Origin of the sequence: Streptomyces cynarae (assembly GCF_025642135.1) — a bacterium.
GTDB lineage: Bacteria > Actinomycetota > Actinomycetes > Streptomycetales > Streptomycetaceae > Streptomyces > Streptomyces cynarae.
The window spans coordinates 4115733-4172523 of the sequence record NZ_CP106793.1 but is presented as its reverse complement, the minus strand read 5'-3'; the positions used below and the strand labels follow the sequence as shown (position 1 = coordinate 4172523).

52 protein-coding genes, 1 tRNA gene, 3 pseudogenes and 1 riboswitch (2 of these 57 only partly in view) are annotated in these 56791 nt (G+C 71.3%); of the genes and pseudogenes, 32 read left to right on the top strand and 24 right to left on the bottom strand.

Features of this window, described 5'->3' with window-relative positions:
- Both rlmB and N8I84_RS19085 read left to right on the top strand, forming a co-directional pair.
- Positions 1 to 898 carry the 3' portion of a 23S rRNA (guanosine(2251)-2'-O)-methyltransferase RlmB gene (rlmB, locus tag N8I84_RS19090; protein ID WP_263230667.1) on the top strand. Its footprint begins 41 nt before the window's first position, so 898 of the gene's 939 nt are visible here — the last part of the coding sequence; its start codon lies beyond the left edge, outside the window; its stop codon occupies positions 896 to 898.
- A gap of 146 nt (positions 899 to 1044) precedes the next feature.
- Positions 1045 to 2733, top strand: coding sequence for a DoxX family protein (locus N8I84_RS19085; protein WP_263234811.1), 1689 nt, complete (start codon positions 1045 to 1047; stop codon positions 2731 to 2733).
- A 130-nt stretch (positions 2734 to 2863) separates the two neighbouring features.
- Here N8I84_RS19085 and N8I84_RS19080 read toward each other — a convergent pair whose 3' ends face one another.
- From N8I84_RS19080 to N8I84_RS19070, 3 genes are all read right to left on the bottom strand, one after another.
- The gene (locus N8I84_RS19080; protein ID WP_263230666.1) at positions 2864 to 3595 is read right to left on the bottom strand and encodes a nucleotidyltransferase family protein; all 732 of its coding nucleotides are present in this window, start codon (positions 3593 to 3595) and stop codon (positions 2864 to 2866) included.
- Between the two features lie 43 nt (positions 3596 to 3638).
- On the bottom strand, positions 3639 to 4082 hold the full coding sequence (locus N8I84_RS19075) for a hypothetical protein (RefSeq protein ID WP_263230665.1): 444 nt from the start codon (positions 4080 to 4082) through the stop codon (positions 3639 to 3641).
- 206 nt (positions 4083 to 4288) lie between these two features.
- Positions 4289 to 5377: an ABC transporter ATP-binding protein gene (locus N8I84_RS19070; protein WP_263230664.1), complete on the bottom strand. Its 1089-nt coding sequence runs from the start codon at positions 5375 to 5377 to the stop codon at positions 4289 to 4291.
- 246 nt (positions 5378 to 5623) lie between these two features.
- On the opposite strand from N8I84_RS19070, the gene N8I84_RS19065 reads away from it, so the two are divergent.
- Positions 5624 to 5697 (top strand) — tRNA-Thr (locus tag N8I84_RS19065).
- A gap of 81 nt (positions 5698 to 5778) precedes the next feature.
- Here N8I84_RS19065 and N8I84_RS19060 read toward each other — a convergent pair.
- Both N8I84_RS19060 and N8I84_RS19055 read right to left on the bottom strand, forming a co-directional pair.
- Positions 5779 to 5928: pseudogene (locus tag N8I84_RS19060) on the bottom strand (site-specific integrase); the annotation flags it as partial.
- 37 nt (positions 5929 to 5965) lie between these two features.
- Entirely contained in the window at positions 5966 to 6376 is a 411-nt protein-coding gene (locus N8I84_RS19055) for a DUF5959 family protein (RefSeq protein WP_263230663.1), read from the bottom strand.
- Positions 6377 to 7175: 799 nt separating this feature from the next.
- Between N8I84_RS19055 and N8I84_RS19050 the strand changes: the two genes are divergently transcribed.
- Together N8I84_RS19050 and N8I84_RS19045 are read left to right on the top strand one after the other, a co-directional pair.
- The gene (locus N8I84_RS19050) at positions 7176 to 8462 is read left to right on the top strand and encodes a phage baseplate protein (protein ID WP_263230662.1); all 1287 of its coding nucleotides are present in this window, start codon (positions 7176 to 7178) and stop codon (positions 8460 to 8462) included.
- 53 nt (positions 8463 to 8515) lie between these two features.
- Complete coding sequence (locus N8I84_RS19045; RefSeq protein ID WP_263230661.1) at positions 8516 to 8965, top strand: hypothetical protein; 450 nt, start codon at positions 8516 to 8518, stop codon at positions 8963 to 8965.
- A gap of 74 nt (positions 8966 to 9039) precedes the next feature.
- Here the strand turns inward: N8I84_RS19045 and N8I84_RS19040 are convergent, their stop codons facing one another.
- Positions 9040 to 10695, bottom strand: a complete 1656-nt coding sequence (locus N8I84_RS19040) for an FAD-dependent oxidoreductase (protein WP_263234810.1) — start codon at positions 10693 to 10695, stop codon at positions 9040 to 9042.
- A 224-nt stretch (positions 10696 to 10919) separates the two neighbouring features.
- Between N8I84_RS19040 and N8I84_RS19035 the strand changes: the two genes are divergently transcribed.
- The 7 genes from N8I84_RS19035 (at position 10920) to N8I84_RS19005 (ending at position 16268) form a co-directional block, all read left to right on the top strand.
- A complete protein-coding gene (locus N8I84_RS19035) occupies positions 10920 to 12074 on the top strand; it encodes a SchA/CurD-like domain-containing protein (protein WP_263230660.1) in 1155 nt (384 codons plus the stop codon).
- Positions 12075 to 12138: 64 nt separating this feature from the next.
- Positions 12139 to 12600 (top strand): cupin domain-containing protein, encoded by a 462-nt coding sequence (locus N8I84_RS19030; protein WP_200420981.1) that lies wholly within the window; start codon positions 12139 to 12141, stop codon positions 12598 to 12600.
- Positions 12597 to 13865: a beta-ketoacyl-[acyl-carrier-protein] synthase family protein gene (locus N8I84_RS19025; RefSeq protein ID WP_263230659.1), complete on the top strand. Its 1269-nt coding sequence runs from the start codon at positions 12597 to 12599 to the stop codon at positions 13863 to 13865. Before N8I84_RS19030 ends, N8I84_RS19025 begins: the two co-directional genes overlap by 4 nt.
- Positions 13862 to 15106 (top strand): ketosynthase chain-length factor, encoded by a 1245-nt coding sequence (locus N8I84_RS19020; protein ID WP_103839814.1) that lies wholly within the window; start codon positions 13862 to 13864, stop codon positions 15104 to 15106. Before N8I84_RS19025 ends, N8I84_RS19020 begins: the two co-directional genes overlap by 4 nt.
- Before the next feature lie 70 nt (positions 15107 to 15176).
- Positions 15177 to 15434 carry an acyl carrier protein gene (locus N8I84_RS19015; RefSeq protein ID WP_263230658.1) on the top strand — a complete coding sequence of 86 codons (258 nt, stop codon included), beginning with the start codon at positions 15177 to 15179 and terminating at the stop codon, positions 15432 to 15434.
- Between the two features lies 1 nt (position 15435).
- Entirely contained in the window at positions 15436 to 15915 is a 480-nt protein-coding gene (locus tag N8I84_RS19010; protein ID WP_263230657.1) for an SRPBCC family protein, read from the top strand.
- 20 nt (positions 15916 to 15935) lie between these two features.
- A complete protein-coding gene (locus N8I84_RS19005; RefSeq protein WP_263230656.1) occupies positions 15936 to 16268 on the top strand; it encodes a TcmI family type II polyketide cyclase in 333 nt (110 codons plus the stop codon).
- A gap of 195 nt (positions 16269 to 16463) precedes the next feature.
- Here the strand turns inward: N8I84_RS19005 and N8I84_RS19000 are convergent, their stop codons facing one another.
- The 3 genes from N8I84_RS19000 to N8I84_RS18990 form a co-directional block, all read right to left on the bottom strand.
- Entirely contained in the window at positions 16464 to 17492 is a 1029-nt protein-coding gene (locus N8I84_RS19000) for a methyltransferase (protein WP_263230655.1), read from the bottom strand.
- An 88-nt stretch (positions 17493 to 17580) separates the two neighbouring features.
- Positions 17581 to 18645, bottom strand: coding sequence for a right-handed parallel beta-helix repeat-containing protein (locus N8I84_RS18995; protein WP_263230654.1), 1065 nt, complete (start codon positions 18643 to 18645; stop codon positions 17581 to 17583).
- An 89-nt stretch (positions 18646 to 18734) separates the two neighbouring features.
- On the bottom strand, positions 18735 to 19592 hold the full coding sequence (locus tag N8I84_RS18990) for an aminoglycoside phosphotransferase family protein (protein WP_390899038.1): 858 nt from the start codon (positions 19590 to 19592) through the stop codon (positions 18735 to 18737).
- Positions 19593 to 19653: 61 nt separating this feature from the next.
- Here N8I84_RS18990 and N8I84_RS18985 point away from each other — a divergent pair, with 61 nt between their 5' ends.
- From N8I84_RS18985 to N8I84_RS18970, 4 genes are all read left to right on the top strand, one after another.
- Complete coding sequence (locus N8I84_RS18985) at positions 19654 to 20301, top strand: rhomboid-like protein (RefSeq protein WP_263234809.1); 648 nt, start codon at positions 19654 to 19656, stop codon at positions 20299 to 20301.
- 11 nt (positions 20302 to 20312) lie between these two features.
- Positions 20313 to 21719 (top strand): NAD(P)/FAD-dependent oxidoreductase, encoded by a 1407-nt coding sequence (locus N8I84_RS18980; RefSeq protein WP_263230652.1) that lies wholly within the window; start codon positions 20313 to 20315, stop codon positions 21717 to 21719.
- A gap of 126 nt (positions 21720 to 21845) precedes the next feature.
- Complete coding sequence (locus tag N8I84_RS18975; protein ID WP_263230651.1) at positions 21846 to 24497, top strand: beta propeller repeat protein; 2652 nt, start codon at positions 21846 to 21848, stop codon at positions 24495 to 24497.
- A 68-nt stretch (positions 24498 to 24565) separates the two neighbouring features.
- Positions 24566 to 25054 carry a GNAT family N-acetyltransferase gene (locus N8I84_RS18970; protein ID WP_263230650.1) on the top strand — a complete coding sequence of 163 codons (489 nt, stop codon included), beginning with the start codon at positions 24566 to 24568 and terminating at the stop codon, positions 25052 to 25054.
- 14 nt (positions 25055 to 25068) lie between these two features.
- Here the strand turns inward: N8I84_RS18970 and N8I84_RS18965 are convergent, their stop codons facing one another.
- From N8I84_RS18965 to N8I84_RS18955, 3 genes are all read right to left on the bottom strand, one after another.
- Positions 25069 to 25824 (bottom strand): PP2C family protein-serine/threonine phosphatase, encoded by a 756-nt coding sequence (locus tag N8I84_RS18965; protein WP_263230649.1) that lies wholly within the window; start codon positions 25822 to 25824, stop codon positions 25069 to 25071.
- A 34-nt stretch (positions 25825 to 25858) separates the two neighbouring features.
- The gene (locus N8I84_RS18960; protein WP_263230648.1) at positions 25859 to 26050 is read right to left on the bottom strand and encodes a hypothetical protein; all 192 of its coding nucleotides are present in this window, start codon (positions 26048 to 26050) and stop codon (positions 25859 to 25861) included.
- Between the two features lie 516 nt (positions 26051 to 26566).
- On the bottom strand, positions 26567 to 27241 hold the full coding sequence (locus tag N8I84_RS18955; RefSeq protein ID WP_263230647.1) for a pentapeptide repeat-containing protein: 675 nt from the start codon (positions 27239 to 27241) through the stop codon (positions 26567 to 26569).
- Between the two features lie 143 nt (positions 27242 to 27384).
- Between N8I84_RS18955 and N8I84_RS18950 the strand changes: the two genes are divergently transcribed.
- Positions 27385 to 28359: a zinc-binding dehydrogenase gene (locus N8I84_RS18950; protein WP_263230646.1), complete on the top strand. Its 975-nt coding sequence runs from the start codon at positions 27385 to 27387 to the stop codon at positions 28357 to 28359.
- Positions 28360 to 28392: 33 nt separating this feature from the next.
- On the opposite strand, the gene N8I84_RS18945 is transcribed toward N8I84_RS18950, so the two are convergent.
- The 3 genes from N8I84_RS18945 to N8I84_RS18935 form a co-directional block, all read right to left on the bottom strand.
- The gene (locus tag N8I84_RS18945) at positions 28393 to 28890 is read right to left on the bottom strand and encodes a hypothetical protein (protein WP_263230645.1); all 498 of its coding nucleotides are present in this window, start codon (positions 28888 to 28890) and stop codon (positions 28393 to 28395) included.
- 13 nt (positions 28891 to 28903) lie between these two features.
- Complete coding sequence (locus N8I84_RS18940) at positions 28904 to 29416, bottom strand: GNAT family N-acetyltransferase (RefSeq protein WP_263230644.1); 513 nt, start codon at positions 29414 to 29416, stop codon at positions 28904 to 28906.
- 108 nt (positions 29417 to 29524) lie between these two features.
- Positions 29525 to 30100: a TerD family protein gene (locus tag N8I84_RS18935; RefSeq protein ID WP_103839798.1), complete on the bottom strand. Its 576-nt coding sequence runs from the start codon at positions 30098 to 30100 to the stop codon at positions 29525 to 29527.
- A 150-nt stretch (positions 30101 to 30250) separates the two neighbouring features.
- Here N8I84_RS18935 and arfB point away from each other — a divergent pair, with 150 nt between their 5' ends.
- On the top strand, positions 30251 to 30721 hold the full coding sequence (arfB, locus tag N8I84_RS18930) for an alternative ribosome rescue aminoacyl-tRNA hydrolase ArfB (RefSeq protein WP_390898919.1): 471 nt from the start codon (positions 30251 to 30253) through the stop codon (positions 30719 to 30721).
- A gap of 53 nt (positions 30722 to 30774) precedes the next feature.
- Here arfB and N8I84_RS18925 read toward each other — a convergent pair whose 3' ends face one another.
- Positions 30775 to 31245, bottom strand: a complete 471-nt coding sequence (locus N8I84_RS18925) for a GNAT family N-acetyltransferase (RefSeq protein ID WP_263230642.1) — start codon at positions 31243 to 31245, stop codon at positions 30775 to 30777.
- A gap of 48 nt (positions 31246 to 31293) precedes the next feature.
- Entirely contained in the window at positions 31294 to 31869 is a 576-nt protein-coding gene (locus N8I84_RS18920) for a flavin reductase family protein (protein WP_263230641.1), read from the bottom strand.
- A 386-nt stretch (positions 31870 to 32255) separates the two neighbouring features.
- Here N8I84_RS18920 and cdgB point away from each other — a divergent pair, with 386 nt between their 5' ends.
- Entirely contained in the window at positions 32256 to 33935 is a 1680-nt protein-coding gene (gene cdgB / locus N8I84_RS18915) for a diguanylate cyclase CdgB (protein WP_263230640.1), read from the top strand.
- 117 nt (positions 33936 to 34052) lie between these two features.
- Positions 34053 to 34991, top strand: coding sequence for a CBM35 domain-containing protein (locus N8I84_RS18910; RefSeq protein WP_263230639.1), 939 nt, complete (start codon positions 34053 to 34055; stop codon positions 34989 to 34991).
- Between the two features lie 30 nt (positions 34992 to 35021).
- On the opposite strand, the gene N8I84_RS18905 is transcribed toward N8I84_RS18910, so the two are convergent.
- From N8I84_RS18905 to N8I84_RS18895, 3 genes and pseudogenes are all read right to left on the bottom strand, one after another.
- Positions 35022 to 35951: a 1-phosphofructokinase family hexose kinase gene (locus N8I84_RS18905; protein ID WP_263230638.1), complete on the bottom strand. Its 930-nt coding sequence runs from the start codon at positions 35949 to 35951 to the stop codon at positions 35022 to 35024.
- 156 nt (positions 35952 to 36107) lie between these two features.
- Positions 36108 to 37250 (bottom strand): N-acetylglucosamine-6-phosphate deacetylase, encoded by a 1143-nt coding sequence (gene nagA / locus N8I84_RS18900; RefSeq protein ID WP_263230637.1) that lies wholly within the window; start codon positions 37248 to 37250, stop codon positions 36108 to 36110.
- Positions 37250 to 38193: pseudogene (locus tag N8I84_RS18895) on the bottom strand (ROK family protein). The gene nagA and the pseudogene N8I84_RS18895 overlap by 1 nt, the downstream one beginning before the upstream one ends.
- Before the next feature lie 104 nt (positions 38194 to 38297).
- Between N8I84_RS18895 and N8I84_RS18890 the strand changes: the two are divergent.
- The 3 genes and pseudogenes from N8I84_RS18890 (at position 38298) to otsB (ending at position 40792) form a co-directional block, all read left to right on the top strand.
- Positions 38298 to 39590: an extracellular solute-binding protein gene (locus tag N8I84_RS18890; protein WP_449334043.1), complete on the top strand. Its 1293-nt coding sequence runs from the start codon at positions 38298 to 38300 to the stop codon at positions 39588 to 39590.
- A gap of 49 nt (positions 39591 to 39639) precedes the next feature.
- Positions 39640 to 39867: a DUF3263 domain-containing protein gene (locus N8I84_RS18885; protein ID WP_263230636.1), complete on the top strand. Its 228-nt coding sequence runs from the start codon at positions 39640 to 39642 to the stop codon at positions 39865 to 39867.
- A gap of 80 nt (positions 39868 to 39947) precedes the next feature.
- Positions 39948 to 40792: pseudogene (otsB, locus tag N8I84_RS18880) on the top strand (trehalose-phosphatase).
- Between the two features lie 134 nt (positions 40793 to 40926).
- Here otsB and N8I84_RS18875 read toward each other — a convergent pair.
- Positions 40927 to 42360 (bottom strand): alpha,alpha-trehalose-phosphate synthase (UDP-forming), encoded by a 1434-nt coding sequence (locus N8I84_RS18875; RefSeq protein WP_263230635.1) that lies wholly within the window; start codon positions 42358 to 42360, stop codon positions 40927 to 40929.
- A gap of 97 nt (positions 42361 to 42457) precedes the next feature.
- Complete coding sequence (locus N8I84_RS18870) at positions 42458 to 43429, bottom strand: glucosyl-3-phosphoglycerate synthase (protein WP_263234807.1); 972 nt, start codon at positions 43427 to 43429, stop codon at positions 42458 to 42460.
- A gap of 193 nt (positions 43430 to 43622) precedes the next feature.
- A riboswitch (SAM riboswitch) is annotated at positions 43623 to 43766 on the top strand.
- An 18-nt stretch (positions 43767 to 43784) separates the two neighbouring features.
- Here N8I84_RS18870 and thrC point away from each other — a divergent pair.
- The 9 genes from thrC to N8I84_RS18825 all read left to right on the top strand — a co-directional run bounded on the left by thrC (position 43785) and on the right by N8I84_RS18825 (position 54682).
- Entirely contained in the window at positions 43785 to 45065 is a 1281-nt protein-coding gene (gene thrC, locus N8I84_RS18865; protein ID WP_263230634.1) for a threonine synthase, read from the top strand.
- A gap of 52 nt (positions 45066 to 45117) precedes the next feature.
- On the top strand, positions 45118 to 45393 hold the full coding sequence (locus N8I84_RS18860; RefSeq protein WP_200420951.1) for a MoaD/ThiS family protein: 276 nt from the start codon (positions 45118 to 45120) through the stop codon (positions 45391 to 45393).
- Positions 45394 to 45842: 449 nt separating this feature from the next.
- Positions 45843 to 46046 (top strand): cold-shock protein, encoded by a 204-nt coding sequence (locus N8I84_RS18855; RefSeq protein ID WP_004986573.1) that lies wholly within the window; start codon positions 45843 to 45845, stop codon positions 46044 to 46046.
- A gap of 352 nt (positions 46047 to 46398) precedes the next feature.
- Positions 46399 to 48024 (top strand): chaperonin GroEL, encoded by a 1626-nt coding sequence (groL, locus tag N8I84_RS18850; RefSeq protein WP_263230633.1) that lies wholly within the window; start codon positions 46399 to 46401, stop codon positions 48022 to 48024.
- A 210-nt stretch (positions 48025 to 48234) separates the two neighbouring features.
- Entirely contained in the window at positions 48235 to 49359 is a 1125-nt protein-coding gene (locus N8I84_RS18845; protein WP_263230632.1) for an NADH:flavin oxidoreductase, read from the top strand.
- Positions 49360 to 49579: 220 nt separating this feature from the next.
- The gene (locus N8I84_RS18840) at positions 49580 to 51037 is read left to right on the top strand and encodes an MFS transporter (RefSeq protein WP_263230631.1); all 1458 of its coding nucleotides are present in this window, start codon (positions 49580 to 49582) and stop codon (positions 51035 to 51037) included.
- A gap of 239 nt (positions 51038 to 51276) precedes the next feature.
- Positions 51277 to 52725 (top strand): carboxylesterase/lipase family protein, encoded by a 1449-nt coding sequence (locus N8I84_RS18835; RefSeq protein WP_390898918.1) that lies wholly within the window; start codon positions 51277 to 51279, stop codon positions 52723 to 52725.
- A 104-nt stretch (positions 52726 to 52829) separates the two neighbouring features.
- A complete protein-coding gene (locus N8I84_RS18830) occupies positions 52830 to 53957 on the top strand; it encodes an FUSC family protein (protein WP_263230629.1) in 1128 nt (375 codons plus the stop codon).
- An 83-nt stretch (positions 53958 to 54040) separates the two neighbouring features.
- A complete protein-coding gene (locus N8I84_RS18825; protein WP_263230628.1) occupies positions 54041 to 54682 on the top strand; it encodes a DedA family protein in 642 nt (213 codons plus the stop codon).
- A 175-nt stretch (positions 54683 to 54857) separates the two neighbouring features.
- Here the strand turns inward: N8I84_RS18825 and N8I84_RS18820 are convergent, their stop codons facing one another.
- Positions 54858 to 56228, bottom strand: coding sequence for a PTS transporter subunit EIIC (locus tag N8I84_RS18820; RefSeq protein WP_263230627.1), 1371 nt, complete (start codon positions 56226 to 56228; stop codon positions 54858 to 54860).
- 78 nt (positions 56229 to 56306) lie between these two features.
- Positions 56307 to 56791 carry the 3' portion of an N-acetylmuramic acid 6-phosphate etherase gene (gene murQ / locus N8I84_RS18815; protein ID WP_263230626.1) on the bottom strand. It continues 451 nt past the right edge of the window, so only the last 485 of its 936 coding nucleotides appear in the window; its start codon lies off the right edge, out of view; it ends in the stop codon at positions 56307 to 56309.

The following is a 56791-nucleotide window of genomic DNA, read 5'->3' as shown; positions in this document are numbered from 1 at the left end:
GCAGGTCGGCAGCGGCGGCAAGCGACGCCGGGGCCTGGAGGGCAAGGGCCCGACTCCGCCCGCCGAGATGCGCAAGGGACACGCCAAGCAGCGCGCCGTACAGGCGAAGGCGCGCCGCGCTCAGGGGCGCCCCCAGCGTCGCACGGGTGGGAAGTCCTCCTCCGAGCTGGTCGTCGGGCGCAACCCGGTGGTCGAGGCGCTGCGCGAGGGCGTGCCCGCCTCCACGCTCTACGTCCAGCAGTTCATCGACAACGACGAGCGCGTGCGCGAGGCGCTGCAGCTCGCCTCCGAGCGCGGCGGCATCAACCTCATGGAGGCGCCCCGCCCCGAGCTGGACCGGATGACGAACGGGCTCAACCACCAGGGCCTCGTCCTCCAGGTCCCGCCGTACGAGTACGCGCACCCGGAGGACCTCGCCGACGCCGCCTACGACGAGGGCGAGGACCCGCTGATCGTCGCCCTCGACGGGGTCACCGACCCGCGGAACCTCGGCGCCGTGGTCCGTTCCGTCTCCGCCTTCGGCGGGCACGGGGTGGTCGTGCCCGAGCGGCGCGCGGCCGGTATGACCGCCGGTGCGTGGAAGACCTCCGCCGGTACGGCCGCCCGTACGCCCGTCGCCCGCGCCACCAACCTGACGCGCGCCCTGGAGGCGTACAAGAAGGCCGGGATCACGGTCGTCGGGCTCGCCGCCGACGGGGATGTCGAACTCGGTGAGCTGGACGCGCTGGAGGGGCCGGTCGTCGTGGTCGTCGGCAGCGAGGGCAAGGGGCTGTCGCGGCTGGTCGGCGAGACCTGCGACCTCCGGGTGCGGATCCCCATGCCGGGTGGCGCCGAGTCGCTCAACGCCGGTGTGGCGGCGGGGATCGTGCTGTACGAGGCCGCCCGCCGACGCGCGTGACACCGACGGGCCGGAGGATGCGGACAGACGTTCGCATCCTCACTCGTACGGGGGAATTCGGTCGTACAGGGCAAGCTTGACGGGGTCCGGACAGATCCGCGGAGTCAAAGCAGTGTCCTAACCACACGTCACTCGGTTAGATGAGTGTGGAGACCAGAACACGCCGCACACCCACGGGGGACCGGTCGTCCGGGTTCGACGACGCTCCCGCGCTGAGCATGGTGAAGGTGCCGAGCGACCCGGCGCAGGTCATCGTCAATCATGCGAGTTTCCGCGTGCAGTTGGGTGCGTCGGCGCGCCGCGCCCAGTACCCGCGGGTCGCCCGGCAGGTCGGCGGCGCGCAGGACGTCGCGCGCATGCCCGTCGCTGGTACGGCGGGGCAGGCCGGCCGCCGTCGGCCCGTCGTCTGGAGCGGTAAGTCGGCGCCCGACGACACCGGTGCGCACCGGCTGCTCCAGGCCGTACGGACGTCGAGCGTGGTGCACGGCGAGGAGGCGGGCGGCGACCCGGGCGCGACCCAGGTCATCCCGCGCGTCGGACTGGACGGCCTGGCGGGCACCGGCGGCTACGACGACCACCTGACCGCACAGACGCTTCAGACGCCGGTCGTCGGTGCCCAGCGCGGTCCGCTGGCCGGGGAGACCCGGCTGCTGCCGCCGATGCGGAGTGTGGAAAGCGCCTACGACGACGTCGCGTACGACGGGCACAGGCACGCCTACGGCGAACCGCCGTACCGGGACGGCGAGTTCGCGGACACGGCGCGCACCGAGGAACTCGCGAACGGGCCGCGGAGCAGGCGGCACGGCGGCGACCACGTACGGCACGCCTACTACCCCGGGCGTCGGATGAACCTCGGCGTGGTGCTGCTGCCGTTGCGCATCTTCCTCGGCTCCGTCTCCGCCTACGCCGGCATGGGCAAGCTCTGCGACCCCCTCTACTTCGACGGCGGGAAACGGGGGTCCATGGTCACCTGGCTGAACACTCTGCACCCCTGGCAAGTCGCCGAGCCGCTACGGGAGTTCGCGCTCCACCACCCCGTCGGCACCGGCCTGGTCATCGCCTTCCTCCAGGTGATCGTGGGCGTGCTGACCGTCCTCGGGCTGTGGCAGCGGGTCGCGGCCGCGGCCGGGGCGCTGCTGTCGGCGGCACTGATCGTGACGGTGAGCTGGCGGACCACCCCCGGATACGACGCGCCCGACATCATCTACCTCGCCGCCTGGTCGCCGCTGGTCATCGCGGGGGCGCCGGTGTACTCCGTGGACGGCCGTCTGGCGGGGAGCGCGTGGCGCCGGCTCGGGCCGCGGGCGGACATCTGGGAGCTGCGGCAGTACGTGCTGCGCCGGGGCGCCGTGGTGACGGGGCTGGTGACCGGGGTGACGCTGCTGGTCGGCTCGCTGCTCGGCGGGGCGGTGCGGGACGCGGACCGCGTGGTCGTGCCCGGGCCCGGAGAGGCGCCGCGCAACGAACTGCCGGGTTCACCGCTGCCCGGGACGCCGGGGGCGCGGCAGCACAAGGCGAGCCCCTCGGCCTCGCAACCGCCGACGACCCAGGGCACGACCTCGTCGCCGTCGAGCACGGCCAGGACGCCGGCCACGGCGGGCGCGACCGGTTCGGTCACGGGCGGCCAGCCGAGCCAGACCCAGGGCAGCGTGGGCCAGGCCCCGCGCCGCCACTCGTCCCCGTCCGGGCGCGCCCCCGGCACCAGTGCGGGCCCCTCCTCGTCGGGCGGCACGGGCACGGCAGGCCCGACCGGCGGCTCGACGGGCGGCACAGGGGGAGGCGGCGGCAGCAGCTCCGGCGGCTCCGACCACTTGGTGGGCGGGCTGCTGGGGTAGCCCGACGTTCCCGCACGAAGGGGCCCGCACATGGTGTGCGGGCCCCTTCGTGCGGGAACAGGCGTGTCTGGGGGCAGGCGTGTCTGGGAGGGGTTGTGTCTGGGAGGAGGTGTGGCCCCCTGTCGCAGCGTCAGCGGCCCTGGGCCGCGAGCTCCTTTGCCGCTTCCGTGAGGTCCTTCGCCGTGTCGATCGCCCGCCAGTACGCGCCCTGCGGGATCGGGAAGCCCGCCAGGCGGCGTTCGCGGGCCAGGCGGGGGAACGTCGTACGCTCGTGGTCGCCCCGCTCCGGGAGCATCTTGGCGAACTCGGCGGAGAAGACGTAGACCCCCGCGTTGATCTCGAACGTCGACGGCGGGGACTCGATGAAGTCCGTGACGTGGCCGAAGCCGTCCGTCTGCACCGCGCCCCACGGAATGCGCGGCCGCGCCAGCGCCAGCGTGGCGACCGCGTCGCGCTCGGTGTGGAAGTCCGCCATGTCGCGCAGCGAGAACCGGGTCCAGATGTCACCGTTCGTCGCGTACCACGGCTTGTCGGGGTGCGGCAGGTGCTCCGCGGCGTACCGCAGGCCGCCGCCGCGGCCGAGGGGCTCCGACTCCACCACCGTCGTGACGCGCAGCGGCAGGTCGGCGGAGGCCAGCCAGTTCTGCAGGACCTCGGCGAGGTGGCCGCAGGAGACCACGACGTCCGTGACGCCCTCCTCGGCCAGCCAGACGAGCTGGTGGCCGATGATCGGAGTCCCGGTGCCCGGGATCTCCACCATCGGCTTGGGCCGGTCATCGGTGTACGGACGCAGCCGGGTGCCCTGGCCCCCGGCCAGGACAACGGCTTGAACGGGGCGCGAGGCGGCGTTCGGATCGGTCATGACCGAACTGTACGTCGCCTCGCGCCCCGCCCCGGCCGGGCCCTCAGCCGCGGCCGCCCGCCACGCCCGAGGCGAAGGACGTGTCGCAGACCGGCCGGGCGTAGGCCTGGGCCCGCGACGGCCCGTACATGCGGACCGCGGCACGGCCCAGCGCCCTGGCGATGGACGCGCAGTGCTTCGCCAGTGACGGGCGGTCGTTGACGGCCTCCTGGAGGTGGGTGAGGGCGGCACCCGGGTTCTTCTCCTGCAGTTCCAGCAGGAGCTTGTCGCGCAGCACGTCCTGCGGGGCCCGGGAGGACGCACGTGTGGAGACGTCTTCGGAGGAGGCGGCGAGCACCGAGTTGGAGCCGCCCGACCAGTTGACGCGGGTCACCGCCAGCGTCCCGGACAGCACCAGGACGACGGGCAGAACGAGGGCGAGGGTGCGGCCGATCCGGCGGGCGGGGCCCCGGCCGCGCCGTCCCTGAGGAGTAGTGGTGTGCTTCACGCGAGTGAGGGTAGCGTCCCGTAGTGATTTGGCGACATTTAGTCACCGGTTCGGGTGATGGAGAAGCGCTGATTTCTGGGTAACGGGTTGACGCGGCCTGCCGAAATGCCCCGTATGCCGGGGTATTTGTCGACAGCGAAAAGGGCCCCGCAGCCTGCTGCGGGGCCCTTTTCGTCAACCTGGGTGAATAAGCCGAGGTCGTCGGGTCAGTCGGAGAGACGCTCGCCCGTGGAGGTCGAGAAGACGTGGGTCTCACCGGAGCGCGGCACGACGTGCAGCTTGCTGCCCTTCTCCGGCACGTCACGGCCGCTGACACGCACGACGAGGTCCTTGGAGTCGTCGCCGACCTTCGCGGTGCCGTAGACGTACGCGTCGGCGCCCAGCTCCTCGACGACGTTCACGGTGACCGCGAGACCCTGGTCGGAGTCCGGGCCGGCCACGTCGAAGTGCTCGGGACGGACACCGACGGTGACCGTCTTGTCGGTGGTGGCGGAGAGCGCGTCGCGCTGGACCGGCACCACGCTGTTGCCGAACTTCACACCGCCGTCGGCGATCGGGACCTCGACGAGGTTCATCGCCGGGGAGCCGATGAAGCCGGCGACGAAGAGGTTCGCGGGCTTGTCGTACATGTTGCGCGGGGTGTCGATCTGCTGGAGCAGGCCGTCCTTCAGCACGGCCACACGGTCGCCCATCGTCATGGCCTCGACCTGGTCGTGGGTGACGTAGACGGTGGTGATGCCGAGGCGGCGCTGGAGCGACGCGATCTGCGTACGGGTCGACACACGGAGCTTGGCGTCGAGGTTGGACAGCGGCTCGTCCATGAGGAAGACCTGCGGCTCACGGACGATGGCGCGGCCCATGGCGACACGCTGGCGCTGACCACCGGAGAGCGCCTTCGGCTTGCGGTCCAGGTACTCGGTGAGGTCGAGGATCTTCGCGGCCTCCTCGACCTTCTTGCGGATCTCCGCCTTGTTGACGCCGGCGATCTTGAGCGCGAAGCCCATGTTGTCGGCGACCGTCATGTGCGGGTAGAGCGCGTAGTTCTGGAACACCATGGCGATGTCCCGGTCCTTGGGCGGCAGGTGCGTGACGTCACGGTCGCCGATCCGGATGGCGCCGGCGTTGACGTCCTCGAGCCCCGCCAGCATGCGGAGCGAGGTGGACTTGCCGCAGCCGGACGGGCCGACCAGAACGAGGAACTCCCCGTCCTCGATGTGGATGTCGAGCGCGTCTACGGCGGGCTTCTCGGTGCCCGGGTAGATCCGGGTCGCCTTGTCGAACGAGACAGTGGCCATGGTGAATGGGCCCCCTTCTACCGGCAGGAACGTGCCGGACGATCCGAGTAGGAAGGTGGTTGCCACTACGGGGTTCCGTTGTGGTGTAGTCCACAAGAGTGAACTGGACCGAGACGGTACCTGGCGTTCGCCCGCATGTCAGTACCTCGGGGCATGTGAACTTCGCGGAAATTTTCGACAGGGCTGGGCCGGGACCTGGGTACACTGCACGAGCGTGCATGGGCACACTTGCCTCGCCCTGCGCATGCCTCCTTAGCTCAGCTGGTCAGAGCGCCGCTCTTGTAAAGCGAAGGTCGTCGGTTCGAATCCGACAGGGGGCTCTCTCGCTGAACAGCACGAACGCCCCGGCCGATGATCGGTCCGGGGCGTTCGACATCCACGGGTGACATAAACCCGTGCGATCACTCACGATCGATACGGCGCCTGAGCAGGCGGTCCATGTGACTGATGGCCTCGCGCTGTGTGTCCGAGGTCACGTGCGTGTAGACACCCATCGTGATGCTGATCTGGCCGTGCCCCAGGATCTCCATCACGACGCGGGGCGCGACACCAGGGTCTCGCCGGCACCCACCCGTGTCTTGTCTGTCTTCAGGACTCGCCGCAGGCGTCACGTAGACGTTGAAGATTTGCCTCATGCTCATCAAGCCACTCAGGCGTTGGTTCGAGTCCCAGGGCCACTGTCAACCTGTCGGGATCGTGGACCGAGATGGAGAGCCAGCCGTCTTCGTGTGGGTGGAAGTACAGTTCCAGCCCTCGGCTTCCTTGGGGCCAGCTGGCGTCTTCACCAGCACTGAGGCGTCTCAGTGCGTCCTCCCATTCTTCGAGGTCGTCAAGCCGGATGTTGGTCTTCAAGCGGGCATTTACGAAATCCGTAGTTATAAGGCACTCGGCTTGAACCCGGGCGTGTCGTGCTTTGTGGGGCTCAACTGCACGCAGGACGAGGGAGACCCCTCGTCCGTCAGACAGATGTATCAAGTCAACAGGGCCCCACTCGTCCATCCTTCTCCCTTTTTTGCCGGTCGTGCATCCAGAGCTTGCGTGCACGATACGGGGAGTGTCCGACCTCTCTTCCAGAAGAACTGGCAGTAGATCTGCAAAGAGGGAATCAGTCGGCTGACACCAACAGGTGCGGACAGTGCCGACCAACGCCGAATGACAACGGACGATCAGCCAAGGGCACCAGCCGGTTGGCCGACGTCGCCGAGTCCCCATGATCGACCTGATAAGGATGAGGCCAGACCTCAAAGCCCGGGCCCGACACGGGCGCCGTGCGCACCATCGGCCGGCGCCCGTCGCTTGGCTCGGTCATTGAGACTCTGCCGACCTCACGCCGAAACGGGCCGGGGGTCACCGCCGTGAGGTCGGCCTGCAGCAGGACGTGGTCCAGCGGTTACCGCCCCCTCGACCTTATTAGGCGCCTGACATGATCCCCGGTATGACGACGGATGGGGCTGCCGAAGCACTTGATCGACACGTGCGCCAGTTCTTCGCCGGGCACTCGGTGGGGACGGCGCATTACGACCTGGGCGACGGGAGTCGCGGCATGGTCCGTGACCTGCGGATCCTTGCTTGTCCCGCGGCCTGCCCATGAAGTCTGGTCGCTTCGTCCTCTCCAGCCGGGAGGACGAAGGTCGGCGGACCCGCCGAACGGCCCCGGACTCCTTGTTCGGGGCCGTTTGTGTGTGCGGTGCGTGAGCGGAGCGGACCGAGGGGTTCCGTGCTCAACGCAGTGATCATGCGACACTTGCGCCGCCCCGAACATGACAGCACAGGAACGTGCGAGAAGGAGCGGCGTCGCGTGACCGTTGCAGGACAGATAGACATCGCGGGACCGGTGGGCAAGCTGCTCCACCGGCGCCCGCTCAAGAACAGCACCGTGATGCAGTCGTTCGGCATCGACCCGGTGTCCGGCGACATCTTCGTGCTCCAGGTGATGGAGGGCGGTCTGACCCTCAGCGGGGAGTCCGGACCGGTCTCCGGCGCCGACCGGCTCGCCAACGGAGACATGTGCGTGACGCGCCTCAACCGGTCGGGCGCCATCGTCGGGTACATGTATCTGCGGGGATTCGGCCACGGCGTCAACCTCGGCGTCGAGAACCGCAGCGGCGTCATCCGCCTGTGGACCGAGACGGCATCCGTGGCCAACAGCAGCAACGAGGGCTTCGGCACCGCCATCACCAACTTCGAGTTCCAGACCGGGACGGTCCTGGACTACGGGTCCTCCCTGCACACCACGCCGTACACCCCCGTGACGGGCGCCCGCGGCGTCACCCCCACCATCGACCGCAGCGCCAACGAGCTCATCGTCCGGTTCAGCACCGGCGGCACGATGTACTACGAGCGGTACGACCTGGCCCAGGCGGCGGCGGGCGTCTTCACGCCGCTCCAGCGCCTGGCTCAGCCCACGGGTCTGGGCGTCTTCCAGGGATACGCGTCCCACAGCGGCGTGCTGTACCTGCTCGACGGGGAGCACTACGACAGCACCGTCAGCCCGCCCAGCACTCCGTACAACCCTCCGCCGGGCAACACCTACATCACCGCTGTCGAGTGGGCCACCGGGAACGTCCTGGCCCGGCAGTTCATCACCGCCGCGCCGGGCCTCCAATGGCGCGAGCCGGAGGGCATGACCGTGGAAGTGGTGGACGACGTGCCCTACCTCCACTTCGGTTTCGCCTGCGAGGACCCCGGGCCGCGCACCTGCACCATCGTGTCGCTCTCCGGGGCGGCCGAGGTCGACGGCGTCAAGGTGCTCACCGACTGGCAGACGATTCCCCTCGCCTCCGGCGTCAGCGTCGACCAGAACGCCCCCAAGGGACGGCTCATCAGCGTCAGCGGCGTCACGACGCTCCAGCTCAGCGGCGGGGTCAAGGGCACTTTCAACGCCGACGCGGTCATCGGCACACTGCCCGACACGCTCTCCCCGAGCATGGAGACCCGTTGCAACGTCCCGCGCAACAACAGCGGTGGCTACTGCGTCGCCCGGGCCGAGGCCGGCACCGACCGCCAGCTGCGCCTGTACGGCGGGACCTCCACCAACGCCATCACCTGGGCGCAGCTCGACAACTTCAGCGCCGTCTGGCGCTGAAGTCGCCACCCTCCGCCATTCCGCACACGGCCTCGTCAAGGAGACCAACCGCCATGTCCTACAACCGCCGTAGCATCCTCGGTGCCGCTCTCGGCCTGCCCGCCGCTGTCGCCGTCGGCAGCGTCGCCACCGCCACCCCCGCGGCCGCCGCCGCGGTCGACGCCACCGCGTGGACCGATCTGGTGCTGGAGCCCGGCATCACCGCGCAGACCGGCGCGACCCCGCAGGTCCGCATCGTCACCATCCTCGGCACCACCTTCCTCCAGGCCCGCGGCGCGATCACCTGCAGCCTCACCGCCGACACCAAGATCGCCACTCTCCCGGCGTCCATAGGGCTGCCCACCTGGTACGTCCGCGCCACGACCCCCCGGAACAACAGCCAGGGCATCAACGCCTGCCGCTTCGAGGTGAACACCGCGGGCTCCGTGACCATCTACGGCGCCAACAGCGGCAACCCGATCACCTGGGTCCAGTTCGACTCGATCCAGACGATCTGGCGCTAGCTGTTCCGCCGGTGGTTCCGGACGCCGGGAAGCCGTCCGGAACCACCCGGCACACCCCCGTCGGGTGAGCGGGCTCAGGCCGGCCTGAGCAGCGCCGCCAGCACCTCCCGCAGCGCGTCCACCGGGTCCGGTACGGCTCCCGGTGCCCGCCAGGCCACGAACCCGTCCGGTCGCACCAGGACCGCTCCGTCCGTCGTCGTGCCGTACGCCCGTGCCCAGTCGCCGGGCCCGGTTCCCTCCTCCTCGTCGTACGTCAGGTCGGCATCCGGTCCCGTGCCGATGCGGTACGTCTCGAGGCGTACGCCGTCCGTCACCGCGATGCGGCGGGCCGCGTCGTGCCACCCCGCCGTGGAGCGGGCGTCGCTGAGCAGGACCATGGCGCGTTCGTACAGGTCGAGCGTGGACAGCCGGGCGCTGGAGCGGCGCAGCCAGAGGTGGGGGGCGCGGCTGCCCGGCTCCCCGGTGAGGCGTACGGCGTCGGGCACGACCGGTTGCGCGGGGTCGGCCCCGGCGACGGCGCCCTCGGGGTAGCGGTAGCCGAGGACGACGTTGAGGATGCCGCTTCTCGGGCCGTCGCCGCGCATTCCGGGCGCGGGGGAGAAGCCCGGGTGGCTGTGCTCCACCGAGCGGGCCGAGGCGCGGGCGCTGGTGGCGAGGGCCACCGGCCGGCGCTCGGTGTCGTAGGTGTCCAGCAGGCCGGGTCCGGCCCAGCCGCCGAGGACGGCGGCGAGTTTCCAGGCCAGGTTGTGGGCGTCCTGGATGCCGGTGTTGGAGCCGAACGCCCCGGTCGGGGACATCTCGTGGGCGGAGTCCCCGGCGAGGAAGACGCGGCCGGCCGTGTACCGGTCGGCGACGCGTTCGGCGGCGCGCCAGGACGCCTTGCCGGTGACCTCCACGTCGAGGTCGGGCACGCCGACGGCGCGGCGGATGTGCCGTTGGAGCCGGTCCTCGGTGAACTCCTCGAGGGTTTCGCCGCGTTCGGGGTGCCAGGGCGCGTGGAAGACCCACTGTTCCTTGTTGTCGACGGGCAGCAGTGCGCCGTCGGCCTCGGGGTCGGTGAGGTAGCAGCAGATGAAGCGGCGGTCGCCGACCACGTCGGCGAGCAGCTTGGAGCGGAAGGTGACGCTGACGTTGGCGAAGAGGTCGCCGGGTCCGGTCTGTCCGATGCCGAGCCGGCGCCGCACGGGGCTGCGCGGGCCGTCCGCCGCGACGAGGTAGTCGGCGCGGACGGTGTACCGCTCGTCGGTGGCCCGGTCGCGGACGACGGCCGTCACCCCTTCGGGGTCCTGTTCGAAGGACTCCATCTCGTGGGAGTACCTCAGGTCGCCGCCGAGTTCCCGGGCGCTGTCGAGCAGGACGGGTTCCAGGTCGTTCTGGCTGCACAGGCACCAGGCGGTGGGGCTGAACCGGGCGAGTCCGCCGCCCGGGTCGATGTGCCGGAACAGCCATTCGCCGGCGTCGCCGACGAGTGTCGGGGTCTGCAGGATGCCGTGGTTGTCCGCGAGGAGCGAGGCCGCGGTCTTGATGTCCGGTTCGATGCCGGCCACCCGGAAGAGTTCCATCGTCCGCACGTTGTTGCCGCGTCCGCGTGGGTGGATCGAGGTGCCCGCGTGCCGCTCGACGAGGGTGTGCCGCACGCCGTGACGGCCCAGGAACAGGGACATGGACAGGCCCACCAGGGAGCCGCCGACGATGAGGACCGGAACCCGGTGGTCGGCTTCTTGCTGCATCGGTGCCTCCAGGGGCAGGGGTGCGGGGTTGGGGCGCGTTGTGGTTTCCATGCCCTCTCCGGGCGGCTTCGCGTGCGTCGGCGCGGCCAATCACCCGCGTGATCACCCACGTGGTTCATACGAGTCGCGCACCACCGGCGGCCGGAACACGATCGAGGAACGCTGACGTCGTGTCACCCGCGGCCGATGTCGGCTTCTGCCCCGCCGAAGGAGAAGAGCGCAGCATGACCACAATGTCTGAACGTGTTTCAGAACCGGTGACGCGACAGGTGTCGAAACGGGTCTCGCAGTCGGTGTTCGACGGCTCCCCGCTCCGGGTCGTCCTGTTGGTGGACGTCTACGACGGAGCCCAGCAGCAGTTCCTGGAGGCGTACGAGCAGCTGTGCAACCAGGTCGCGTCCGTTCCCGGGCACGTCAGCGACCAGCTCTGCCAGTCGATCGAGAATCCCTCGCAGTGGCTCATCACCAGCGAGTGGGAGAGTGCCCCGCCGTTCCTCGCCTGGGTGAACAGCGAGGAGCACGTGCGGATGGTGCAGCCGCTGCACAGCTGTGTCCGGGACACCCGGTCGCTGCGTTTCCACATCGTCCGGGAGACCGGTGGCGAGTCGTCCGCCAGGTCCGCGAACCGGCGGCTGCAGGCGTCCCCGCGGATCGGTGACGGAGTGATCCGCCATGCGCTCACCTTCACGGTCAAGCCGGGCAGTGAGCAGACCGTGGCGAAGATCCTCTCGGACTACGCCTCGCCTCAGGCCCGGGTCGACGACACCACGCGGCTGTGCCGGACCTCGCTGTTCATGCACGGCAACCGGGTGGTGCGGGCCATCGAGGTGCGGGGCGACCTGCTCGCGGCGTTGCGGCACGTCTCCCGGCAGCCGGAGGTGCGGGCGGTGGAGGAGGCCATCAACCCCTATCTGGAGCACGACCGGGACCTCAACGACCCGGAGTCCGCGCGGGTCTTCTTCACTCGCGCGGCGCTGCCCGCGGTCCACCATGTGACGTCGGATCAGGAGTGCCCGGAGGCGAAGCGGCTCGCGCTGTACTACCCGGCCCGGCCGGGTTGCGGGATGCGGCTGGCCCGGCTCCTCGCGGAGCAGGACGAGGCGCGGGCGGACGATCCGCGCAGCCCGGTCTGCGGCAGCACGATCTTCCAGCGCGACGAGATCGTCGTACGGCTGATCGATGTTCGCGGCGGTGCCGACGCCGACCCGGTGCTGACCCTCGGGCTGGCCGATCCGGGGCAGGCGGCCGAGCTGACCACCCTCCTCGACGGCGCCGCCGTCGGTGCGGACGGCTCTGCCCTCAAGGGCGGCGACCTGGCGCGCTTCCTGACGCTCGCCCGTATGGACCTCATCACCGACCGCCGTTCGGCCGAGGCCTGACCGGCACCACAGGGCCGTGGTGGCCCCGCCCCCTGTCGACGCAGCACACCATCGGAGGAACGACGTGACCAAACCCCGTCCCAGAATCGTGGAGCTCGGCGAGATCGAGCCCAACACCAGACGCGGCGGCGATCTGCGCGCCATGCTCACCCCGGCCACGGTCGGCTCCACCAGCGGTTTCATGGGTGTGGCCATCGTGCAGCCGGGGGATCGGATCGGCGAGCACTACCACCCCTACTCCGAGGAGTTCGTCTACGTCCTCAGCGGCCGGCTCGAGGTGGACCTGGACGGCGAGCCGCACGCGTTGCGCCCCGAGCAGGGCCTGATGATCCCCGCCTACATGCGGCACCGCTTCCGCAACGTGGGTGACGAGGAGGCGCGTCTCGTCTTCCATCTGGGCCCCCTCGCCCCGACCCCGCAGCTCGGCCACGTCGACACCGAGGAGACGGAAGCCGTCGCGGTCGCCGCGGAAGGAGCCGGGGCGGGCGGTGCCCGGCCGGCCGACCGAGGTCAGGTCCGTTCATGACCCGGCGCGTGGCGGTCACCGGCATAGGCGTCGTGGCACCGGGCGGCATCGGCGTCCCGGCGTTCTGGGATCTGCTCGCCAACGGCCGTACCGCGACGCGGGGCATCACCTTCTTCGACCCGACCGGCCTGCGCTCGCGGATCGCCGCCGAGTGCGACTTCGACCCGGTGGCGTGCGGGCTGGGGCCGGAGCAGATCGAACGTGCCGACCGGTACATCCAGTTCGCCCTGGTCGCCGGTGAGGAGGCCGTACGGGACGCCGGCCTCGACCTGGCCCGGGAGAACCCCTGGCGGGTCGGGGTGTCCCTGGGGACCGCGGTGGGCGGAACCACCCGGCTGGAGCACGACTACGTCCTGGTCAGCCATCGCGGGCAGCGCTGGGACGTGGACCACCGGGAGGCGGGTCCGCACCTGCACCGGGCGTTCTCGCCGAGCACGCTGGCCTCGATGGTGGCGGAACGTTTCGGCGCCTCTGGTCCGGTGCAGACCGTCTCCACGGGCTGCACCTCGGGGCTCGACGCGGTGGGGTACGCCTTCCACACCGTGGAGGAGGGCCGGGCCGACGTCTGCATCGCGGGCGCCTCCGACTCGCCGATCTCCCCGATCACCATGGCCTGCTTCGACGCGATCAAGGCCACGTCCCCGAACAACGACGACCCCGCACACGCCTCACGGCCCTTCGACAACAACCGTGACGGGTTCGTCATGGGCGAGGGCGGCGCGGTGCTCGTCCTGGAGGAGCTGGAACACGCCCGGGCCCGCGGCGCGCGGGTGTACTGCGAGCTCAGCGGCTACGCCACCTTCGGCAACGCCTACCACATGACCGGACTGACCAGCGAGGGCCTGGAGATGGCCCGCGCCATCGAGACGGCGCTCGACCACGCCCGCCTCGACGGCTCGGCCATCGACTACGTCAACGCGCACGGCTCCGGCACCCGGCAGAACGACCGCCACGAGACCGCCGCCGTGAAGCGAGCCCTGGGCCACCACGCGTACGACACGCCCATGAGCTCCATCAAGTCCATGGTGGGGCACTCCCTCGGGGCGATCGGCGCGATCGAGGTCGTGGCCTGCGTACTGGCCCTGGACCGCCAGGCCGTACCGCCGACCGCGAACTACGAGACCCCCGACCCGGAGTGCGACCTGGACTACGTCCCGCGCGTGGCCCGGGAGCGGAAGCTGACCAGCGTGCTCTCCGTGGGCAGCGGGTTCGGCGGCTTCCAGTCCGCGGTGATCCTGACCCGGCAGAGGGAGAGGACACGATGAGCGCACCCCACGTGAGGCGCGCCGGCGTCACCGGAATCGGCGTCGTCGCGCCCAACGGAACGAGTACCGACACCTTCTGGAAGTCCACCCGGGAGGGCATCAGCGTCCTGGACCGGGTCACCCGCGAGGGGTGCGAGCACCTGCCGCTGAAGGTGGCCGGCGAGGTCCGCGCCTTCGACCCGGCGGCGGTGGTCGAAGAGCGCTTCCTCGTGCAGACCGACCGGTTCACGCACTTCGCGATGGCCGCGGCCGACCTGGCCCTGGCCGACGCCCGGATCGGCCGCGCCGACGAGCACGGTTCGCCGTTCTCCCTCGGCGTGGTCACCGCGGCCGGATCCGGCGGCGGTGAGTTCGGGCAGCGGGAGCTGCAGCAGCTGTGGGGAAAGGGCAGCCGCTTCGTCGGCCCCTACCAGTCCATCGCCTGGTTCTACGCGGCCAGCACCGGTCAGATCTCCATCCGCCGAGGGTTCAAGGGCCCCTGTTCGGTCGTCGCGGCCGACGAGGCCGGCGGCCTCGACGCCCTCGCGCACGCCGCGCGCGCCGTGCACCGGGGCACCGATGTGATCGTGGCCGGCTCGACCGAGGCGCCGCTCGCGCCGTACTCGGCGGTCTGCCAGCTCGGTTACCAGGAGCTGAGCACCGCCGAGGACCCGGAGCGCGCCTACCGCCCCTTCACCTCGGGGGCCTGCGGGTTCGTGCCTGCGGAGGGCGGCGCCATGCTCGTCGTGGAGGACGAGATTTCGGCCCGTGAGCGGGGCGTACGGGTGCGGGCCGTGCTGGCGGGGCACGCGGCGACGTTCACCGGCGCCTCACAGTGGGAGCGGTCCCGGGAAGGGCTCGTCCAGGCGATCCGCGGCGCGTTGGAGGAGGCCGAGTGCGCCCCGGAGGAGATCGACGTGGTGTTCGCCGACGCCCTCGGCGTCCCCGAGGCGGACCGTGCCGAGGCGCTGGCGATCGCCGACGCGCTGGGCGCGCACGGCAGGCGCGTACCCGTGACGGCGCCCAAGACGGGCATAGGCCGCGGCTACTGCGCGGCGCCCGTGCTGGACGTCGCGTCGGCGGTGCTCTCGATGGAGCACGGCCTGATCCCGCCCACCCCCAACGTCCTCGACGTCTGCCACGACCTCGACCTGGTGACCGGCCGGGCCCGCGCCGCCGAGCCGCGTACGGCGCTGGTCCTCAGCCGGGGCCTCATGGGGTCGAACACGGCGCTCGTGCTGCGGCACGGCGCGGCCGAGTGAGCCGGGAGCGAACGACCGGAACAGCGGCGCCTCGCAGCGAGGCCGCCCTGGAGCAAAGGAGACCCACCGCATGAACGACCGCATCACCCTGGAAGAACTGTCCGAGCTGATGAAGAAGGCCGCCGGAGTCACCGTCGCACCGCAGGACCTGCAGCAGCGGTGCGACTCCGGCTTCGACGCCCTCGGCATCGACTCGCTCGGCCTGCTCGGCATCGTCGGCGAACTGGAGAACCGGCACGGCACCCCGATGCCGCCCGACGCGGAGCGCTGCAAGACGCCTCGGCAGTTCCTCGACCTCGTCAACAGCACCCTTATGGCAGGAGCCTGACATGGCCGGACACACCGAGAACGCCATCACCATCGCCGCGCCGGTGGACCTGGTCTGGGACATGACCAACGACCTGGAGAACTGGCCGAACCTGTTCAGCGAGTACGCCTCCGTGGACGTGCTCTCCCGCGAGGGCAACAGGACCACCTTCCGGCTGACCATGCACCCCGACCAGAACGGCACGGTGTGGAGCTGGGTCTCGGAGCGGGAGACGGACCGTCCCACGCTCACCGTCAAGGCCCGCCGTGTCGAGCCGGGGCCCTTCGCGTACATGAACATCCGGTGGCAGTACGAGGAGGTCACCGAGGGCACCCGGATGGTGTGGACGCAGGACTTCGCGATGAAGCCCGACGCCCCGGTCGACGACGACTGGATGACCGACAACATCAACCGGAACTCCAAGGTGCAGATGGCCCTGATCCGGGACCGCATCGAGAAGGCCGCCGCCGAGTCACGGCCCGCGCCTGCGCTGGCCGACTGAACCGGACGGAGGACATGCTCATGCACCAGGCCCTGATCGTCGCCCGTATGGCCCCCGGATCGGCCCCGGACATCGCCAAGGTCTTCGAGGAGTCCGACCGGGGAGAGCTGCCGCACCTCGTCGGGGTCACCCGGCGCACCCTGTGGCAGTTCGGCGACGTCTACATGCATGTGATCGAGGCCGAGCAGGAGCCCGGCCCGGCCATCGCCAAGGTGGCCCAGCACCCGGCCTTCCGGGACGTCAGCGAGCGGCTCACGGCGTACGTCAGCGCCTACGACCCGGCCACCTGGCGTTCCCCGAAGGACGCGATGGCGCAGTGCTTCTACCGCTGGGAGCGGGACTCCGCTCGCTGAACCGACCCCGACCCCACCGTCCGAACCACCCGAACGGCCACCGGTCGCCGGGCCCGCGCGCACCGCGGACCCGGCGACCGGTGGCCTGTGGCATCTGGCCTGTGGGGGAGGACCCGTGGGCCGGTGGCGGTCGTCGTTCAGTGGGGGATGTCGTTCACCGGGACACGTTGTTCACGGGGCACGCTGCGCCGCTGTTCACTGGGGCACGCTGCAGTCGAACGCGTGCAGGTAGGGGTTGACCGGGCGGATGTCGTCGATGATCAGGCCTGCTGCGGTGATCCGGTCCACCATGCTCTTCGTGGTGTGCTTGGCCCCGCCCACGTTGAGGAGCAGCAGCAGGTCCATGGCGGTGGAGAACCGCATCGAGGGGGTGTCGTCGACGAGGTTCTCGATGACCACGACCCGCGCCCCGGGGCCGCCCGCCGCGACGACGTTGCGCAGGCACCGGGCGGTCGAGTCGTCGTCCCACTCGAGGATGTTCTTGATGATGTAGACGTCGGCCTTGACCGGGATGGCCTCGCGGCAGTCGCCCGGCACGATGCGCACCCGGTCGGCGAGGGCGCCGCCCTCCCGCAGCCGCGGGTCGGCGTTCCGCACCACGGGGGGCAGGTCCAGCAGCGTTCCGTGCATCGACGGGTACTTCTCCAGCAGGCTCGCCACCACATGCCCCTGGCCGCCGCCGATGTCGGCGACCGAGGAGCTCCCCGACAGGTCGAGGAGCTCGGCGACGTCCCGCGCCGACTGCCGGCTGGAGGTCGTCATGGCCCGGTTGAAGACGTCGGCCGACTCCGGGGCGTCCTCGTTGAGGTAGGTGAAGAACTCCTTGCCGTACAGGTCCTCGACGACGTTCCGGCCGGTGCGCACCGCCTCGTCCAGCTTCGGCCACGCGTTCCACGTCCACGGTTCGGTGCACCACAGGGTGATGTAGCGCAGGCTGTTCGGGTCGTCCTCGCGCAACAGCCGGGACATGTCGGTGTGTGCGAACGTCCCGTTCTCGTGCTCGGCGAAGACGCCGTAGCAGGTCAGGGTCCGCAGCAGCCGCCGCAGCGGCCGGGGTTCGGTCTTCACCGCGGCCGCGAGGTCCTCCACGGCCATGGGGCCGTCCCCGAGCGCGTCGGCGACGCCCAGCCGGGCGGCGGCGCGGAGGGCGGCGGCGCACGCCGCCCCGAACGCGAGTTCCCGCAGGCGCATGGAGGGCGGTGGGGCAGGGCTTACGGTCGTCATGTGCTGCCTTTCCTCTCTGGGTCCGCAAGGGTCTGTCTTTCGGATCAGGTCGGCTGTAAGGAACGGTCCTTGCGGTGGTGCCGCGGCGTCAGCACAGGCCCGCGGGCTTGGAGGCGCCGCAGGTGTTGCCCTGGAAGGTGTTGCCCTTGCCGGCTTCCCCGTTGACGAGGTCCGCCGGGGCGTTGCGCCGCACCGTGTTGCCGGTGATCTGGTTGCGTTCGTTCGAGGCGCCCACCATGCTCCTGAAGAGCACGATGCCGCCGGAGAGCGGGGACTTGCCCATGTGGTCCGTGATCGTGTTCCGGGTCACCAGGGTGTTCTCGGCCCCGGTCAGGACGATCCCGGAGCCCTGCAGGGCGGGCAGCCGGGTGGTCTTCGGGCAGGACTTGTTGTTCTGACGGATGGCGTTGTCGCTCACGGTCAGGGCGCCGGCCCGCGGCCTGTTCTCGTCCCCGACGACGAAGACCCCCGCGCAGTTGGCGCTGACGTCGTTGCTCATGACGGTGAGGTCCCTCAGGCGGCGGACGGTCACGCCGATCCGGTTGCCCTGGAGACGGTTGTGCGCGATCACCGCGCCCTTGGTGTCCGTGGCCCCGCCCTCGGAGGCCACCGTGTTGGCGAGGAACAGGCCCGCGTCGCCGTTGTCGCGGGCGGTGTTGTCCAGGAACACGCCCCGGGTGGAGCGCTCCTGCGCGATGCCCCACACCTTGTTCTTCTCGGCGGTCACGTGCCGGACGGTCAGCCGGTCGGTCCACGTCGACCACAGGCCGCTCTTGGAGAAGCCGGTCAGGGCGAGGGAGGCGATGGTGGTGTCCGTGACGGGGTGCCCCTGCGTCCCCTCGACGCAGATCCCGTTGCCGGCCTTCGCGCAGGCGTTTGCGGCCGCTTTGTCGGCCGGTGCGATGACGGTGCTCCGGCCCATGCCGCGCAGGGTCAGCCCGGAGGTGGTCACCCGAACGCTCTCCCGGTAGGTGCCGGCGGCGAGGAGGATGGTGTCTCCCGGTTTGGCGGCGTCCACCGCCTTCTGGATCGAGTCTCCCGGACGCACCGTGCGGGTGCCGGGCGTCGCGGGGAGGGAGTCGGCGGTGGCGCCGCACCCCGACGCGACGAGCGCTGCGGCACACGCGAGGTAGGCGAGATGGCGTTTCGTCATATTCGGTACGCTATGACCGGATAAGCCGTTGAATGCCGGATCGTCCATCCGGGGGCGTGTCTCGGCCCGCCGTGTCCTCGAGCGGTGCGTCAGCCGCGCAGGGTCCGTCCGATCTCCAGCCGGCCCGTCTCCAGCGGCCTGTCCTCCTCGATGTCCCACAGGCAGCTCTGCAGCACCCGGCCCAGCGTCCAGGCCCGCGCCCGCTCCCGGTCCAGGCCCAGCGCGTCCGCCAGGGCTTCGAAGCGCCACCGGGTCTCCCCGGGGTCGTAGCGGTTGCGGATCGCCGGGAGCAGGTCGAAGCCGGGGTCGCCGGCCAGCGGCTTGGGGTCGATGGCCAGCCAGGGGGCGCGGTCGGCGGCCAGGACGTTGTCGTAGTGCAGGTCCCAGTGCAGCAGGCGGTCGCCCGGCTCGGAGGCGACCTCCCGCAGGGCGGCCGCACAGTCCGCGACCAGGCGGCGGTCCGCCGGATCCGGTATCCGCCCGAGCGCTCGGGGGACCCGCTCCAGCATCGCCCGTGCGATGTCGCCGAGCCGGCGCATCCCCTCCGGGGCCGGGACGGCGGTCAGGCGGGCCAGCAGCTCCGCGATGACGAGTACCGCCTCACGCGCGTCCGGCACATGGGCCAGGGTGCGGGTCTCGTCCAGCCGTTCGAGCAACAGCGTGCAGGTCGGCTCGTCGTGCTCCAGCAGGCGTACGGCCCCCTCCCCGTCCCAGGCGCTCAGCGCCAGGGGCTCGCCCTCGCTCTCCTCGTCCCGGAGCTGGAGCTTGAGCGCCGCCGAGGCACCGTCGGTGCGGGTCACCGGCAGCACCAGCGCGGTCACCCCGTACATCGCGGGCCCGTCCACCCGCAGCCCCCACCGCTCCAGGAAATCCTCCACCCGCCGGGGCAGCTCCGCCACGAACGCGCGACCCGCCTCCCGGTTGAATTTCTCCTGAGAAGCGACCAGCTCGCCAGGCACCTCGATCACCTTCCCGACGATACTGGCCTGTGTGGACGGGGTCAGGCGAATGCGGCGCGGCCTCGGGGCAGCGGCGTCCTACATACGCAGCGCCCCGGGGACATACGTGTGGCTGCTGGTCCTGTTCCTCACCACCATCGCGCTGCACCACATGTCGCCGCACTTCGAGGAGCGCTTCCTGCGGCACCGGTCCACCAACATCCACCAGCTGTCCCAGGACCCGCTGCGCGTGTTCATCACCTCCGCGATGTGGATCGACGGCGGACACTGGCTGCCGTACGCCGCGCTCTACACGGTCTTCCACGCGCAGGCGGAGCGCTGGCTGGGCACCGCCCGCTGGCTGACCGTGTGCGCCGCCGCGCACGTGCTCGCCACGCTCGCCAGCGAGGGTGCGCTGCTGCAGGCGATAAAGGACGGGATGGCCCCGTACTCGGCGGTCAACACGCTCGACTTCGGGGTCAGTTACGCGCTCGCCGGGGTGGTCGGCGTGCTCACCTACCGGCTCGCGGCGCCCTGGAGCTACGCCTATCTGACCGTCGTCCTCCTCGTTTACGCCCTCCCCCTGACCGCGACCCCCACCTTCACGGACTTCGGGCATTTCATCTCGGTGCTGATCGGTCTGGCCTGCTATCCGCTGACCCGAGGCTGCGGAAAACCATGGAATCCGAAGGAGACACTGGTCGCTCTCAGGAGTTAACGTCCGGCTTCATGAACAGTGCGGTGAATGGCGTCGTCAACGGCGGCGTCTCCTTCTGGTACGCCGACGACGGCCTCCCCGGGCCCCGGGAACCCCTCGCCGGGGACGCGTCCGCCGATGTGGTGATCGTCGGCGGTGGCTACACCGGCCTGTGGACCGCCTACTACCTGAAGAAGGCGGCGCCCTTCCTGCGGATCATGGTCCTGGAGCAGAGGTTCTGCGGCTACGGCGCCTCCGGCCGCAACGGCGGCTGGCTCTACAACGGCATCGCGGGCCGCGACCGGTACGCGAAGCTGCACGGCCACGAGGCAGCCGTACGCCTGCAGGGGGCGATGAACGACACGGTCGCCGAGGTCGTCCGCGTCACCGAGGAGGAGGGCATCGACGCGGACGTGCACGTCGGCGGCGTCCTGGAGGTGGCGTACACGCCCGCGCAGCTGGCCCGGCTCAAGGCCTTCCACGAGCAGGAACTGTCGTACGGCGAGAAGGACCGCGAGCTGTACGGCGCCCGGCAGACCGCCGAGCGGATCAGGGTCGCGGACGCGGTCGGCTCGACCTGGACCCCGCACGGGGCGCGGCTGCACCCGGTGAAGCTCGTCAAGGGCCTCGCGGCGGCCGTCGAGGCGCTCGGCGTGACGATCCACGAGCACACCCCGGTCACCGAGATCCGCCCCAAGCACGCCGTGACGCCCTACGGCACGGTCCGCGCACCGTACGTCCTGCGCTGCACGGAGGGCTTCACCGCCTCCCTGAAGGGGCAGCGGCGCACGTGGCTCCCCATGAACTCCTCCATGATCGCGACCGAGCCGCTCACCGACGCGCAGTGGGAGCGGATCGGCTGGGAGGGGCGCGAGACGCTGGGCGACATGGCGCACGCGTACATGTACGCCCAGCGCACCGCCGACGGCAGGATCGCGCTCGGCGGCCGCGGCGTCCCGTACCGCTTCGGCTCCCGCACGGACAACGACGGCCGTACCCAGCCCGCCACCGTCGAGGCGCTGTACGACATCCTGGTCCGCTTCTTCCCGTCGCTGGCCGGGATCAGGGTGACCCACGCCTGGTCGGGGGTGCTGGGCGTGCCGCGCGACTGGTGCGCCACGGTCACCCTGGACCGCTCCACGGGCCTCGGCTGGGCGGGCGGCTACGTCGGCTCGGGCGTCGCCACCACCAACCTCGCCGCCCGCACGCTCCGCGACCTCGTCCAGCAGGACTCGGGCCAGGCGGGCCCGACGGAGTTGACGGCGCTGCCGTGGGTGAACCACCGGGTGCGCAAGTGGGAGCCGGAACCGCTGCGCTGGCTGGGCGTGCACGGCATGTACGCCACCTACCGCACGGCGGACCGGCGCGAACGGACGGCGCCCGGCATCGAGTCGTCACGGCTGGCACAACTGGCCGACCGGGTCGCGGGACGCCACTGACGCACCCCTGACAAATCTTTACGCTCTGATTGCCCGTAGGTGCTTCTCCCTCAACTCCCGTCTCCCCAAAGCTGTGGGCAGCTTGTGTCATGTACGCCACGGCTCATAGGGGAGGGCACGTTTTTCATGGCAGGCGACGGGTTGCGCAGAAGACGGGCATGGGCGGCGGTGCTCGCCGTGTCCGCCGCGCTTGGTCTGACGGTCACACAGGCCCAGGCGGCATCAGGTACCCATACCGACCCCTTCGGGGTGCGGACGCTTCGGAAACAGGCCCTTCTGAACCAGCAGAAGGGCCTGTCCCCGTTCGCGGAGACGGGGGACCCCGGGGACCCCGGAGGGGACGAGGACGAGGCCGGCAACATCGCCGAGCAGGCGGACCAGTACGCGGAGGCCCGCACCTCGCCGGGCATCGTGGCGCCGGGCGCCTACGGGGCCGCGTACGGCGAACTCGGCGGTCTGCGGCACACGCACAGCAAGTGGAGCGAGCTGACGCGGCTGCCGTACGACTCGGACGACCCGCGCTACCGGGACACCAACTCCAACTCCAGCGGCGGCGCCGGGCGGGTCACGGGGCGCGTGACCGGGCTCGCGGCCGACGACCACGGGTATGTGTACGCCGGTTCGGCCAACGGCGGTGTCTTCCGCTCCCGCACCGGCGGCGGGCACTGGCAGAACATCTCCGACGGCCTGCCCGCCCTCTCCACGGGCGACCTCCAGCTCGACGGCCGCGGACGGCTGTGGTACGCGACCGGTGAGGCCAACACCAGCGCGACCTCGTTCCTCGGCACGGGGGTCTACGTGCTCGACGACCCGCGCAAGGGGAAGTTCGGCACCCGTGACCGGGTCGGCGGGGACGAGCTGGAGTCCACCTCGATCAACGCGCTGCGGTTCGGCGGGGACAAGGTGTGGGCGGCCACCACGCGCGGCGTGTGGAGCCACTCCACGAAGACCCTGAAGGGCCCCTGGAAGCTGGAGTTCGCCCCCAACCCCGACTATCTGCCGGGCGGTTCCGAGGCGAGCGACCCCGACGCGGCGTACAAGAACATCACCAGTGACGTCGCCATCGACCCCAAGGACCCGAACAAGGTCGTCCTCGCGGTCGGCTGGCGCGGCGGCGACACCTACAACGGCTTCTACGCCAAGGGCCCGCGCGGCTGGCAGCGGCTGACCGGGCTCGGAGACCTGCCGAGCGACAGTGGCGACGTGGGCAACGTGACCTTCGCGCGCAGCGCGGACGGCTCCCGCTACTACGCCATCGACCAGTCGCCGGCGATGACCAACTCCAACCCCGACAGCGGGCTCGCCGGCATCTTCGTCTCCAAGTCCGGCTCTCCGACCGGACCGTGGACGAAGATCGCCGACTACACGCAGCTGCGCGACTCCGGTTCGGCGCTCACCGGTGCCGGGTACCAGCCGGGCATCCAGGCCTGGTACGACCAGTTCCTCACCGTCGACCCGAAGAACCCCGACCACGTCTACGCGGGTCTGGAGGAGGTCTTCGAGACCAAGGACGGCGGCAAGAACTGGACCGTGCCGGGACCGTACTGGAACTTCGGCTTCCCCTGCTGGTCCATCGATCCCGCCAAGCAGAGCGGTGACTGCCCCTCCACCGTGCACGCCGACCAGCACGCGGTGGCGATCGGCAGCAACGGCGGCGCGCCGTACCTGGTGGTCGGCGACGACGGCGGCGCGTACCGCAGGCCGCTGAACGGCTCGGCGAACGCCTCGGGTCACGGTACCGACTGGATGTCCCTGAACGACGGCACGATGGACGCGCTGCAGTACTACTCGGTCGGCGTGGGCATCGATCAGGCCGCGCGCGGTCTCGACGTCAGCGGTGGTCTGCAGGACAACGGCCAGTCGATCCTGCGTCCCGGCGACCGCGTGATGGGCTCCGACTTCGGCGGTGACGGCGGCGACACGATCGTCGATCCGGCCAACGGGTGCAACGTCGCCTCCGAGTACGTGTACCTGGCGGTCGCCGTCACGCAGAACTGCGCGGTGAACGACGGCGGTTGGATCACCGATCCGTCGAAGGCGACCACCTACTCCGTGGCCCCGCCCGACAGCGCCACCGGCGAGGCCCGCTTCATCGCCCCGCTGAACTCCGACATCAAGGACGCGAACACCTGGGTCGCGGGCGGCCGCCACGTGTGGATCAACACCAAGGGCTGGGCGATCCGCAGCGGCAGCGAGTGGCTCAACGCCTTCGACCTCGGCGAAGGCCACACCGCCACCGCCGTCGCCTCCTCCGGCGGCAAGGTGTACGCCGCCTGGTGCGGCCCCTGCAACAACGAGGGCTTCACCCGGGGCATCGCGGTCGGCAACGCGGACGGCACCGGCTGGCACCAGCTGAACCTGCCGGCCGACGGGACGGTCCCCAACCGCTACCTCGCGGGCCTCGCGATCGACCCGGCGGACTCCGACCACGTCCTCCTCGCGGTCAACGGCTTCTCCCGCAAGTGGACGGAGGGGCCGGGCGCCGGTGTCGGGCACCTGTTCGAGACCCGGGACGGCGGCGCGACCTGGAAGGACATCTCCGGGAACCTGCCGGACGTGCCCGCCAACACGGTCGTGCTGCTGAAGAACGGGACCGTGGCGATCGGCACCGACCTCGGCGTCCTGGTCCGCCCGGCGGGTGCGTCCAGCTGGAAGGTGGCGGGCACCAACCTGCCCACGACGGCGGTCCTCCAGCTCCGCACGGGCCCCGACGGACGGCTCTACGCGGCCACCCACGGGCGCGGCATCTGGGCGATCGACGTACGACGTCTGCGCTGAGCCGCGCATGACGGCGGGGTGGGGCCGGGCCTTGGTGGGCCCGGCCCCACCTGTGTTTGACTGCCCGCATGATCCGCACCGCGACTCCCGACGACATCCCCGTCATCCACACCCTGATCCGTGAACTCGCCGCCTACGAGAAGGCCGCCGAGGAGGCGCGGGCCACGCCGGAGCAGTTGAGCGAGGCGCTGTTCGGCGCGCGGCCGGCGGCGTACGCGCATGTCGCGGAGGACGACGGGGGAGAGGTCGTCGGGTTCGCGCTGTGGTTCCTGAACTTCTCCACCTGGCGGGGCGTGCACGGCATCTACCTGGAGGACCTGTACGTCCGCCCGGAGGCCCGCGGCGCCGGCCACGGCAAGGCGCTGCTGACGGAACTGGCCCGCATCTGTGTGGAGCGCGGCTACGAGCGTCTGGAGTGGTCGGTGCTGAACTGGAACCGCCCGTCGATCGACTTCTACGAGGCTCTGGGCGCCCGCCCGCAGGACGAGTGGACGGTGTACCGGCTGACGGACGGGGCGCTGGCGGAACTGGGGCGGTCCGCGGCGCGCAGGGGGTAGGGAGCCTGCCCCTTCTACTCGTCGGCGACGCGGACGAGCGCGAGGGTGATGTTGTCGGGGCCGCCCGCGCTGATGGCGGCCTTCCACAGTTCGAAGGCGGCCCGTCCGTCGTCGTGCTCCCGCAGCACCGCGTCGATCATGTCCTCCGGCACCGGATCCGTGAGGCCGTCGGTGCAGACGAGATAGCGGTCGCCCGGTGACAACGGCGTGGCCGTCACATGCGCGACGACGGCACGGTAGTGCGGGGAGCCGCCGAGGCACTGCGTGACCAGCGAGGTGGTGCGCTGACCCGGCGCCAGGGGCGGACTGTCGTCCACGCTCACCTGCCGCAGTCCGCTCCGGGGTGCGGCGAAGACCCTGCTGTCCCCCACGTTGAAGACCAGCAGCTCCTTGGGCAGCACGACGGCACCCGCGACGGTGGTGCCCATCATCGCGAGGCCGCGACCGTCGTCCTCGCCGCCCTCGGCGGCCGTGTAGACGGCCCGGTTGCAGGAGTCCACGGCGCCCCGGACGGCGTCCTCACTGCCCAGCGCCGGCCCGAGGGCGGCGAACCGCCGCGCCACCAGCGCGCTCGCCACCTCGCCCCCGGGGTGCCCGCCGAGTCCGTCGGCCACGGCGACCACCAGGGGCGTCCCCAGGGGGAAGACCAGCGTCTGCGGGTTCTCGGTGACGGTGGCACACAGCGTCCAGGGCCCGGCGACGAGACTGTCCTCGTTCTTGTCCCGCAGCAGGCCCGGGTGGCTGAGCGCGCTGACAGCGACATACGACACCGAAGGCCACCGCCGATCAACGGATCACCCGTGGTCAGGGGCGATTCGACCCCTGCTCGTCCGCGCTCCGCTCGCCCTCCGCCTGGGACGGCTCCGTGCGCGGGACCTCCGGGTGCTGCTCCATGGCGCTGCGCTCGCCCGGCTCGTCGCGCTCGCCCTCGGCCTGCGAGGGGGTGTGCGAGTAGAGCCAGGTGTCGTAATCCGAGGCTCCGGATGACTTCTTCATGGCGGGCCTCCCTCATCGCTCCACCTCCATGGTCCACCCACGCGACCGCCGTGGCGAGACGAGTGCGGCGCACGTCCCCGCCGGGGGCATGGCCCGGTTCCGCTTCGAGGGCCGTGGCCGCCGCCGTCAGCCCCCGGGCGACGGCGCCGTGCCGGTCTGCCGCCCCTGCCGCTCGCCGGTCCGCGGCCTTCCGGTCCGCCGCCTCTGCCACTCGCCGGTCCGCGGCCTTCCGGTCCGCCGCCTCTGCCGCTCGCCGGTCCGCGGCCTTCCGGTCCGCCGCCTCTGCCACTCGCCGGTCCGCGGCCTTCCGGTCCGCCGCCTCTGCCGCTCGCCGGTCCGCGGCCTTCCGGTCCGCCGCCTCTGCCGCTCGCCGGTCCGCGGCCTTCCGGTCCGCCGCCTCTGCCGCTCGCCGGTCCGCGGCCTTCCGGTCCGCCGCCCCTGCCGCTCGCCGCCCGTGCCGGTCCGCGGCCTTCCGGTCCGCCGCCCCTGCCGCTCGCCGCCCGTGTCGGGTGGTCGTCAGTCCGCTTCCGCCACCCGCAGCCCCATCGCCGCCGCCAGCACCGGCGCGAGATCCAGCAGCTGCGCATGGCTGATCGCCGCGCCGGACAGGCGGTCCACTCCGCGCGCGATGTCCAGCTCCGCCGCGCGGCGCAGGTCCACGTCCACCAGGGTCGCCGCCGTCAGGTCGGCTCCCTTCAGCACGCAGTCCACGAACTCCACCCGCTCCAGCCGGGCGCCCCCGAAGTCGGGCTCGACGAGGACACAGCCCTCGAAGACGACGTCCTTCAGCCGTGCCTTGCGCAGGTTCAGGTAGTCGATCTTGCCGCCGCGCACCAGCACCCGCTCCAGCACCGCCCCGTGCAGCTGCGTCCCGCCGAGCCGGGCGTCCACCAGCTCCACATCGCGCAGGGTCGCCTCCGCCAGGTCCGTGCCCACGCCCCGTATGCCCGTGAGGACCGAGTCCAGCACGCGCGCGTGGTTGAGCCCCGTCCCGTCCAGCGCGCACGCCGTCAGCGCGCAGTCCATGAACCGGGCGCCCCCGCCGTCCTGCTCCGCGAGATCCGCGTCCCGGAACTCCAGCCCGTCGTAGTCCCCGTCCGGCACCACCTCCCCGTCCGACCACGCCACCAGCTCGGGCAGCCGGACCTCCGGCCGCCGCGCCGCCTTCACCACCCGCGCCTTCCGCACCATGCCCCCATGCTGCACCGCACCACTGACAATCGACCCGGCCTGCGAGGTCGCCCTTGACCTCAAGCGCGCTTGAGCTTGAAGGGTGGGCCTTCCGAGAGAGCACGACATGTGACGGCGAAGACCCACGGACGAGGAGCCCGCCCATGCACGCGATCCGGCTGCACGCCTTCGGCCCCGCCGAGAACCTCACCCACGAGAAGGTCGAGGACCCCGAGCCGGGCCCCGGCCAGGTGCGAGTCGCCGTCGCCGCGGCGGGCGTGCACCTGCTGGACACCGCGCTCCGCGAGGGCGAGACCGGTCCCGCGCCCGGGCCGGCCCCACTGCCCACGATCCCCGGCCGCGAGGTCGCCGGCACCGTCGAGTCCCTCGGCGAGGGCGTCGACACCCGCTGGCTCGGCCGCCGGGTCGTCGCCCACCTCGGCTTCGTGCCGGGAGGCTACGCCGAACTCGCCGTCACGGACGTCGTCCGCCTGCACGAGATACCGGCGAACCTGGACGAGGCGCAGGCCGTCGCGATGATCGGCACGGGCCGTACGGCGATGGGCATCCTCCAGTTCGCCGACCTCGGCCCCGGCTCCGTGGCCCTCGTCCCGGCCGCCGCGGGCGGCATCGGCACCCTCCTCGTGCAGTATGCCCGGCACGCGGGCGCCACCGTGATCGGGCTCGCGGGCGGTCCGGGGAAGGTCGCGCGGGTGCGGGAGAACGGCGCGGACCTCGCCGTCGACTACACGGACCCCGCCTGGGCGGACCGACTCGTGGAGTATCGCGGCAGGGTCACCGTGGTCTTCGACGGTGTCGGCGGCGCGGTGGCCAGGACCGCCGTGGGACTGCTCGCGCCGGGCGGCCGGCACCTCGTGTTCGGGTGGTCCGCCGAGGGCATCCGGGGCGGCCGGCCGTATCTGGTCGAGGGCGTCTCCGAGCAGGTCCTCGGTCCCGCGATGCTGCGGAGGGCGGGCGGTCCGGACCCCTTGCGCACCCTGGAGGAGCGGGCCCTCGCCGAGGCCGCGGCCGGCCGCCTGGTCCCGGCCGTCCAGCGCTTCCCGCTCGCCGAGGCGGCCGAGGCCCACCGGGCCCTTGAGGCGCGGGGCACGGTCGGCAAGGTGGTCCTGGAGCCGTGAGGAGCGGACCACCGCGTCCGGCGGCTCCCGGTGTCAGGCGACCCGGGGAAAGCGGGCCTGCAGCGTCCAGATCGCCGGGTTCTCGCCGAGGTCCTCGTGCAGGTCGGTCAGGTCGGCGATCAGGTCCTGCAGGAAGTCGCGGGCCTCGCGGCGCAGTTCCGCGTGGGGGAACGTCAGCGGGGGCTCCGCCGGCAGCCACTCCGCCTCGATGTCCACCCAGCCGAAACGGCGCTCGAACAGCAGGCGGTCGGTCGACTCGGTGAAGTCCAGCTCCGCGCGCTGCGGCCGGGCGGCGCGGCTGCCGAGCGGGTCCCGGTCGAGCCGCTCGACGATGTCGCACAGGGCCCACGCGAAGTCGAGCACCGGCACCCATCCCCAGGCTGTGGACAGCTCCCGGTCCGCCTCGGTGTCGGCGAGATAGACGTCACCGCAGAACAGGTCGTGCCGCAGGGCGCGGACGTCCGCGCGGCGGTAGTCGGTCTGCGGGGGGTCGGGGAAGCGGTTGGAGAGGGCGTAGCCGATGTCGAGCACGGGGGCGATGGTGTCACAGGGCCTTGCGCAGCACGGCGCACGGGCGGCCCCGGTCGCGGTCCGGGCGGCGGTCGACGACCTCGTAGCCGAGCGCCGTCCAGAAGCCGAGCCCCGCGGGGTTGTTCTCGAGCACGGCCAGGCGCACGGCGGTGCGGCCGGCGGCGCGGAAGCGGTCCTCCACCAGGGACGCCAGCAGTCGCCCGTGGCCGTGCCGCTGCATCGCCGCGTCCACCATCAGCAGGCCGATCCACGGGTCCGGGTCGGCCGGGTCGGGGTGGTGGGCCAGCGTGACGACGATTCCGACGAGCCGCCCGAAACTGCGGGCGAGCAGGACCTCCACGTCGGGGTGCGCCAACTCGTCGGCCAGCGCGGCCGCCACCTGCTCCGGACGGATGTCGTCCGGGTCGGGGAAGTCGCCGCTCAGTGCGTGGAACTCCCGGTTGGAGGCGTAGAGCGCGGTGAGTTCGGTCAGCAGCTCACCCGGAAGGTCGTGGTCGGGGGCGGGGGAGAGGGGCTCGAGGATCACCCGCGCAACGTATCGCGGACGGTCCGGCACGGGTCGTGGGAGGCCGGGCACCACGCCGGGGCCCCGGCCTCCCGGACCGGGGCCCCGGCGAGGAGACAGGGGACTCCGTCAGACGTTCACGCCGAAGTCCTGGGCGATGCCCACCAGGCCCGACGCGTAGCCCTGGCCGACCGCGCGGAACTTCCACTCCGCGCCGTTGCGGTACAGCTCGCCGAAGACCATGGCCGTCTCCGTGGCCGCGTCCTCCGACAGGTCGTAGCGGGCGATCTCCTGGCCGCCGGCCTGGTTGACGATGCGGATGTAGGCGTTGCGCACCTGGCCGAAGTTCTGCGAGCGGGACTCCGCGTCGTAGATGGAGACCGGGAAGACGATCTTGTCGATGTCGGCCGGGAGCGCCGCCAGGTTGACGTTGATCGCCTCGTCGTCGCCCGCGCCCTCGCCCGTGCGGTTGTCACCCGTGTGGACGATCGAGTTGTCCGGGGTCTGCTTGTTGTTGAAGAAGACGAAGTGCTGGTCCGAGTAGACCTTCCCCTGGGCGTTGACCGCGATCGCGGACGCGTCGAGGTCGAAGTCCGTGCCGGTGGTGGTGCGGACGTCCCAGCCGAGGCCCACGGTGACGGCGGTCAGGCCCGGAGCCTCCTTGGTGAGCGAGACGTTGCCACCCTTGGACAGGCTTACAGCCATTGTTGGGAGTCCCTTCCCTCGTTGCGTGTGCGGATGAAGCTACCGCCACCTCTAGCAACGCCAAGGGGGGCACTCACGGTTCCGGGTTCCTTTACCTTTTTTACCTGCCGCCGGAAATCGGGATGACGCGGACCGGGCGGAGCGGGGAACATGGAGGGCATGTCCGGTCCTTCTCGGGAGTCCGGGGGGCTGTCCCCCGGAAAACACAGAATCCGCGGCTCCGTCTCGCTTCCCGAGGCCGAGCTGATGTGGCGTTTCTCCCGGTCGTCCGGGCCCGGCGGACAACACGTCAACACCAGTGACTCGCAGGTCGAGCTGCGCTTCGACCTGGCGAACACCGAGGCCCTTCCCCAGGTGTGGAAGGAGCGCGCCCTCGAGCGCCTGGCGCCCCGCCTGGTCAACGGGGTCGTCAGCGTCCGCTCCTCCGAGCACCGCTCCCAGTGGCGCAACCGTGAGGCCGCCGCGGTACGCCTGGCGGCGCTGCTGGCGGAGGCGACCGCGCCCCCGCCCAAGCCCCGCAGGCCGACCCGGATCCCACGGGGGATCAACGAGCGGCGACTGCGGGAGAAGAAGCAGCGCTCGGAGACGAAACGCGGCCGGTCCGCTCGCGACTGGACGTAGCCGGACAGCCGGACAGCCGGACAGCCGGACAGCCGGACAGCCGGACCGTCCGGTCAGGTCAGGCCCAGGACGCCCACGGTCTGGTCCCCGCTCGTCTCCCCGTTCTTGTGGAACCCCAGCCCCAGGTAGAAGTTCTCCGGACCGTCCGGACCGGGATGCCAGGTGACGTACAGTCGCGTGCCGCCCCGGCGCCGGATCTCGGCGGCGACCGACTCGACGGCGAAACGGCCGTACCCGCGGCCCTGCTCCCCGGCGGCGATGTTCAGCCGCCACAGGCCCGAGCGCCGGACGCTGCCGTCCTCGTACCAGTCGATGTCGAAGAAGGCCATGAGGAACCCTACGGGCCTGCCGTCGTCCACGATGAGGCGCGGCCAGGCGACACCGGGGTGGACGTACGCCTCGGCGAGGGACTTCACGACCGGCGCGACCGCGTGTTCCTGCCCGGGCCGGACGCGGATGCCGAGCGCGGCGTCGAGGTTTTCGGCGGTGATTTCTTCGAGGCGCGGGGCGGAAGCGGTCGTCACCCGCGCACCGTAGGCCGGAAAGCCGCCGAGGGCCACGGATTTCTCCGCTCACCCCAAGTGCCGGTACCGCCCCCGGAAATACATCAGCGGTCCGCCCTCCGCACTCGGCACCCGGGCCGTGAGCACCCTGCCGATCACGAGCGTGTGGTCGCCCGCCTGCACCCGCTGTTCCGTGCGGCACTCAAGCGTCGCCAGCGCGCCGCCGACCAGCGGTGCGCCGGAGGCCTCGCCGCGGACGTACGGGATGTCCTCGAACAGCAGACGGTCGCTGACGCGGCCCTTCATCGCGAAGCGTCCCGCGATGTGCCGCTGGCTCTCCGAGAGGACGGAGACCGCCCACAGCGGCTGCTCGGCGAGCAGGTCGTCCATGCGGGCGCCCTCGCGCAGGCTCACCAGCACCAGGGGCGGATCCAGGGACACCGACATGAAGGCGGTCGCCGTCATGCCGACGTCCTCACCCTTCGGCCCCTCGGGATCCAGCGGCGGCTCGTGCGAGGTCACCAGGACCACGCCCGCGGCCAGCCGGGACATGGCAGCGCGGAACTCGTCGTTGCTCACCCCCTCAGGATGCCCGGAGGAGGGTGGCACGGCGGACACGGACGGGACAGCGGAAGTCTTGAGCACGTCAAAAACGCTAGTCTCCGCTTCCGGCCGCCCACATCGGGCCCGGGCCCGAATCGCGGCCTAGGACCAGCGACGGACGTCGTCGGACGCCGTAGGATCACAAGCTCTGCACAGAGGGCCCGCATCGAGTCCGGAAGCATTCCGCGGAAACACAGGAAAAATGCGGAACCTCTCCGCAATTGTTCATCTTTGGCTGTGACTTGAGTCACAGGAAGCGTATTTTGTTGACCCTGTGTACCTAGTGGGCAGCGCGCTGTGATTCAGTGGCGGAGACGCTGCACGATGCCACCCGAGGAGTACGCCCAGTAGCGTGCCGTGGAAACCGGGAGAACGGTAGTACGCCGACGCGTCCCTGGAGTTGCTGCGAGATCTCGAGGGGAGGGCGAATGGAGACCGAGTCCGAGCCGTATGTCCGTCTTGCGACCCTGCGGCAGCTGCACCAGGTGATGGCGGACATGAACACCGCCCGCAGCCTGGCGGACACGCTGCAGACGGTGGCCGACGGCATCGTGAACGGCCTCGGCTACGAACTGGCGGCCGTCAACCTCGTACGCCCGGACGGTGACCTCGTCGTCGCCGCACTCGCCGGGAACTCCGCAGCAGAGGCGCTGATCACCGGCCGCGTCGGCTCCCGCGCCTCCTGGGAGCGGCGCCTCAGCATGGGCGAGGCGTGGGGCACCCTGCGGTTCATACCGCACACGGAGGGCTGGATCCTCGACGAGGACGACGTGCCGCAGTGGTACACCGACGGTCCCGAGCCCCGCTTCGAGGACGAGTGGCACCCCTCCGACCGCCTCTTCGCGCCCATGTACACGCCGGGTGCCCAGGGCAGCTCCTGCGGTGAACTCCTCGGCGTCATCTCCGTGGACCGGCCGCGCAACGGGCGGCGGCCCGGCGCCTGGGGGCGCGAGGCCCTCCAGATGTACGCCTTCCACGCCGCCATCGCCATCAGCAACGCCCGTCTGCGGGCCAACATGCAGCGGGCACTGGTCCGCCTGGAGCGGGAGCAGCAGGCGCTGCGCGCCAGCGAGGAGTCCTTCCGGCAGGCGTTCGAGTACGCCCCCTCGGGGATGGCCATCGCCGAGATGGGCGGCGACCAGCACGGCCGGATCCTGCGCACCAACGACGCGCTGTGCCGCCTGCTCGGCAGGCCCGCCTCCGCGATGCGCCGCTACTCGTTCTCCGACCTCGTCCACCCCGAGGACATCGGCACCCTGCTGCGCACCTCCGCCGAGGGCGGGCGGGCCGAACTGCGGCTCGGACGCCGGGACGGCACCTATGTGTGGGTGTCCCTGCGCAACTCCGTCGTCGCCGACGCCGCCGACGGGCCGCGCTTCCTGCTCACCCACGTCGAGGACATCGAGGAGCGCAAGCGCCGGGAGCTCCAACTCGCCCACCGCGCCTCGCACGACTCGCTCACCGGCCTGCCCAACTCCGCGGAACTGCGCGCCCGTCTGTCCGCCCGCCTGTGCCGGCGCCCCCAGTCGCTGCCGCCGAGCGCGGCGGACTCCCTGGACGCCGCGTTCGGCGACGGGTTCCGGATCGACCACCCGGCCGCCCACGACAGCGGCGGCCACGCCTTCGACTTCCACGCCGGGCGGGGGCCGTACGACGCCTTCGACCACCATGTGCACACCGTCGCCCCGGACAGTGACGCCGACGACGGCACCAAGGGCCTCGCGGTGCTCTTCTGCGACCTCGACGGCTTCAAGTCCATCAACGACCGGTTCGGGCACAACGCGGGCGACGCCGTCCTCATCGAGGTCGCCCGGCGGCTCAGCCGCGGGGTGCGGGACGGGGACACGGTGGCCCGGCTCGGCGGTGACGAGTTCGTCGTGCTGGCCGACGGGCTCGGCAAGGCCGACGCCCAGGACCTCGCCGTCCGTCTGCGCAACGAGATCATCCAGCCGATCCGGGTCGACGGCCGCGCCATGCGCGTCGGCGCGAGTTTCGGCATCGGCTGGGCACACTGCGGCATGACGGCGGACGAAGTGCTGAAATCGGCTGACGAGCGGATGTACGTGGAGAAACGGTCTCGTCCCAAACAGCACAGGCGTGCGGGGTAAACCGCAGGTCAACCCTTGGGTGATGGGAACAACAGCCGTGTGCGGTCCGGGGACCGGGTAGGCTCGCCATTCAGCCACGTACGCATCTGGACCCGCACCTGTTGAGGAGACCTAGGGATGACGCCCGGCAACAACGGCGCGAGCACGCCCGAGGACGACGACCCGTTCGGCTACCTCTACGCCGACGGTCAGGCCAACGGCGCCCAGCCGCCCTCCGGCGGCTACGGCTACCCGGGCTCCGTCAACAGAGTGCGCACGGTCGGCGAACGCCAGTACGGCCAGCCGCAGGCCCAGACGGCCCCCTACGGGCAGGTCCCGCAGCAGCAGTCGTACGGCCAGCCGAACGCGCACTACGCGGCTCCGGAAACGGTGCCGGGCGGGGCCGCGACGACCCGTCAGACCCAGACGGCCCCGCCGTCCGGCGGCGGGCGCGGCCGGGGCCCCAACACCAAGGGCCTGCTGATCGGCGCCATCGCGGTGGTCGCGGCGGTCGTCATCGGCATCGGCGTCGCCATGATCACCGGCGACTCGGACGACGGGAAGAAGGGCGGCCAGGCGGGCTCCAGCCCGTCGGTCGCGCAGAGCGCGTCCCCGAGCCAGTCCACCACCCAGCAGTCCACGGACGAGGGCAAACTGCCGACGATCGACGCCAAGGCGCTGCACCTCGAGGGCGGCGCCACCACGGCGTCCGACGTCAAGGGCGCCAAGGCCGACGGCGGTGTCTACGTCGGCAACTTCAACAACGTGGGCGCCGCCGTGAGCTGGACCGTGGACGTCCCGTCGACCGGCAAGTACACCCTGCACACCGGCTACGCCGTGCCCGGCGTCGACGCCACCGCCACCCTCACGATCAACGGCACGGCGCAGACCAACCCCCTGAAGCTGAAGAACTGGGCCAACGCGCCCCAGGGTGACTGGGAGAAGGGCTGGACGAAGACGTACAACTACATCCAGCTCAACAAGGGCACCAACACCATCCGGATCTCCTGCGAGCAGGGGAACCAGTGCAACGCCTACCTCGACCAGTTCTGGCTGACGAACGGCTGGTCCAACTAAACCCCGTCGCTCGATGACGGGGCCGTGCGGCTACGCCGCCGTGACCTCGCCCGTCACCGCCACCTGGTCCAACAGCTCCTCGTAGGTGCGCCGGTCGAACTCGCCCGCTGCCGGGGCGAGTACCGTCGCCGCCGACAGGGCCACCGCCCGGGCCAGGCGGGCCGGCCACGGCAGGTGTTCCACCAGGCCGGACAGCAGGCCCGCGACCGCCGAGTCCCCCGCGCCCGTCGGGTTGCCCGTCAGGCGGCGCGGCGGGGCCGCCCGCCAGCGGCCTTCCGTGTTGACGGCGAGCAGGCCTTCCGCGCCCAGTGAGGCGACCACCGTGTGCGCCCCGCGTCGACGGGCGTCCCGGGTGGCCTGCAAAGGCTCGTGGGAGCCGGTCAGTTCGGCCAGTTCGTCGGCGTTCGGCTTGACGATGTCAGGGCGGGCGGCGACCCCGCGGCGCAGCGGCTCCCCACTGGTGTCGAGCAGCACCGGGACGCCCGCCGCCCGAGCGGTACGCACCAAGTGGGCGTACGCCCCCACGGGCACGCCCGGCGGCAGGCTGCCGCACAGGGCCACCGCGGCGGCGGAGCGCACCAGGTCGTCGTACGCCTCCAGGAAGGCCGACCACTCGGCGGGCGTTATCAGCGGGCCGGGCTCGTTGAGCTGGGTGGTGTCGCCGGTGGACCGGTCGACCACCGCGATGGTGCGCCGGGTGGCGCCCGCGACCGGTACCAGCGCGTCCACGAGGCCGTGCGTGCGGGTGAGCTGCTCCCGCAGGGAGCGACCCGTCGCGCCGCCCGCGAAGCCCGTGGCGGTCACCTGGTGGCCGAGCGCGGCGAGTACCCGGGCGACGTTCAGCCCTTTGCCGCCGGGCCGTTCGGTCACCTCGGTCACCCGGTGCGAGGTGTGCGGCCTCAGCTCCCGTACGCGATAGGTGATGTCGAGAGCGGTGTTCAGCGTGACCGTGAGGATCACGTGGGGACCTCCCTCGAGAGTCGTGCAGGCGCGGTCCGTGGGCCCGGATCCGTCAGCGCGCCTGCCGTCGGCGGTTGCGGAGGCTCGATCATGCCAAAAGAGTCGGCGGTCGGCCCAGTCCCGGGGCCGACCGCCGTACGTCAACAAACGGATCAATCACCCCAGTTGGGGATCGACCACCCACTGGCCGCGGCGCATCACGCCCTTGAGGCGGAAGTCGTCGTCCAGCAGCACCAGGTCGGCGTCCTTGCCGGGCTCCAGGGAGCCCACCCGGTCGTAGACGCCGAGGAGCTTCGCCGGGCCCGCCGAGACGGCCGTGACGACGTCCTCCACCGCCAGCCCGTCCACGGTGACCGCCCGGCGGAACGCGCGGTCCAGGGTGAGGGTCGAGCCCGCGATCGAGCCGCCCTCCACCAGCCGGGCCACACCCTGACGTACCTCGACCTCGAGCGGGCCGAGCATGTACCGCCCGTCCCCGATGCCGGCCGCGTCCATGGCGTCCGTGATGAACGCCACCCGCGTCGCGCCCGCCTGACGGAAGGCCAGCCGCAGCGCCGCCGGGTGCAGATGGACGCCGTCGTCGATCAGCTCCACCGTGACCCGCTCGTCCTCCAGCAGGGCGGCGACGGGGCCGGGGGCGCGGTGGCCGAGCTGCGGCATCGCGTTGAACAGGTGGGTGGCGACCGTGGCGCCCGCGTCGATGGCCTGGACCGTCTGCTCGTAGGTCGCGTCCGTGTGCCCGATCGCCGCGATCACCCCGTGCTCGACGAGCAGCCGTACGGAGTCCAGGCCGCCGGGCAGTTCGGTGGCGAGCGTCACCATCGCGGCCCGGCCGCGCGCGGCGTCGATCAGCTTGCGCACCTCCGCCGGATCGGGGTCGCGCAGCAGCGCCTCGGAGTGCGCGCCCTTGCGGCACGGCGAGATGAACGGGCCCTCGAAGTGGATGCCGGCGATGTCCCCCTGCTCGGCCAGTTCCGACAGCAGTCCCGCCTGCTGGACGAGGATGTCCATGTCGTCGGTGACGGTGGAGGCGACGAGCGTGGTGGTGCCGTGCTCCCGGTGGGTGCGCAGGGCCGTCAGGACGTCGTCCACCGTGCCGGAGAAGGACGCGCCGCCGCCGCCGTGGTTGTGGATGTCCACGAAGCCGGGGACCAGCCAGTGGCCGCTCACGTCGATGATCTCGGCGCTCTCGGGGGCGGGCCCGGCGATGCGCGTGCCCTCCACGACCAGGCGGCCGTCGTCCACGACCCCGCTGGGCAGTACCACCCGGGCACCGGCGAGAACCTTCGTAGTGGCCATCAGATGGTTACCTCCGCAGGGTCAGTGGTTTCGAGGAGATCCCAGGCCATGAGCCCGGCACCGAGGCATCCGGCCGCATCCCCCAGCGTGGCGGGGACGATCGACGGCAGCTTCTGGAAGGTCACGCGGCGGCGCACGGCCTCGCGCAGTGGTGTGAACAACGTTTCCCCGGCCTCGGCGAGCCCGCCACCGATGATCAGGGTGCGCGGGTCCAGCAGGGTGAGCGCGGTCACCAGGCCGTCGGCGAGGGCGTCCACGGCCCCCTGCCATACCTTCCGCGCCCGCGGGTCCCCCGACGCCACGGCCTTCGCGCAGTCGGCGGCGTCCGCCTCCGGGGCACCGGCCGCCTCGGCCCAGGCCTCGCCCACGGCGGCCGCGGACGCGTACCGCTCCAGACAGCCGTGCTGACCGCACGGACACGGGGTCCCCTGCGGCCGTACGACGATGTGGCCGATCTCGCCCGCGAAGCCGTGCGCCCCCGCCTCCACCCGGCCGCCGATGCCGATGGCGCCCGCGATCCCGGTGCCGAGCGGCACGAACAGGAACCGGTCCGCCCCCGGCCCGCGCCCAGGCGCCCCTCGGCGAGCCCGCCGGTGCGCACGTCGTGCCCGAGCGCCACGGGCACCCCGTCGAGCCGGCGGCTGAGCAGATCCCGCAGGGGCACATCGCGCCAGCCCAGGTTGGCCGAGTACGCGGCGACACCGCGCTCGGCGTCCACGATCCCGGGGACGGCGACGCCCGCGGCGGCCGCGGGTTCGCCGAAGTGGCGCTCGCCGTGCGCGCGCAGCTCGGCGGCGAAGGCGAGCACCGACTCCACCACGGCGTCCGGCCCGCGCTCACGTCCGGTGGCCCGGCGCGTCTGGTGCAGCAGCTCACCCCCGGCCCCGACCAGCGCGGCCTTCATCCCGGTGCCGCCCACATCCAGGGCGATGACATGTCTCACGGGAACAGTGTCGCCCGTGGACCCGGGAGAGGTCTAGTCCACTCAGGTGGTGTAGACCTTATCCTTTGGATATTCCGAATGACGAGACGGCAGGGCTAGAGCAAGTGCAGCGACGCGGGACGCGCAGGACGACATGGGGCAGGGGTCTGATCGCGGCGGTGTCCGCCCTCGGCATGACCGGAGCCCTGGCGAGCTGCGCGGGTGCGGTGGGTTCGGGGGGCGTCACCCTGCGGCTGGTGGCCGCGGACTACGGGGACTCGTCGGCGAACAGCTCCAAGAAGTACTGGGACCAGCTGGTCGAGGACTTCGAGGCGGCGCACTCCGGAATCAAGGTCGAGGTCAGCGTCTACTCCTGGAACGACGTGGACCGCAAGGTCAAGGAGATGGTCGCCAGGGGCGACGCCCCGGACATGGCGCAGATCGGGGCCTACGCGGACTACGCGGCGGCGGGCAAGCTGTACCCGGCCGACGACGTCCTCTCGATCCCCGTCCAGGCGGACTTCGCCTCGGAGCTGAGTGACGCCGGCAAGGTGAACCGTACCCAGTACGGGATGCCGTTCGCCGCCTCCACGCGGATCCTCTTCTACAACAAGACGCTGTTCTCCGAGGCCGGCATCACCACCCCGCCGCAGAGCTGGAGCGACCTGGCGACGGACGCGCAGCTCCTCAAGGCCAAGGGGGTGACGTACCCGTACGCGCTGCCGCTCGGCCCCGAGGAGGCGCAGGCGGAGACGATGCAGTGGCTGCTCAGCGGGGGCGCCGGCTACCTGAACGGCTTCGGCGGCTACGACCTCGACTCCGCGCAGAACGTGGCCACCTTCACCTGGCTGAAGGACAACCTGGTGGGCAAGGGGCTGACGGGTCCGGTGGCACCGGGGAAGCTGAACCGCGCCGACGCCTTCGCCGCGTTCACGCGCGGCGAGGTGGGCATGCTGAACGGCCACCCGTCCCTGATGAAGATGGCGCGCGAGAAGGGCGTGAAGTTCGGCATGGTGCCGATGCCCGGGATCAACGGCCGGGCGAAGTCGACCATGGGCGTGGCGGACTGGATGACGGCCTTCCAGCAGGGCGGCCACAAGGACCAGATCCGTGAGTTCCTCGACTACGTGTACAGCGAGAAGAACGTGCTGTCCTTCTCCCGCGAGTACGACCTGCTGCCGGTGACGAGCTCCGCGCAGGAGGCCATGGCGCGCTCGCCCCAGGACCAGGACCTCGAGCCGTTCCTCCAGGAGCTGCCGAGCGCTGAGTTGTACCCCGTGGGCAAGACCTCGTGGGCGACGGTCAGCGCGGACATCAAGAACCGGATAGGCAAGGCGGTCGGCCCGGACGGCAGCCCGGCGGCGATCCTGGCCCAGCTGCAGCGGGCGGCCGTGACAGCGGACAGCGCGGCCCGCTGACGGCGGAGACGCGGGGGAGCGTGTCGGACCCTCCGGTTACCGTTCCCCCATGGACGACCTGAACCCCAGAGAGAAGGCCATCCTGGCCCTGGAGGGCCGCGGTTTCCCCGGGCCGGGGGCCAAGGAGCGGGCCATACGGGAGCAGCTCGGTCTCGCCCCCGTCCGCTACTACCAGCTGCTCAACGCCCTCCTCGACGACCCCAGGGCCCTGGCCCACGCCCCGGTCACCGTCAACCGCCTCCGCCGCATCCGCGAGGCACGCCGCGCGGAACGCTGAGCGCGTGACCGCAAAACGCGCCGGGCGCGCCCCCGTGACCCCGTGGGTGCGCCCGGCCGCACGCCGATAGGGTCGGACCCATGGGCAGCCACACGGACTCCTTGCCGACGCCCGCCACCCCGGCCGGGCGTGACGGTCTCGACGCCATCCTCGCCCGGCCCGAGCGGGCCGTCCTCGCCTTCGACTTCGACGGGACGCTCGCCCCGATCGTCCCCGACCCCGACCAGGCCCGCGCCCACCCCGACGCGGTCCCCGCCCTCGCGGCCATCGCCCCGAAGGTCGCCTCCGTCGCCGTCGTCACCGGCCGCCCCGCCGGCGTCGCCGTCCGCCACGGCGGCTTCGCGGGCGTCCCCGGGCTCGACCACCTCGTCGTCCTCGGCCACTACGGCGCCGAACGCTGGGACGCCCGCACCGGCACCGTCACCGCCCCGGCCCCCACCCCGGAGTCGCCGCCGTCCGCGCCGAACTCCCCGGTCACCTCGACGAGATCGGCGCCTGGCGCGGCACCTGGATCGAGGAGAAGGGCCGCGCCGTCGCCGTCCACACCCGCCGCGCGGAGGACCCGCAGGCCGCCTTCGAAGCCCTGCGCGGCCCCCTCGCCGAGCTCGCCGCCCGCCACGGCCTGATCGTCGAACCCGGCCGCATGGTCCTGGAACTGCGCCCGCCGGGCATGGACAAGGGGGTGGCCCTGGCGGAGTACGTCCGTGAGACCGGCGCCGAATCGGTCATGTACGCCGGCGACGACCTCGGCGACCTCCCCGCCTTCGCCGCCGTCGACAAACTCCGCTCCGACGGCGTCCCCGGCCTCCTGGTCTGCAGCGGCAGCGACGAGGTCACGGAACTCGCGAAGAGGGCGGACCTGGTGGTCGACGGCCCGCAGGGGGTCGTACAGCTACTGAGGTCATTGGCAGAGAGGCTGGCGTGAGGCGCGCCCCTTCAGGGGCGCGGGGCTGTGTCGATGTGCGGCTCCGCCGCGATGGGGGTCCCCCCCCGTTCGAGCGAAGCTGAGAACTCGGGGGAGCGAGCAGCCAGAGGCGGCCCGCACCCGGAAAACCGCCCTCAAACCTCCAGCGCAGCCAACTGATCCAAGAACCACCGTGCCGGCGGAAGCGCCGTAGCCTGCGCAGCAAGCCGCTTCGAGCGCTCCGTCCGCTCACCCGCCGGCATCGACAACGCCTCGTGCAATGCCTCCGCCGTGCCCCGGATGTCGTACGGATTGACCGTCACCGCGTCGTCGCCCAGCTCCTCGTACGCCCCGGCCTCCCGCGACAGCACCAGCGCACACCCCTGGTCCGACAGCACCGGAACCTCCTTGGCGACTAGGTTCATGCCGTCCCGGATGGGGTTCACCAGGGCCACGTCGGCGAGCCGGTACGCGGCGAGAGAGCGCGCGAAGTCGTCCTTGACGTGCATCTCGACCGGGGTCCAGCCCGGCGTCCCGTACCTTTCGTTGATCTCCGCGGCCACCCGCTGGACCTCCGCCGTGTACTCCCGGTAGACGGTCAGGTCCTGGCGGGACGGGTACGCGAACGCCACGTGGACCACCCGTTCGCGCCACTCCGGACGGGACTCCAGCAGCTCCTCGTACGCCAGCAGGCCCCGCACGATGTTCTTCGACAGCTCCGTCCGGTCCACCCGCACGATCACCTTGCGGGGGCGGCCGTCGGGCCCGGTGCCGATCTGCTGCCGCAGGATCGCCATCCGTTCGTCCACATCCGGCCGGTGCGCCCGCTCGCGCAGGAAGTCCGCGTCCGCGCCCAGGCCGTGCACCCCGATCCTGGTGTCCCCCAGCCCGCCGACGAGCGCCTCGCAGCAGCCGGCGAAGGCGTCCGCCCACCTCTGGGTGAGGAAGCCGAGCCGGTCGGCGCCCAGCATGCCGCGCAGCACCTGCTCCGCGATGTCGTCGGGCAGCATCCGGAAGTAGTCCACCGGCGCCCACGGCGTGTGCGAGAAGTGACCGATCCGCAGGTCCGGCCGCAACTGCCGCAGCATCCCCGGGACCAGCGTCAGGTGGTAGTCCTGCACCACGACCGCCGCCCCCTCGGCCGCCTCCTCGGCCAGCGCCTCGGCGAACGCGCGGTTGTAGGCCTCGTACGACGACCACGCGTGCCGGAACTCCCTGCCGAAGACCGGCTCCAGCGGAGTCTGGTACAGCATGTGGTGGACGAACCACAGCACCGAGTTCGCGATGCCGTTGTACGCCTCGGAGAACACCGTCGGGTCGATGTCGAGCATCCGGACCCGCCGCCCGCCGGTGTCGGCCGGATCAAGTGCGCCACCCGTGCGGCGTACCGCCTCGCGGTCGCCGTCGTTCAGGGCTGCGCACACCCAGACCGCGCCCGCGTCGGGGCCGATCGCCGACAGGCCGGACACCAGGCCGCCCCCGCCGCGTTTGGCGGTGAGCCGCCCGGAGTCGTCCAGCGCGTACGAGACGGGGCCGCGGTTGGATGCGACGAGGATGCGGGCGCCGTGCGCATGCTGCGTGGAAGCCATGCCACGAAACCTAGCCCGAGCCGAAAACGCTCAAACGTACGGTTCGGCCGTATGCGGAACCGTGTCCGTCACGTCCGGACGCCCGGCAGAGCATGATTCAGGCCACCTTTCGTTCCATGTACTCCGCGATCTCCGCCATCGGCGGCCTCTCCTCCACGTCCACCGAGTACGTGCGGGGCTGGAAGCGGCCCTCGACCCGTTCGAACTGCGTGAGGACCGGGCGGACCAGATGGCCCCGGGCCAGGCGGAGCTGGGCCGTGCGGTAGATCGCGGCGGCCATGCGGCCGAGCGCCTGGCCGTCCTGGTGGCGGTGCTTGCGCACACCGACGTCGACCTGGGCCAGTGCGTCCAGGCCCACCAGGTGCAGCGCGTCCACCAGCATGCCCAGCTCGACGCCGTACCCGACCGGGAAGGGGAGCCGTTCCAGCAGGGAGCGGCGGGCCGCGTACTCGCCGCCGAGCGGCTGGACGAATCCGGCGAGCTGCGGCCAGTGCATGTTCAGCAGGGGGCGCGCCATCAGTTCCGTGACGCGGCCGCCCTGTCCCGCGGTCCTGCCGGAGGCGGGCGAATCCGACTCGGTGCCGAGCGGCCGGTCGTACATCGCCTTCACCAGGTCCACGTCCGGGTCGGTGAGCAGCGGGCCCACGATCCCGGTCACGAAGTCCGACGAGAACTCCTTCAGGTCCGCGTCCACGAAGCAGACGATGTCCCCGCCGGTGACGAGCAGGGAGCGCCACAGCACCTCGCCCTTGCCGGGCACGGCCGGTATGCGCGGCAGGATCGTGTCGCGGTGCACCACCCTCGCGCCGGCCGCGGCGGCGACCTGGGACGTGCGGTCGGTGGAACCGGAGTCGACGACGACGATCTCGTCGACCAGCGGAACCTGCCGCACGAGGTCGTGGCGGATGACGGAGACGATCTCGCCGACCGTCTCCTCCTCGTTGAGCGCGGGCAGCACGACGCTGACCGAGGAGCCCGAGGCTCGTTTGGCGGCCATGATCTGGTGGAGCGGGCGATCGGTGACGGACCAGGAGCGGGTGCTCAGCCAGCGCTCGACTTCTTCCAGCACAGTCTGCGGCTCCTCACGTTCGTACGGGGTGGGGGGTGAGTCGGTGACGGTCGAACTGTCTCTCTTGTGATCCATCTCGCGGTTCGGACGACTATCTCAACTCTCCCGGCCGTCGGTTACAGTCTTGAACAACGCCGGTGACCATCGCATGTCGGGGTCCACCCCCGCCCGCCCCGGCGAAACAACCACATACAGCTCATCCAGAGGGGCAGAGGGACACGGCCCGGTGAAGCCCCGGCAACCCTCCAGTCGGCTCTCGTCTTCGCAGGCGGGGCTCCCGGCTAGGGAAGGTGCCAATTCCGTCTCACGGCGAGGTGCGTCGTGGGGAAGATGAGGAGAAAGGGCCTCGCCTGACATGGCTGTGCAGACAGTTGCAAGCACCACCGACTCCGTGAACCTCGGCCCCGCCGCGGCCCTGTCCTGCCGCGAGTGCGGCCACCGGGTGCCGCTCGGCCCGGTCTTCGCCTGCGAGGAGTGTTTCGGCCCGCTGGAGGTCGCCTACGACTTCTCGGGCTACGACACCGAGGAGCTGCGGAAGCGTATCGAGGCGGGCCCCGCGAACATCTGGCGCTATGCGCCGCTGCTGCCGGTCCCGGCGGACGTCGCCGACAAGCCGAACCTCAACCCGGGCTGGACCAAGCTCGTCAAGGCCGACAACCTGGCGCGCGAGCTGGGAGTCACCGGCGGGTTGTATGTGAAGGACGACTCCGGTAACCCGACGCACTCCTTCAAGGACCGCGTGGTCGCCCAGGCCCTGGAGGCGGCGCGCGTCTTCGGCTTCACCACCCTGTCCTGCTCCTCCACCGGCAACCTCGCGGGCGCGGTCGGCGCCGCGGCGGCCCGCGCCGGCTTCCGCTCCTGCGTGTTCATCCCGCACGACCTGGAGCAGGGCAAGGTCGTCATGGCCGCGATCTACGGCGGCGAGCTCGTCGGCATCGAGGGCAACTACGACGACGTGAACCGCTTCTGCTCCGAGCTGATCGGCGACCCGGCGGGCGAGGGCTGGGGCTTCGTCAACGTCAACCTGCGGCCGTACTACGCGGAGGGCTCCAAGACCCTGGCGTACGAGATCGCCGAGCAGCTCGGCTGGGAGCTGCCGGACCAGATCGTGGTGCCGATCGCCTCCGGTTCGCAGCTGACGAAGATCGACAAGGGTCTGCAGGAGCTGATCAAGCTCGGGCTCGTCGAGGACAAGCCGTACAAGATCTTCGGCGCGCAGGCCGAGGGCTGCTCGCCGGTGTCGACGGCGTACAAGGCGGGCCACGACGTCGTACGGCCGCAGAAGCCGAACACGATCGCCAAGTCGCTGGCCATCGGCAACCCGGCCGACGGCCCGTACGTCCTGGACATCGCCCGCCGCACGGGTGGCTCCGTGGAGGACGTGACGGACGAGCAGATCGTCGAGGCCATCAAGCTGCTGGCGCGCACCGAGGGCATCTTCGCCGAGACGGCGGGCGGCGTGACCGTCGGCGTCACGCGCAAGCTGATCGAGAACGGCGTCCTCGACCCGGCGAGGACGACGGTCGTCCTCAACACCGGGGACGGTCTGAAGACGCTGGACGCGGTGGCCGACACGGGGCTGACCGCGACGATCCGTCCCACCCTCGAGTCCTTCCGCGAGGCCGGTCTCGTCTGACCTCCGCCCGCCACAACCCACCAGCCGTACCCCGACCGGAGGTCATCCCCCGATGAGCGTCACCGTCCGCATCCCCACCATCCTGCGCACCTACACGGGCGGCCGAGCCGAGGTCGCCGCCGAGGGCGCGACCCTCGCCGAGGTCATCGCCGACCTGGAGAAGAACCACACCGGCATCGCCGCCCGCGTCCTGGACGACCAGGGCAAGCTGCGCCGTTTCGTCAACGTGTACGTGAACGACGACGACGTCCGCTTCGAGCAGGGCCTTGAGACCGCCACCCCGGACGGCGCGGGCGTCTCCATCATCCCGGCGGTCGCGGGCGGCTGACGGTCGTTCGGACGCGCGATCCTTACCCTCGGTAACGCAGGTAACCGAGAGTTCATCGAATTGCCCTCTCCGTGAGAGAAACGGAGGGGGCAATTCTGCATGGTTGAGCGGGGTACAGTTGGGGAACGCGCTCCCGGACTCCCCTTCCGGGTCCGCGATCAGCTGCCGCGCGCCCGACAAGAAGTAGCCAAAGTGTGCAGGGCTTTTGCGCCATTCATTCCCTTTGCCCGGCCCGACTTGCCCTGAATTCAGGCGAATTCTCCGTACATTCCCGACCGGTCGGACCCCGAATTCTCGTCCGATTGACCTGTTGCAGACGGCAGTTGGACAGATACATTCAGCCGCGGTCGACGCGTTCCGGCGCACGCCCCCAACCGTTGGGGGGTGAGGTCTGACCCGGATCCGCGAAGTGTGGATCTGTGCAAGGGCCAGTAATAGGGGAGTTAGGCATGGCTCAGGGCACCGTCAAGTGGTTCAACGCGGAGAAGGGGTACGGCTTCATCGCGGTCGACGGTGGTGCGGACGTCTTCGTCCACTACAGCGCGATCCAGATGGACGGCTACCGCACCCTTGAAGAGGGCCAGCGGGTCGAGTTCGAGATCTCGCAGGGTCAGAAGGGCCCGCAGGCGGACATGGTCCGCGTGACCGCCTGATACAACGCGCCGACGACTGAACTGTTCGACGTGTCGAGGGGCTCGTATCCCGTCCGGGGTACGGGCCCCTCGGTCGTGTCCGGCCACCGGCTCCTCCAGGGGGCGCGCAGCAGCGTCCACCTGCGGATCATGCTCCCGAGTTCACCCTCCGGTCCCCGAGAGCCGCTTGCACTCGGCAGGGGCGAGTGCTAATCATTGGCGTTAGCACTCTGAAGGTGAGAGTGACAACAGAAGGACCGGGTCGGTGAGGCCGCGGACCGGGTGGGGCAAGGAACCTCCGGTCGGGGCCGTCCGTCGCGGGCGCGGGCGCGGTCCGAAGTAATCACCCCCAGTCCTGGGAGGACCACTTCACATGGCCAAGATCATCGCGTTCGACGAGGAGGCGCGGCGCGGCCTCGAGCGCGGCATGAACCAGCTCGCGGACGCCGTCAAGGTGACCCTCGGCCCCAAGGGCCGCAACGTCGTCCTCGAGAAGAAGTGGGGCGCCCCCACGATCACCAACGACGGTGTCTCCATCGCCAAGGAGATCGAGCTCGAGGACCCGTACGAGAAGATCGGCGCCGAGCTGGTCAAGGAAGTCGCCAAGAAGACGGACGACGTCGCCGGTGACGGTACGACCACCGCGACCGTGCTGGCCCAGGCGCTGGTCCGCGAGGGCCTGCGCAACGTGGCCGCCGGTGCCAACCCGATGGGCCTGAAGCGCGGCATCGAGAAGGCCGTCGAGGCCGTCTCCGCCGCCCTGCTCGAGCAGGCCAAGGACGTCGAGACCAAGGAGCAGATCGCCTCCACGGCCTCCATCTCCGCCGCCGACACCCAGATCGGCGAGCTGATCGCCGAGGCCATGGACAAGGTCGGCAAGGAAGGCGTCATCACCGTCGAGGAGTCGCAGACCTTCGGTCTGGAGCTGGAGCTCACCGAGGGCATGCGCTTCGACAAGGGCTACATCTCGGCGTACTTCGCCACCGACATGGAGCGTATGGAGGCCGTCCTCGACGACCCGTACATCCTGATCGCCAACTCCAAGATCTCCTCGGTCAAGGACCTGCTCCCGCTGCTGGAGAAGGTCATGCAGTCGGGCAAGCCGCTGCTGATCATCGCCGAGGACGTCGAGGGCGAGGCTCTGTCGACCCTGGTCGTCAACAAGATCCGCGGCACCTTCAAGTCCGTCGCCGTCAAGGCCCCGGGCTTCGGTGACCGCCGCAAGGCCATGCTCGGCGACATCGCCATCCTCACGGGCGGCGAGGTCATCTCCGAGGAGGTCGGCCTCAAGCTGGACAACGCGACCCTGGACCTCCTGGGCCGCGCCCGCAAGGTCGTCATCACCAAGGACGAGACCACCATCGTCGACGGTGCCGGCTCGGCCGACCAGGTCTCCGGCCGCGTCAACCAGATCCGCGCCGAGATCGAGAACAGCGACTCCGACTACGACCGCGAGAAGCTGCAGGAGCGCCTGGCGAAGCTGGCCGGCGGCGTGGCCGTCATCAAGGCCGGTGCCGCCACCGAGGTGGAGCTCAAGGAGCGCAAGCACCGCATCGAGGACGCCGTCCGCAACGCGAAGGCGGCCGTCGAGGAGGGCATCGTCGCCGGTGGTGGCGTGGCCCTGGTCCAGGCGGCGCAGAACTCCTTCGAGAAGCTGGACCTCGACGGTGACGAGGCCGTCGGCGCCGAGATCGTCCGCAAGGCCCTGACCGCCCCGCTGACCCAGATCGCCGTCAACGCCGGCCTCGAGGGCGGCGTCGTGGTGGAGAAGGTCCGCAACCTCACCCCGGGCCACGGCCTGAACGCCGCGACCGGTGAGTACGTGGACATGATCGCCGAAGGCATCATCGACCCGGCGAAGGTGACCCGTTCCGCGCTGCAGAACGCCGCCTCCATCGCCGCGCTGTTCCTCACCACCGAGGCCGTCATCGCCGACAAGCCGGAGAAGGCCGCCGCGCCCGCCGGTGGCGGCATGCCGGGCGGTGACATGGACTTCTGATCCTTCCGAGGATCGGTACCAGTCCTTCCGTACGAGGGCGGCACTCCCTGTCTGTGGCAGGGGGTGCCGCCCTCGGGCGTGTCCGGGATCACGCGGGCGTCCCGCCCGGCCGGGAATGTGGGGCAGCGCATAGGCAGTTGCTTCAGAAGCTGCAACAATGCGCGCGCACATACCAGTCGGTTAACACAGCGATCCCGAGGAGCCCCTCACGTGACCGTCACCACGCCCGCCTCCCGCGCGGCCCAGATCCTGTCCCGTCCGATCGCGCTGGGTGGCCTCACCATCCCGAACCGGATCGTGATGGCGCCGATGACCCGCATGTTCTCCCCGGGCGGTGTCCCCGGTGAGGACGTGCGCTCCTACTACGCGCGCCGCGCCGCGGCCGGCGTCGGGCTGATCGTCACCGAGGGCACCTACGTCGGCCACGAGTCGGCCGGCAACAGCTCGCGCGTGCCCCGGTTCCACGGTGAGGAGCAGCTTGCGGGATGGGCGAAGGTCGCCGAGGACGTGCACGCGGCGGGCGGCACCATCGTGCCCCAGCTGTGGCACATCGGCATGGTCCGTGAGCAGGGGCAGAACCCCTTCCCGGACGCCCCCGCCGTCGGCCCCTCCGGCCTCGTCACCGCGGGCGCAGAGCCGACCGGCAAGGCGATGACCCAGCAGGACCTGGACGACGTCATCGACGCGTTCGCCCAGGCCGCCGCGGACGCCGAGCGCATCGGCTTCGACGGCGTGGAGATCCACGGCGCCCACGGCTACCTCGTCGACCAGTTCCTGTGGGCGGGCACCAACCGCCGCACGGACGCGTACGGCGGCGACCCGGTGGCCCGCACCAAGTTCGCGGCCGAGATCGTCGCGGCGGTCCGCGAGCGGGTGTCCCCCGACTTCCCCGTGCTCTTCCGCTACTCGCAGTGGAAGCAGCAGGACTACACCGCCCGGCTCGCAGAAACCCCCGAGGAGCTGGAGGCGATCCTCACCCCGCTCGCGGCGGCGGGCGTGGACGCCTTCCACGCCTCCACGCGGCGCTACTGGCTGCCCGAGTTCGAGGGTTCCGACCTCAACCTCGCGGGCTGGACGAAGAAGCTCACCGGCAAGCCGACGATCACGGTGGGTTCGGTGGGCCTGGACGGCGACTTCCTCCGCGCGTTCCAGGGCGAGGGCGCCCCGGTCAAGACCCTCGACAACCTCCTGGACCGACTGGAGTCGGAGGAGTTCGACCTGGTGGCGGTGGGTCGGGCGCTGCTCCAGGACCCGGAGTGGGCGAAGAAGGTCCTTCAGGGCCGCTTCGACGAGCTGGGCGCGTATGACGCGGCGGCGCTGAAGACCCTGCACTGACGGACGGGCGCTTCTGCACCGACGTACGGGTGCTGAAGACCCGCGCCGACGAACGGCAAGTGCGGCCCTTCGCCCTTCGGGGCGTGGGGCCGTACTCATGTGCGGCTCCGCCGCAGGGGGCTGTCCGGTCCCGTTCGCCGGAAATTCGTTTGCTTAAGTCAATCAATAGCTATAAGGTTGCCTAAGTCAAGTAGACCCATGCCCGACGGAGGCCTCCGACATGTCCCCCAACACGCCGCCGAGGCCGAACGCCGTCGTGGCCGTCCTGGCCTTCGCCGGCATCGTCGTCTCGTTGATGCAGACCCTGGTCATCCCGATCGTCCCCGAGCTGCCGCAACTGCTGCACGCCTCGTCGTCGGACACCGCCTGGGCCGTCACCGCCACCCTGCTCGCGGGCGCCGTCGCCACCCCTGTGATGGGCCGCCTCGGAGACATGCACGGCAAGCGCCGCATGCTCCTGCTCAGCGTGACCATGCTGGTGGCCGGATCTCTCACCGCGGCCCTCAGCGACTCCCTCACTCCGATGATCGTCGGACGGGCCCTGCAGGGTCTGGCGGCCGGTGTCATCCCGCTCGGCATCAGCATCATGCGCGACGAACTGCCCGCCGAGCGCCTGGGCTCCGCCACCGCGCTGATGAGCGCCTCCCTCGGTGTGGGCGGCGCCCTCGGCCTGCCCGCCGCCGCGGTCATCGCCGAGAACTACGACTGGCACGTGCTGTTCTGGACCTCGGCCGTCCTCGGCGCCGTGGCCGCCGTCCTCGTCCTCGTACTCGTGCCCGAGTCCAAGGTGCGCACCGGTGGACGCTTCGACGTGGTCGGGGCCCTGGGCATGGCGACCGGACTGGTGTGCCTGCTGCTGGCGATCTCCAAGGGTGCGGACTGGGGCTGGGGCAGCGGCACCACCATCGGCATGTTCGCGGCGGCCCTCGTCGTCCTGCTGGCATGGGGCTTCTTCGAGCTGCGCGTCAGGGAGCCGCTGGTGGACCTGCGCACCACCGCCCGCCGCCAGGTGCTGGTGACGAACCTCGCCTCGATCGCGATCGGCTTCGCGATGTTCGCGATGTCCCTGGTCCTGCCCCAGCTCCTGCAACTGCCCACGGCGACCGGCTACGGCCTCGGCAAGTCCCTGCTCACCGCCGGCCTGGTCATGGCGCCGTCCGGCCTGGTGATGATGGCCGTGGCACCGGTCTCCGCGGTCGTCTCCAAGACGCGGGGGCCGAAGACGACCCTGATGATCGGTGCCCTGATCGTGGCCGCCGGCTACGTGCTGAACATCGTGCTGATGGACCAGGTCTGGCACTTCGTCCTGGTCTCCTGCGTCATCGGCGCCGGCATCGGCTTCACCTACGGCTCCATGCCCGCGCTGATCATGGGTGCGGTGCCCGCGTCCGAGACCGGTGCCGCCAACAGCCTCAACACGCTGATGCGGTCCATCGGCACCTCCACCGCGAGCGCGGTCGCCGGCGTGATCCTCGCCAACATGACCGAGACCCTCGGGCCCGTCACCCTGCCCTCCCAGGACGGCTTCCGCACCGTCCTGGCCATCGGGGCCGGTGCCGCGCTCCTCGCCTTCGCCGTCGCCTCCTTCATCCCGCGCCGGCGTCCGGCCACCGGGCAGACACCGCCCGCAGCCGACGGTCCGGCCGGGCACGCGAAGGTCTCCGAAGCCAAGGCGTAGAGTCCAACTGATCGTCAGGTCGGGCGGTCGCGGCCCCGCTCCAGCGGGCTGTGCGGCCGCCCGGCCGTCCGTGCACCACGTGTTCCACGGCACCCGGACGAGGGGCCGTACCGGCGACAAGTTGGAGGTCACACGATGACGACAGCCGAATCCCGCACGCCGAGCGCCGACGACGAGACCGGGCCCGTGGTGCGCACCGCGGCGGCGCGGTGCGCGGGCGCCGGGAGGACGGTCTCGCGGTGTTCCGCGGGATACCGTTCGCCGAGCCGCCGGTGGGGGAGGGGCGCTTCCGGGCGCCCCGCCGGGTACGGGCCTGGGAGGGCACCCGGGAGGCGTACGCGTTCGGGCCGCCGCCCCCGCAGGAGACGGCCTTCCTGGGCCGTACCGGCGTCCTGGACGCGTCCCTCGGCGACGACTGGCTGACCGCCAACGTCTGGACACCAGACCCCGATCCGGCCGCCCGCCGCCCCGTGATGGTGTGGATCTACGGCGGCGCCTACAAACTCGGCCATGCGGGCAGCCCCGGCTACGACGCCCGGCACATCGCCCGCGACGGCGACCTCGTCGTCGTCACCTTCAACTACCGCGTCGGCATCGAGGGGTTCGCCCGCATCGAGGGCGCCCCCGCCAACCGCGGTCTGCTGGACCAGGTCGCGGCCCTGGAGTGGGTGCGGGACAACATCGAGGCATTCGGCGGCGACCCGGAGCAGGTAACCGTCTTCGGCGAGTCGGCGGGCGCCGGCTCCGTCGCCGCGCTGCTGGCCATGCCCCGCGCGGCCGGCCTGTTCCGGCGGGCGATCGCCCAGAGCGTGCCGGGCACGTACTTCTCCGACGAACTGGCCCGTGACCTCGCGACCGCCATCGCCGCGGAGGCGGGCCTGCGCCCCACGGCCGCCGACCTGTCGGCCGTGGACCCGCGCCGGCTGACCGACGCGGGTCAGGCGCTGAGCGCGAAGATGCTCCAGCACCAGGACCGCTGGGGACAGGTCGCGCCGACGGTGACCCCCTTCTCGCCGGTCGTCGACGGCGAGGTGCTGCCCACCACACCCTGGCGGGCGCTGGCGGACGGGGCGGGCCGGGACGTCGAGCTGATCACCGGGCACAACCGGGAGGAGTACCAGCTCTTCCTGGTCCTCGGCGGCATGCTCGGCCGGATCACCGACGAGCAGGTGACGGGAGCCCTGCGCCTGTTCGCTCCGGGCCCGGACGGCGAGGCCGCCTACCGCGCAGCGTTCCCCGACGCCGCGCCCGACGAGCTGTACGAACGGATCCAGTCGGACTGGCTCTTCCGCATGCCCACCCTGCACCTGGCCGAGGCGCAGGTGGCCGGGGGCGGCCGTGCGTACGCGTACGAACTGACCTGGCCGGCGCCGGGCAGCGGAGGCGTCCTGCGCGCCTGCCACGGTCTCGACATCCCGCTGTTGTTCGGCACGTTCACGGCGGACCTCGGCTCCCTGCTGTTCGGGGACGGGGAACCCGGCCCGGAGGCCGAGGCGCTGGCCTCCCGCTTCCGCACCTCCTGGACCACGTTCGCGAGGACGGGCGACCCGGGCTGGCCGGCGTACGACGCCGAGCGCCGGCTGGTGCAGGTGCTGGACGTGGAGCCGACGGTCACCGCATACCCGGAGGAGGCGTCGCGGCGCATCTGGGAGGGGCACGAGTTCCCGGCGCTGCCGCTGCTGCGCTGAGCCGGTACCCGCTCCGGAACCGGCCACCGCAGCTCACCTGCGGCCGAAGGGGAATTCATCGCGAGCCCCGTGGCACCTGGGTTGCCATGAGAGGGAAGCGAACGGTGATCCAGCCGGTGTGGCACTGGCTGCAGACGGCCGGCCAGGCGGTGCGGCGGGCCTGGGAGGAACCCGGCCGGGAGCGGGACATCGTCGTCCAGGCGCTGAAGGCGGCGCTGGCCGCCTGGGTGGCCTGGGCCGTGGCGGGCTGGTGGCTGAAGGCCCCGGTGGCCTTCGTGGCGCCCTGGGTGGCGGTCGTCCTGGTGGAGTCGACCGTGTACCGGTCGATCGCACGCGGGCTGCAGCAGCTCGCGGCGATCGCCACCGGCACGGTCGTCGCGACAGGGGTGGCACTGCTGCTGCACAACACGATGACCGCCATGGCGCTGGTGCTGCCCACGGTGGTGCTCCTGGGTCACTGGCAGCGCCTGGGCAGCCAGGGCATCTACGCGGCCACCGGCGCGCTGTTCGTCCTGACCAACGGGCAGGTCACCCTCGCCACCTCGGCCGCGCGGATCGCCGAGGCGGTCTTCGGCGCCCTGGTCGGGATCACCGTCAACGCGCTGATCCGGCCCCCGGTCTATCTGCGCGACAGCCGGGCGGCCCTCCAGGACGCCGCGGGGGAGGCCCACGACATCCTCCAGGCGGTGGCCGACGGGATGGCCGAGGACCGGTGGGACGCCGACGAGGCCGCCACCTGGCACGAGCGGGCGCTGCGCCTGGAACGCCTGGTGGAACAGGCCCGCTCCGCGATCGGCTGGAGCCGGGAGAGCATGCGCGTCAACCTCCGCCGCCGCTCACGCGCACTCTCCGCGCCGGGCAAGGACTACGACGACGCGGTCGTGGTCCTGGACTACGCCGCCGTGCACACCGCCGGGGTCACCAGGGCGGTCCTGGAGGCCGCGTCCGAGGACCGCCCGGCGGCCCGGCCGGACCCCTCCGCCGCCCGCCGCTACGCCGACTTCCTGCACCAGACCGCGCAGGCGCTCCAGCTCTACTGCGACAGCCGCTTCGGCACCCAGGACGACCACGAGCTCCGCCAAGCCGTGCGCAAGCTGCGCGACACGCATGACGAACTGCGCCGGCACCTGGCCTGCTCGGTACCGGACGACCCCGGCGAGGTCGCCACCTACGGCACCCTGCTCACCCAGGCCCGCCGCCTGGTCGACCAACTCGTCGCCACGGAAGCCTGACCGTCCCGCTCGCGCCGCGCGGCCGTGCAGGACCATGGAAACCGGTGCCGACAGCTCATGCCCAGCCGCACGGGAGACCGCCGATGACACAGCCCCCGCTTCCCGGAGTCCTGGCCGACGTCGCCCCGATCCTGGACCACTGGGGCTACCTGGCGGTCGCCGGCCTGGTGTTCATCGAGGACTTCGGCGTGCCCGTGCCCGGCGAGACGATCCTGATCGTCGCCGCCGTCTACGCGGGCGCGGGCCGGCTGAACATCGTCCTGGTGGCGGTCATCGCCTTCTGCGCCGCCGTGCTCGGTGACAACGTCGGCTACGCCATCGGCCGCTTCGGCGGCCACAGGCTCGTCGAGCGCTACGGCCGCTACGTGCTGCTCACCCCGGCCCGCGTGAAGAAGGCGGAAGGCTTCTTCATTCGGCACGGGGGCAAGGTGGTCACCGTGGCCAGGTTCATCGAGGGCCTGCGCCAGGCGAACGGGATCATCGCCGGGATGGCCGGAATGTCCTGGCGCCGCTTCCTGGCCTTCAACGCCCTGGGCGCGGCCCTGTGGGTCGGCGCCTGGGTCACGTTCGGCGGCCTGGCCGGAGCCCACCTGGACACGCTGTACCCGGCGATCCAGCGCTACGAGCTGTACCTGCTGATAGCCATGGCCGTACTGCTATTGATCCTCATCGGTCGCCATGTGCACCGGCGCCGCAGCGACGCGGCGCCGCAGCCGGACCGGTGAGCAACGCGCGGACGGCACTCGACCAGGACTCGTGGGTGCCCTGGACCGGTGCTCGGACGAGCCGTCGACGCGCACCGGGTGCCCGCGCGCAGTGCGACATTTTCCCGAGGACTGTTGCACTTCGCGCACCGCACACCCGGAGCGGCCCGCGATGGTGACGCCTCGCACCTACGGGCTACGTCCGCCGCGTGAAGCCGAACGCGTAGGTCGTCGCGAAGCCCACCGCGTACCCCGTCAGCAGCCCGCCTCCGTAGATCGCCGCCGTCACCCCCGGCCCCCTGTTCCCTGCCAGCAGCGGGAACAGTGCCCATCCGGACGGTCCGATCGCCGTCGCGCCCACCTTGTAGCCGAGCATCGCGAAACCGCCGACGAACGCTCCGCCCGCCGCACCGCCGACGCACGCCGTGAGGAACGGGCGGCCGAGCGGTAGCGAGACGCCGTAGATCAGGGGCTCGCCGACGCCCAGGAGGCCCGCGGGGAGGGCCGAGCGGATGGTCGTACGGAGGGAGAGGTCGTGGCGGAGGCGGACGTAGACCGCCAGGGCCGCGCCCACCTGTCCCGCGCCCGCCATCGCCAGGAGGGGGAGCAGGACCGTGGAGCCCTGCTGTTCGATGAGGGTGGTGTGGATCGGGATCAGGGCCTGGTGCAGGCCCAGCATCACCAGGGGGAGGAACATGCCGCCGAGGACCAGGCCCGCTGCCGCGCCCGTGGTCGACAGGAGCCAGTTCGCCGCCGTGCCGATGGCGCTCGCCGCCGCTCCGGCCGCGTACATCAGGACGTAGAGCGTCACCAGGCCGGGGACCAGCACCGTGAGCGTCGGGGTCAGCAGGACGTCCAGGGTGGCCGGGACCCAGGTGCGGCACCACTTCTCGACGCACGTCGCGAGGAGCGCGGCGGCCAGGGCGCCCAGCACCCCGCCCTGGCCGGGGGCGAGGGCCGCCCCCAGCACGGTGACCTTGGCGACCCCGGGGTAGACCACGACCGCGGCGACCGCGCCGCCCAGTACCGGAGTGCCGCCGAACTCCTTCGCCGTGTTGTGGCCCACGAAGACCGCGATCAGGGCCATGAAGGCGGAGGAGAGGGTGGTGAGGGCGGGGGTGACGGACGGCAGCAGGCGCAGGTTGAGGAGCAGGCCCGTCGCGCCTGCGATGACGCCGCATCCGATGAGGGCCGGGATCAGCGGCACGAAGACGTTCGCCACGCGACGCAGGAGGATCTTGCCGGGAGTGGCGTTGCGCTGCCGCCGGGCCTCCTTCAACGCGGCTCCCCGCGCGGCCGGTTCATCGGCGCTCGTACGGACGAGGACCTCGAACTCCGCCGTGACCTGTGCGGCCTTCCCCGGCCCGAGCACGATCTGGTACGTGTCGTCGTCCACCACTCCCAGCACCTCGGGCAACGCGCGCAGGGCGTCCTCGTCCACGAGGGATCGGTCGGTCAGGCCCAGCCGCAGTCGGGTCATGCAGTGGGCGACGGAGGTGACGTTCGCGGGGCCGCCGACCAGGGGGAGCAGCGCGGCGGCGGTGGCGGCGTATGAGGTACTGGGCACGGGTCGAGGGTGCGGTCCGTGAAAGCACCGAGGTGGGCGCCGCGCGGAAGCCTGCGCCGCTCTCCACCGAAAGGTGGCTCAGCCGGCCGACTTCTCAAGTGCCGCGCGCAGATGCCCTCCGCTCTCCGTGAGGAGACGTTTCGCCGTCGCGCCGTCCACGCCGCCCAGGATGGTGAGGATCGCGTTCTTGACCTCGCCGCCCGTGGCCGCGAGGGCACGCTCGATCTCCTCGTCGCCCGCGCCGGTCGCCAGCGCCACGATGCGGTGGGAGCGGGCGCGCAGCTTGTCGTTGGAGGCGCGCACGTCGACCATCAGGTTCCCGTACGTCTTGCCGAGGCGGATCATCGTGATCGTCGAGAGCATGTTGAGGACCAGCTTCTGCGCCGTGCCCGCCTTCAGCCGCGTCGAGCCGGTCAGCAGTTCGGGGCCGACCACGATCTCGATGCCGTGGTCGGCGGCGGCCGCGAGCGCGCTGTCCGCGTTGCACGACAGACCGACCGTCAGCGCGCCCCGCGCCCGGGCGTGCTCCACCGCGCCGACCGCGTAGGGCGTGCGCCCCGACG

Bases quoted from the DNA above. Each gene is read 5' to 3' on its own strand.
- N8I84_RS19020 (WP_103839814.1), top strand. From the start codon at position 13,862: ATGAGCGCACCCCACGTGAGGCGCGCCGGCGTCACCGGAATCGGCGTC.
- N8I84_RS19070 (WP_263230664.1), bottom strand. From the start codon at position 5,377: ATGGCCACTGTCTCGTTCGACAAGGCGACCCGGATCTACCCGGGCACC.
- N8I84_RS19015 (WP_263230658.1), top strand. From the start codon at position 15,177: ATGAACGACCGCATCACCCTGGAAGAACTGTCCGAGCTGATGAAGAAG.
- cdgB (WP_263230640.1), top strand. From the start codon at position 32,256: ATGGAGACCGAGTCCGAGCCGTATGTCCGTCTTGCGACCCTGCGGCAG.
- N8I84_RS18985 (WP_263234809.1), top strand. From the start codon at position 19,654: ATGCGGCGCGGCCTCGGGGCAGCGGCGTCCTACATACGCAGCGCCCCG.
- N8I84_RS19005 (WP_263230656.1), top strand. From the start codon at position 15,936: ATGCACCAGGCCCTGATCGTCGCCCGTATGGCCCCCGGATCGGCCCCG.
- N8I84_RS19055 (WP_263230663.1), bottom strand. From the start codon at position 6,376: ATGGACGAGTGGGGCCCTGTTGACTTGATACATCTGTCTGACGGACGA.
- N8I84_RS18840 (WP_263230631.1), top strand. From the start codon at position 49,580: ATGTCCCCCAACACGCCGCCGAGGCCGAACGCCGTCGTGGCCGTCCTG.
- N8I84_RS19000 (WP_263230655.1), bottom strand. From the start codon at position 17,492: ATGACGACCGTAAGCCCTGCCCCACCGCCCTCCATGCGCCTGCGGGAA.
- N8I84_RS19080 (WP_263230666.1), bottom strand. From the start codon at position 3,595: ATGACCGATCCGAACGCCGCCTCGCGCCCCGTTCAAGCCGTTGTCCTG.
- N8I84_RS18910 (WP_263230639.1), top strand. From the start codon at position 34,053: ATGACGCCCGGCAACAACGGCGCGAGCACGCCCGAGGACGACGACCCG.
- N8I84_RS19035 (WP_263230660.1), top strand. From the start codon at position 10,920: ATGACCACAATGTCTGAACGTGTTTCAGAACCGGTGACGCGACAGGTG.
- N8I84_RS18860 (WP_200420951.1), top strand. From the start codon at position 45,118: ATGAGCGTCACCGTCCGCATCCCCACCATCCTGCGCACCTACACGGGC.
- N8I84_RS18855 (WP_004986573.1), top strand. From the start codon at position 45,843: ATGGCTCAGGGCACCGTCAAGTGGTTCAACGCGGAGAAGGGGTACGGC.
- N8I84_RS18980 (WP_263230652.1), top strand. From the start codon at position 20,313: ATGAACAGTGCGGTGAATGGCGTCGTCAACGGCGGCGTCTCCTTCTGG.
- N8I84_RS18955 (WP_263230647.1), bottom strand. From the start codon at position 27,241: ATGGTGCGGAAGGCGCGGGTGGTGAAGGCGGCGCGGCGGCCGGAGGTC.
- N8I84_RS18825 (WP_263230628.1), top strand. From the start codon at position 54,041: ATGACACAGCCCCCGCTTCCCGGAGTCCTGGCCGACGTCGCCCCGATC.
- N8I84_RS18885 (WP_263230636.1), top strand. From the start codon at position 39,640: ATGGACGACCTGAACCCCAGAGAGAAGGCCATCCTGGCCCTGGAGGGC.
- N8I84_RS19045 (WP_263230661.1), top strand. From the start codon at position 8,516: ATGTCCTACAACCGCCGTAGCATCCTCGGTGCCGCTCTCGGCCTGCCC.
- N8I84_RS18875 (WP_263230635.1), bottom strand. From the start codon at position 42,360: ATGGCTTCCACGCAGCATGCGCACGGCGCCCGCATCCTCGTCGCATCC.
- N8I84_RS19010 (WP_263230657.1), top strand. From the start codon at position 15,436: ATGGCCGGACACACCGAGAACGCCATCACCATCGCCGCGCCGGTGGAC.
- N8I84_RS18975 (WP_263230651.1), top strand. From the start codon at position 21,846: ATGGCAGGCGACGGGTTGCGCAGAAGACGGGCATGGGCGGCGGTGCTC.
- N8I84_RS18995 (WP_263230654.1), bottom strand. From the start codon at position 18,645: ATGACGAAACGCCATCTCGCCTACCTCGCGTGTGCCGCAGCGCTCGTC.
- arfB (WP_390898919.1), top strand. From the start codon at position 30,251: ATGGAGGGCATGTCCGGTCCTTCTCGGGAGTCCGGGGGGCTGTCCCCC.
- N8I84_RS18960 (WP_263230648.1), bottom strand. From the start codon at position 26,050: ATGAAGAAGTCATCCGGAGCCTCGGATTACGACACCTGGCTCTACTCG.
- N8I84_RS18935 (WP_103839798.1), bottom strand. From the start codon at position 30,100: ATGGCTGTAAGCCTGTCCAAGGGTGGCAACGTCTCGCTCACCAAGGAG.
- thrC (WP_263230634.1), top strand. From the start codon at position 43,785: ATGGCTGTGCAGACAGTTGCAAGCACCACCGACTCCGTGAACCTCGGC.
- N8I84_RS18970 (WP_263230650.1), top strand. From the start codon at position 24,566: ATGATCCGCACCGCGACTCCCGACGACATCCCCGTCATCCACACCCTG.
- N8I84_RS18950 (WP_263230646.1), top strand. From the start codon at position 27,385: ATGCACGCGATCCGGCTGCACGCCTTCGGCCCCGCCGAGAACCTCACC.
- nagA (WP_263230637.1), bottom strand. From the start codon at position 37,250: ATGGCCACTACGAAGGTTCTCGCCGGTGCCCGGGTGGTACTGCCCAGC.
- N8I84_RS19040 (WP_263234810.1), bottom strand. From the start codon at position 10,695: ATGCAGCAAGAAGCCGACCACCGGGTTCCGGTCCTCATCGTCGGCGGC.
- groL (WP_263230633.1), top strand. From the start codon at position 46,399: ATGGCCAAGATCATCGCGTTCGACGAGGAGGCGCGGCGCGGCCTCGAG.
- N8I84_RS19025 (WP_263230659.1), top strand. From the start codon at position 12,597: ATGACCCGGCGCGTGGCGGTCACCGGCATAGGCGTCGTGGCACCGGGC.